Origin of the sequence: Pseudomonas sp. BF-R-24, assembly GCF_019947335.1 — a bacterium.
Taxonomy (GTDB): Bacteria; Pseudomonadota; Gammaproteobacteria; order Pseudomonadales; family Pseudomonadaceae; genus Aquipseudomonas; species Aquipseudomonas jessenii.
Genome location: NZ_JAGYGG010000020.1, coordinates 1 through 57,671, shown reverse-complemented (window position 1 = coordinate 57,671; position 57,671 = coordinate 1). Strand labels below are relative to the sequence as shown.

Below are 57,671 nucleotides of genomic sequence, written 5' to 3'. Positions count from 1 at the left end.
TTGCTGATCGAATCCCGCGCCGCGTCGTCCACCTTGCTGCACGAGCAACTGGCGCAGATCATGGCATCGCTCAAGGCGTTCCCGGTGGAAAAGCAGGTCGATTTCACCGAAGACCCGCAAGAAAACGCCCGGCTCTGGGCCATCCGCAAGGACACCTTCCCCGCCGTCGGCGCCGTGCGCAAGACCGGCACCACGGTGATCATCGAAGACGTCACCTTCCCGGTCGAACAACTGGCCATCGGCGTCAACCGCCTGATCGAACTGTTCGACAAACATCACTACGACGAAGCAATCCTTTTCGGACACGCCCTGGAAGGCAATCTGCACTTCGTCTTCACCCAAGGCTTCAACAGCCCGGAAGAAGTCGCACGCTATCAGGCGTTCATGGACGATGTGGCGCAACTGGTGGCGGTGGAGTTCGGAGGTTCGCTGAAGGCTGAACACGGCACCGGACGCAACATGGCGCCGTTCGTTGAACTGGAATGGGGTAGCGATGCCTACCAGTTGATGTGGCAGCTCAAACGACTGCTCGACCCCAATGGCATTCTCAACCCGGACGTGGTGCTCAGCGAAGATCCACAGATCCACCTCAAGCACCTCAAGCCCTTGCCCGCTGCTGACGAGATTGTGGACAAGTGCATCGAATGCGGCTTCTGCGAACCGGTCTGCCCGTCAAAAGGCCTGACCCTGAGCCCGCGTCAGCGCATCGTGATCTGGCGCGACATTCAGGCAAAGAAACGCGCGGGCATCGATACGTCCGAACTCGAAGCCGCCTTCGACTATCAAGGCATCGATACCTGCGCCGCCACCGGCCTGTGCGCACAACGTTGCCCTGTAGGCATCAATACCGGCGAGCTGGTGAAAAAGCTGCGCAGCCGGAAGGCGACGCATACGAAAACCGCTAACTGGCTTGAAGGACATTTCGCCACGGCACTGCAAGGTGCACGCTTCACCCTGCACGTGGCCAATGGTGCGCGGATGTTGCTGGGGGCACCGAGATTGGCGAAGTTGTCGGCGACGTTGACGCGCCTGTCCAAGGGTCAGGTCCCGCAATGGACCAACGCCATGCCTCAGCCTGAACGGCCGATTCGCTTCAGCCCGACGGTGACGGACGCGCGCCCGCGCGTGGTCTATCTGGCGGCCTGCGTATCCCGCGCCATGGGCCCGGCAGCGGGCGATACGGAGCAAATGTCGCTGCACGACAAGACCCGAGGCCTGCTGGAAAAGGCCGGCTACCAGGTAGTGTTCCCGGACAACCTCGACAACCTGTGCTGCGGCCAGCCATTCGCCTCCAAAGGCTACGCCGAGCAAGCCGAGCACAAACGACAGGAACTGATCGGCGCCCTGCTCCACGCCAGCCGTGGCGGGCTCGACCCGATCTACTGCGACACCAGCCCCTGCACCTTGCGCCTGGTTCAAGACCTCGGGGAAGTCCGTTTGGACCTGTACGACCCGGTGCGCTTCATCCGCACACACCTGATGGATCGCCTGGACTTCACGCCTCAGGAGGCGCCGATCGCCGTGCACGTAACCTGCAGCACCCAACACCTCGGGGAAAGCCAGGCGTTGATCGACCTGGCGCGCAAGTGCAGCAAAAACGTGGTCGTTCCCGAAGGTATTCACTGCTGCGGCTTCGCCGGCGACAAGGGCTTCACCACGCCGGAGCTGAACGCCCATTCGCTGCGCACGCTCAAGGATGCGGTGCAGCAGTGCAGCGAGGGGATTTCCACCAGCCGTACCTGCGAGATCGGTCTGACGCAACATGGCGGCATTGACTACCACGGACTAGTCTATCTGGTGGACCGCGTTACCCAGGCTAGGGTGCCCTGATAGCAGGATCTAAAGGAAGGTGCATAAAGGTGCCCTTCGTTAACGCTTCTTGTCGGAATCGACAGTTCTACAGCAGAAAAAAGAACCCTGATGTGCCGCCGCAGTCCACTGATCAAGTCCCGCCAATGCGGGACCTTCCCAAAACTCGGTAGACCGATTTGATGGCCAGCAATGCTTGGTCCTTCAGTTCAAGGAGAAACACATGAATCGTTCTGTGCTTTTAGGTTTGTTCGTTGCTGCTTCCATGATGGCTTCCACTTCGTTTGCGGCCGAAAAAGACCTATGCGCGGTCAACCTGCAAACCATCGAAAACGGCAAGGCACAGATTCCTCCGGAAATGACTGACCAGGTAAAAGCCTCCGTCGAGCAAGCCAAAGCCGACCAGGCAAAAGGCACCAAGGAAGGCATTGATGATTGCATCGCCGAGACCAACGACATTATCAAGGCCGTCACCGACTCGAAAAAAGGCGCCAAGTAACTCGGCTCAAGGCCAACCTTCGGGTTGGCCTTCCGGGCCGCGTTGGCGTACATCAACAACGGAGTACTGGCAGCCGGGAGCTCAAAGCCCGGCCGTGCCCGATACGAAGCAAACCAAAACCCGCCAATTGCGGGTTTTGTTGCATCTGGGGTCTGGAAATGTGTAACCGCCCCCCCCATCGCTGGAAAAGCTCGACAGGTTTTCTTCAAAAACCGAATTCTTGCGTTGAATCGTAGTCTTTGAGGTAGGCCCCATCAGATCGTGGCGGACTTTTCGGGTTCGGCTTGGCCGTCTACTCATACGACAGCACTGAAACCATCAGCTCAAGGAGATACCCATGAAACGCACCACACTCGCTGGCCTGTTCATTGCTGCTGCCATGCTGGCCTCTCCTGCATTTGCTGCGGACAACAACCTCTGTACGAGCAAGCTGCAAGAGCTCAAAGGCAAAGTGAATGCGCTGCCGGCGAACTCCGCAAACACCACGATGGAGATCAAAAGACTGATGTCCAGCGCCGAAGCCTCACAAGCCTCCGGAGACGACAAAAAATGCGTCACCGAGGCCACCCAGGCATTGGCGCTCGCTGACAGACAGAGCACCCAACCAAACCCATGATCTGTGGTGGCCAACCTTCAGGTTGGCCTTCCGGGGCGTGATGACGTACACTGTATATGCCTGCTGCTCACTTGATTCACAGAGCGTCAGGCTCGGGGCCGTTTAGGATTCGACGCCGGTTGCGAAACTTTAGGTGCATGCCGAGTTGGTAACAGAACTCGTAAATCCACTGTTGCAACTACTTATAGTTGCCAATGACGATAACTACGGCCAGGAATTCGCTCTCGCTGCGTAAGCAGCCTTAGCCCTGAGCTTCTGGTACCTTCGGGTCCAGCAATCACCAGGGGATGTCTGTAAACCCAAAGTGATTGTCATATAGAACAGAATCGCCGTGCAGTACGTTGTGGACGAAGCGGCTAAAACTTACACAACTCGCCCAAAGCACCCTGCCCGTCGGGTCGCTGAGGGTTAACTTAATAGACACGGCTACGCATGTAGTACCGACAGCGGAGTACTGGCGGACGGGGGTTCAAATCCCCCCGGCTCCACCAAATACCAGTTTCCACATGTTCCCACATGATCGGAAACACCCCAAGAAGCCCGCCCCGTGCGGGCTTTCTTGTGTCTGGACATTCCCGAATGAATCCACACAGCATTGCGCCCCGTGTATGCCTGCTTGTATGCTCGCCATAAAATTGAAACTAGGGCATACACGCATGAAGCGTTCGGAGATTAAGCGCCGTCCGATGGCAGACACCACTTTGGCCAGCCTTGAGCCAGAAGCCAGTACCTACCGGGAGCTGGATGGCACCGGGCTCTATTTGCGAGTGAAGCCCACCGGCCAGAAGTCCTGGGAGCTGCGTTACAAAAAAGCAGATGGAAAATGGTCATGGCTGGGGTTGGGAGGCTACGGCAAGGGCAGCCACCAGTTGACCGGCGAACAAGCGCGCCAGAAGGCAGCAGAGCTACGCGACAGCACGATGAAAGATGGCAGCATGCTCGCCACCCAGCGCGCGCAAAAAGCAGCGGAACGCGAAGCCGCCAACAACACTTTCGAGCATCTGGCACGCGAGTGGTACGCCAACAAACGCAAAGGCTGGAGTGCCGGCACTGCAACCCGAACCATTGGCGCCCTGGAGCTGCATGTGTTTCCGGTCTTCGGCAAGCGGCCCTATCAGGGGGTTCTGCCAATGGAGTGGATGGAATTCCTGCGCGGTATGGAGCAAACCGGGATTGTCGAACAGACCAGCCGAGTACGTGGCATGTGCCGGGAAATTTACGACCTCGCCCGCGTCACTGGCCGTGCAACTCACAACCCACTGGAAGGGTTGCACAAGTTCCTGCTGACCAAGCCAGCCGAGAACTATGCCCATGTTTCAATTGACGAACTCCCGCCCCTTTTGCGAGCTATCAGAGCGTACCCGAGCGCGGTAGACGTCCGTATCGGTCTGCACCTGCTGTCTATGCTCGCCTGCCGACCATCTGAGCTGCGAGAGGCACGTTGGTCTGAATTCGATCTAGATGGCAGCCTGTGGACAGTTCCCGCCGAACGAATGAAGCGTCGTCGTGAACATGTGGTTCCCCTGCCACGCCAAGCCGTCGAACTGCTGCGTGATCTGCACAACCTCACCGGCGCTTACCTACTGCTATTTCCTGGTCGTAGCAATACAACCAAGCCGCGCTCCAATACCGTTTTCCTGATGGCCCTGCGTCGCCTTGGCTACGAAGGTCGGCAGACTGGCCACGGGTTTCGCCATATCGCCAGCACGATCCTCAACGAACACGGCTTCGATGAAAACCACATTGAAGCTCAGCTATCACACGTCAAAGACGGGATTGCCGGGGTGTACAACAAAGCTCAATACCTGGCTCAGCGTACGACCATGATGCAGTGGTATGCCGACCACCTGGATACGCTCGCCGCTGGAAACGTCGCGGCCTTCAAGCGAGCTTGATGCCGAGCTTATGGCTCCCACTCCTCCTATAACAAAGCAATAGGGAAACACATGGCAATCAAGCCGCTCAAACTCAAGCGCTACATTTCTGAAGATGAAGCTGCTCAACTTCTTTCGTTACTGATAGGTGAGAAAGTCAGCAGCGAAGATATGGCGGAATACGCCTTGGAAGGGATCATCCCAGCGTACATGCAGTTTTCGCCTGTTGATAAAGAAACATACCCAGGACCAGTCTTCTCCCTTGCTGAGGATGATAGATACCCGGAGTACACAGCACACCTCTCATACATGGAGGAGTGGCTTGCTGTTATCCCGTACCCTCTCCCCCTCGACAGCTGGATAACAGACAGCAATGGCAAAAAATGGAAAGTGCTTGCTGGGAGGGCCGACCTCGGTGTTGACGAGATAACGTCCGAGCACTACGTGAGAGTTTATGCACCTCCAGAAATTTGCCTGGCAGCAGACATCATGAACGATCCCAAAGCCCACCCTAAGTGGCCCGCAATTCTTCATTCCCACGGAGAGACCTGGGGCGATATCGATGGAGAGGATCGCATGGAGCATATGCTGAGCCCATTCAGAGTGGAGGAGATTCAAGATCGTATAGCTGTCGCTGATGGACGCTCGACTTTACCAAGAGGGGGGCCGATTAAAGGTGACCGCCCCATCAACTGGCACCTCGTGGTTGCTGGGCTCGTGGAACTCTTGTTAGACGGAAGGCGAGATACATATAAGACCCAAGGTTTGATCTCAAGTGAGATTAGCTCGCGGCATCCAAATTGGCCCAATGCAAGTAAAACCGCAATCGACCGCGCAATGGCTAAAGCGAATGACGCCGTCGCGCTGGAGGAAAAGCGGCAAGCATTTGATGCCTGATTTTGTCGGGCAAAAAATCCTTTTGTCCGACAATGACTTCAACGGACCGGGTGAATAACGTAGCGAGCTTCAACCATATGGAGCAAGTAAATGCACCCGAATCACCCCACACCAAGTAAAGGCTTGATTCGTCAGCCTGCACTCTGCCAATGGCTAGACGTGACCCGATCAGGTCTCGCCAAGCTAAGAGCGAAAGACTCCTCATTCCCCAAGCCCATCAAAGGTGACTCCCGGCAAGCTGCTGCTTATTACGTTGTGGCGGAGGTGGACGCCTGGCTGTCTGCCAAGATCCAAGCACGGGATGCTATTTAAAATGAATACCAACAACGGAACTGCTCAGTGCGCCCGGCTATTGAAGCGCCTGCAAATGGAGCCCATCGATACGCTCACCGCCATGCGCGAATTGAATATTCTTCGCCCAGGCGCCCGTATTGGCGAGCTGCGGGATCTAGGCCACGAGATTTTTACTCACCGTATTGTGCTCACTGACGATCAAGGCCGCACGCATCGCAGGATCGCTCTGTACTTCCTCAGCACCAACCCGCCAGCTGGAGTTTCCGTATGAACCTCTATCCGTCCAAAATCCGCGCACTTACTCACCGCCGCATTGCCTTAAGCGCCCTCCGCGCCGACTCCAGACTCGTAACTCGCCTCAAGCGCTACAACGACCACATGACCATTGTTCGCGCCCTGGAAGTGCAAGGCGGTGCAGAATGAACGGGGCGCTATTGGTGCCTTTTGTGAGCCTGGCCTATATCGACTCCAGAGGCGTTACGGTGCGCAGTCCTTGCGCCTTGGTTGCCCTGACCCCGGTCGGTTGCAACTTATCCATGAAACACAGTCAGGAGTTGCTGTCATGGGTAGCGTGAGGCCCTTGAATGGCAAGCCATATGTGTGTGCCAGCACTACCACTACGCTAGGTGTTTGTGATGACGACCTCTGCGCACCCACTGCTCCAGCCATCGACGACGATAGCTTGTCCATACTGATTGAGGCCTGCTCTGAGCTTCGCGATTTTTACGAACTAGAGCAGTGCCCTGGACGCGCTGGCTGGCTATCGGAAATCGTTGAGGACTTTAAGGCATTAATCGCTCGTCTCGATCCTTCGCAGCAAGCAAATGAATGATGCCGCAATTCTTTTTCGTGACTCGCTCCTGCCGGCCTACGGGCCGCTTGAGCGAATGGCACTGAAAACCTCGTAACGGATTAATCACCATGACCAAAACAACCTGCAAAAAAGCGGGTACGCCGAAGTCTTGCCCGAAGAAAGCCAAAGAGCTTTTCTACCTCTGCCATCCAAAGGTGGTAAAGGCGCTCCTGGGGCCCTTCCTAACCAAGGCTGACGCAGAAACTGGCCGTGTAATAATGCGCAGCGCCTATGCCGTGGTGACGGCCTGCCTGGTCGATTCAATCGATGACATTACCTACTTGCACGCGCTGAACAATGGGCGCGTCTGTCAGGCCTTTGCTGGCGCTGATCACCATGGAGGCGCTCGTCATGACTGACGTGACGATCCTTTTCCGTGACGCGCTCCAGTCCGTCTATGGACCGCTCGATTGGCTGCCTGTGCCCGATGGGACTATCCACCGTTTCGGCGTCCCGGACGACAAGCCGGGCACGCGCAATGGCTGGTACGTACTGTACCTCGACGGCATCGCCTCCGGCGCGTTCGGTAGTTGGAAGACTGGCGGTGCCAGCACCTGGTGCAGCCGTGAGCCGTTGGACGCCCGGGAAGCCGCGCAGGTGCGCAAACGCATCGACCAGGCCCGGCGCCAGCGTGAAGCTGAGCAACACAAGCGCCAGCTCAGCACGGCCAACCTTGCGCAACGCTGGTGGCGTGACGCTCGCGGCGCCGACCCTGACCACGCCTATTTAATCGCTAAGGGAGTTCAGGCACACAACTTGCGCCAGCGTGGTGACGAACTGTTGGTACCTCTGTACTCCGGTGGAGTGCTGGCCAACCTGCAACGAATAGCACCAGACGGCAGCAAGCGCTTCCTGTTCGGTGGCCAGGTGAAGGGCTGTTATTCACCGATGGGCCTAATTACACCAGGCAAGCCGCTTTGCATCTGCGAAGGCTGGGCCACGGGTGCCACGCTTCACGAAAGGGGCTACACCGTCGCCTGCTCCATGAATGCCGGTAACCTCAAGCCGGTGACGCTGGTGCTTAGGGCTGAATACCCCACCACTGAAATCATCATCACGGGTGACGACGACCGGGGCACCGAAGGCAATCCCGGACGCACAGCGGCCAATGCCGCCGCCATTGCAGTGGGTGGACTTGTGGCGTTTCCCGACTGGCCGAACAGTGCGCCCAACACATTGACGGACTTCAACGATCTGTACCGCTGGGAAGCCGACCATGCCAACGAATAACGTAACCAGCCAGACGGTTGATCTAGGCGGCACGGCAGGGGCGAATGACGGGGCCAACACGGCGAAAATTACCGCAAGCCAAGCGGCAAAGGTCTCGGCAAAGTTTCTGACGATTGAAACCCCGACGATTAAGCCTCCTGAGCGCCCTTGCTGGGGCGTATATGAACACTGGGTAACGAATGAGAAAGGCCGCAAGCTGCGACCCGGTGTGTACTGGCACAGCTTTAAACGCACGACCGCCGATGATGAGACTGACGACGACAAAACAGACCGCCCAATCACTGACGAGTGGATCTCCAGCCCCGTGACCGTAGTGGCCCGGACGACCAATAGCGACGATGGTAGCGAAGGCCGTTTACTCCGTCTGGTAACCGAGAGCGGCATCAAGGAATGGATTATCCCTATGGAGGTGTTCGGCGGTAGCGGTGAGGACGCCAGGCGCCAGTTGTTCGGCATGGGCGTAATCATCGCGCTCAAGAAGCGTGGCGCCTTTATGGAGTACTTACTGGACCAGCGACCCGACCAAGTGTTTGCCACCACCTGCCGCCCCGGCTGGCATGAGTCGGGCGCATTTGTGTTGCCAGGCCGCACCATCGGCAGCGACAAGGTGCGCTATCAGGCCAGCGGCAAAGGACAGAACCTATTCAGCCTGCGCGGCGACCTGGAGGGCTGGAAAACCGAAGTCGCGGCCAAGTGCGAGGGCAATCCGGTACTGACACTGGCGATTGGCTGCGCACTGGCAGGCCCACTTCTGAGCCTAGTAGGCGTATTGGGTGGCGGTGTTCACCTGGTAGGTGACAGTTCTAGCGGTAAGTCGCTGGCGCAACTGATCGGCTCATCGGTATGGGGCGACCCCGGCATATTCGCGGCGAGCTGGGACATGACCAAAGGCGGCTTGGAGATCGAGGCATCGAGCCGCAATGACACCATGCTTCCGCTGGACGAGATCAAGCGCGCCGACCCCAAGCGTGTGCAGGAAATGGCCTACTCACTCGCCAACGGCCAGGGCAAAGGCACCATGACCCGCGACCGGGAAGCCCGCGGCAAACTGAGCTGGCGTCTGCTGGCGCTTTCCAGCGGCGAACGCTCTCTGTCCGAACACGCGGCCATCAGCGGTAATGCCGCCCACGCTGGCGCCGAGTTACGCATGGTGGATGTAAACGCCGGCACTCGCACCCACCGGGCCTTTGATGAATTGCATGGCCTGGAGGGTGCCGACTTTCACCGCCTGCTGACCGTCGCTGTCGGCGCCCATCACGGACACATCGGGCCAGCATTCGTGGAACAGTTGCTCGCCAGCGACGACCGTGCCGGCCTGCTTGAAGACTTTGCCGGTATCCGCGCCCAGTTCATCGAGGACAACGCCCAAGCCGGACGTGTGGCCGATCGCTTCGCCGTCATTGCCTTGGCTGGGGAAATGGCAATCGCCTACGGCCTACTGCCCTGGACGCCAGGCAGCGCGTTGGCCGATTGCCAGTTGCTCTATGGCGAATGGCTGAGTCGGGTAGGCAGTGGCAATGCCGAAGACCGCCAGATCCTCGCTGGCATCCTGGAATTCATCGACAAGCACGGCAGTAGCCGATTCTCCGATGTGGATGCGCCAGAGGTAGACGCCAAGGTGTTCAACCGTGCTGGCTACTGGGAAGTGGTGGCCGGTAAGCGCCTCTACCTGTTCAACAAGTCGGCGCTGACCGAAGCAGCTCACGGTCACGGCCTGACGCGAGTAGTGAAGGCACTAGAAGGCGCTGGCGCTCTTGCCAAGCACGATACCGACCGAGACAGCCGCAAAACCAAGAAATACCGCCTGCCCGCCGGTGGGTCTGCCCGCTTATATGCCATCGACCCAGACGCCATGGATGGCGAAGGGATCAGCCAATGACCACCTCCATCACCAAACGCCGATGCCCGAATTCACAGGAACCTATAAACGTGGGGAACAGGGGGAACGGGGGAACGGCCAGTGAAACCGTGGCCTGTAGCCGTTCCCCCTTATTGAAGTGTTGGGGAACAGGGGGAACACAAACATGTTTTTGAATATAAGACTCCGCGCACTTCCTGACATTTGGTTATCACTGTTCCCCACAATTTTCGGTGGGGTACAAGTTCCCCCTCTGGAAGCCCCTGAAACACCGGGTGTTCCCCCCGTTCCCCCGTTCCCCCGATTTTTTTTCACAGGCACATTTGGGAGTAAGTGGAATCCGGGCGAGGTGGCGCAATGAGCCTCCTTTCCGGCCTGCTCGATCACATGCCGCCGACCATCGCTGGCGCTGACAAACCGACCATGGCGAATCGCACCACGGAACGTCCACATTTGGTGCTGGTCAGCCACGCTTCCCGAGCTCGAGGTGACGCTGCGACTGGAATTGGGTTTACCGATAGACACTGTGCCGACTGGCACAGCAAACGAGGAAGATGACGATGATTGATAAACGCGACGGCGTGACGAAGAAACCCCAACCCAGCCAGGAATACTTCCCGCAGTCTCACCCTGACCGGCTGCCCAAGGGCGAGACCGGAAAGAGCGGGAAGAAAGGCAAATGACCGGTGTGCAGCACACACGACAAGGGCGCCCATGAAGCGCCCTTTATTTTATTTTCGAACGTATGTAGGGGCCTTTGTTATGATTTTCCAACGGCGCGGTTTGCGCTTTTTACTTTCTTAGGCTCGGACAGATGAAAATGGACGTTGAAAAGTGGTTAGGGTACCTGAGTCGCTTCCTGAACATTATCAGACCCAAGGCCTATAACGTCATTGCGCGGATTGTTGTCGGTGCTGGTGCTGCAGTGGTGCTTTCTCAGACCAAAATCGTTGAGGCATTGATCGTTGCTGCGGTTGAGTTCTACTTCGGGCGATCCGATGTTCTAAGAGAATTTCTGAACCAAGAGTCAAGTCTGGGGTGGGGTTTTGGGATTATTGCGCTGGGGCTGGTTTATCACCTGTCGATGACGGTCGGTGTAGATTTGGTGAGCGAAAGGCTGCAGCGCCTCCCAAAGTACCCTGTGCTGGCATTGGGCGTCCGGAATGCCGACAGTGAAGAATATGGTGGCAAGAAAATCCAAATGAGGGGTGCGCTTTGCCAAGTACCTGACGCAGCTGGAATCCCAGATCACGTAAAGGTCATCAGCGTTCCTCGAGAGCGCGGCGGCCTTGACCTGTTTGGCGGGAGCTTTACGACAAACTTTTTGGCGAGCTCCCTGAATTCAGACTTCTACAGGGATAGGTCTGAATATTTTAGGACTTGGGGAGGAGCAGAGCTCCTGCGCTTTACCATCACGAATGACTCACCAATCCTTGCGAAGAATGTGAGCGTATGTTTCGTCGTCTCCAAAGCCGCTGGGGTGGCTATGGACAATACAAACGATGACTTTCCGACCATCCCCTCTGCCAAAAAGGACGGTATGAGGTTTTTACCACCTGTAACGGCAGTAGAAAAGTACGACATAAAGAGGGGGCACACCGGTCAGGAGTATATTTTCTCTTGGGATGTGGGTGATGTGCAGGCAGGCACAGTGCTCGAGTCCAAGACCTTAATTTTTCTCCGGGCCGAAAGGGATATCGAAATACGAACCACTATCTATTGCGACGACTTCCCTGAGCCCGTAAACGACACGTACGAGGTCAAGGCACCTACTAGCGATCGCTCACAGATATCGGTGGCAGACTTGAAAGTGGAAGACACCGAGTTTACCAAGATGCTTGACGATGTAGTTATGGACGGTTATCTGAGGCGGCGCGCAGAGCAAGAATTCAATAAGTACCAGCATGAGGCGCAGGAATACTTGCCGAAGTGAAGTGCTACTGGGGGTATTCCTTGCCCCCCAGCAACCCTAGTGCCGACGCTGACATGGACGTCAACGCGATTCACCAGTGTCGAATGCTTTTCCGGTTTCCCACAGAATGTATTTGTAAGCACAACCTACCAGCAGGAAAATTATTGCCCCAGTGCAGGCGGAAATCGACACGACATCAAGCGCCTTGACTGGACTGTCGTTGGTCGCGTAATTCACCAGCACTAACAAAAAGAGAATCACGAGAAGCACATGTACTCTGACCCACCTGAACAAGAGACGGGCTGTGTACTTCGGTTTCCAGGCACCCTCTGACGTTTGCGCAGTGACTGCCGACGCTTCGGGGCGATGAGCCCTCGCAGGCAAGAACGGGGCCACTACGACCGCGATCGTAACCAACGAGGCCAGAATAGAAAGTAGGTTTGAAGCAGTGTCGAGCGCCATCTATGACTTCCTGCGGATCTTGCTAGTAATGGCTTTTTAGTAGGCATCGGGCGTCTCATAATCGCAAGCATCGTCTGCCACCGCCTGCGCATTGCGGATTTCCTGCCGTGTCGCCCCTCTCTGCGTCTCGAGGACTTCCACGTAGGAAAGCGCCACGTCGCACATGGCCTCCTGCTTCGCACTCTGCTGCTGTGCCCACCCGTAGACCCCGCCGACCACCAGCGCGAGCTGCATCCCACGGCCGAGCCACTCAAGCCAATCGATCTTCATGGTGCTCATCGTGTGCTTGAGCACATGCCAGCGGTTGAACACTTCTGGGTTGCCGAGCATGACCTGGATGCCTACACCCTGGCGCCCGTTAGTTTGACCACGCTTTGACGGATCGCGAGACGACCATGCGCCAGCGCCTGGCTGGACGCCTTGATCTGTAAGGGCTGGAGCAACTTTTCACGTACGGCAGTGGGCGCGGCTCGTCAAAACTCTCGGTGGGCTCGTCAAGGGAGATTTACCAGCGGCGGCAGACGCGAGGCATGGTGAACATGACCATACCCCTGGATTCGAATCAATCTTCGCTAGCGTCGTTCGGTGTCGTGATGAACATAATCTCAGCTCAAATCAAACGGCTGGAGCTCTCCCATGATTATGCCCAACTACCGCGGCTACACCATTCAAACTGACTGCTACAAGAACGAGGCCGGCTGGTTCCCTCGTTACCATTTGACGAATTTGATCACCGGCGAAGAAGGCACAATCGCACCGAGATGCTCATACAGCACCGAGGTGGAAGCTATAAGGGAATCGCTAAAGTTCGCAGCGCAAGCTATTAGGCGCCAAGAGGTCGGCTTTTAAAGCGCTACCGCTTACCTGACAGCAGGATGGAGCAGGTACGCTTTTGTTTTCCCGAATGGAATCGAAGCGATGCCTTCCCCTGAGTACTCTCTCCCTGATGTCCTTGAGCGCATGTATCAAAACCAGCTCGCCCTGGAGGCCGCTTTAATGGAGCTGACCTTGTTAGTCGAAAGCCAGGGACAAGCCGATGCCGGCGACAATATTCGGACTGCCTTGGGCGTGATCGGCGAAAACGCCGGACATATCAATCAGGGGTTGGCCAGACTGAAGGCACAAGGCGCGACGTAAGCCAGCATTAGAATCAAGGATCGCTTATGAACGATGATTGCGAAGTGGTATTTGTTGCCGGTCTGGGCAAGATGCTGGGCCGAACCGAGGCGTCGGTCAGAGAGGGGATTCGCCGAAGCGTGGACTGGCTACCCAAGAGTTTCAAGATGGGAGTCAGGCATTGCTGGCTGAAGGAGGACGTGCGGTAGTTTTTGCGCGAATGCCGCGACGGCGAGAGTAAAGCACCGAAGGTCGGCAGGAAGCGGCAGACGCCGCCAACGCTGAGAGGTATTAGTGATGCAGGGATGGGAGAGCGATGACTCTGATATCGATTACTGAAGCCGCCGTTCTCCTGGGCATCGGTCAGTAGCGCCATGAACAAAGAGATAACTCCATGACAAACAGAGCGGCGACAAACAGCATTGATCGTTTCCTGCGCCTCGACGAGGTGTTTCACACAACCGGTCTTGGCCGGAACACGGTGTATCGCCGAATCAGAGAAGGCACCTTCCCAAAAAAGGTAAGGATAGGCCCCAACTCGGTGGCGTGGCGTCAGTCAGCAATCGTTCAATGGATGTTCGATCCAACCCAAGACGATTAAGAGATTTGAAGTTGGACGTACGCCAAGAGCGAAAAAGCCCGCACGGAACGGGCTTGGTGCCGCTATGAACGCCAGATTGGCTCGAAGAACCTTTTAAGCTCTGCCGGAGTATGGCGAGAGGTAAGAACGCCTTCACAGATTCTTGCGAATACGGAACCGTCCATTGGGTCTTTTGGGACTAATAGCTGGCGCCGAACTCCTTCCTCTAGCGTTTTCACTGACTCAATTCGAGCCTTCGCGTAGAGGACAAAGCTATCGCATCGTATGAAAGGATGATCGCCGGCGCCAAGGAGGCAGCTAGTATCGTGAAATCTACCAGGGCGTATCGTGGAGATGCTGACCATTAAGACCAACTTTTCTTCATGTACGGGATCATTGAGCAAGATGAAAAGGTGCTTGAGGTCAGGTTGCTCCGCCGTGCCTGACGGTACTAATACAGTCGCGCGTCTTGTGACTAGGAACATCTAATCCTCGAAAATAGCTGATCCATGCTGTTGTGACTATCCAGGTTTTGCTGCGCCAGGTGAGCCTCTTCCGGGGCGCGACCGAGCGCAGTGAAAACGTCCTTATAGTCGATTGGCAGAGACGAGCCATCTGGGTCTCGCCATTCGGCGCAATGATCATGGGTGAAATTACGCAATGCCCATGCATCCATAGCACCGAATTCATCTTGAACTGCCGCAAGAACCTCTATGTCAGCTTCGCTGAGGGCCGGCAAATCGAGATCGCTTTGAGAGAGCTCGCTTTGTTTCAAGCTGAGCATGTGCCCAGCCCGGTCGGCGACCCAGCTGTCCCAACCATTTTCGACAGAGAAACCAGAGCCATTCATGAGCTCGTAGGTTTTTGATAATACTGGGCCGTGCGGCATGGAAACCATACGATCCCCGGATATGGGGGTATCGAACATATCCAGCGCTCGACGGTCTGCCAGATAGAGAAGCTTCATCAATTTGAGAATTGACAAGCTTCCGCCATTCCTTTGGAGAAAAAAGGCCGCCATTTGCGCAACCTTGCGTTCATTGAACGCCATGATCCACCTCCTAATGTATTCCCATTCTGTGGAATACCGTGCGACAGCCGCACGTTGTAGCACTTACTTTGGGCACGCGATTATCGCCACCTCGAAAGCCCTGTCAACAAATTCCCGCGCCACGAAACGTGAATTTATGAAACGTGGCGCGCACGATCACTATAGATGAGACGCCCAGAAACTGCGCTGGTTCAGGGATCTTTTTGACTGATATGGGTAACTTGTAAAATCAATTGCGTCGAAATGCTTGCGACGGACGGTACACCACTACAACTCACCGTCGCGGCCAGATCACTCATCCTTCGCCCTAGTGATAGGGGGTGAACAAATTGCTAATGTTAACCACCTACAAACGCGTCAAAAATTCGGTCAAAAGCCCCGGTTTTGTTGGCCGAAAGTGGCCTGAACCTATGCCTACAAGCTGTTAACATTTGCTAACGTGGGATTTCCCATCAGGGAACGAGAGGCCAGGGCGCGGCAATCGTTTCGGTTCAGATGCTCAATGAGGATTCCAACCGCCGTCGGTGCGTTACGGGCCACGTTCCGTTGCAGGAATGTGATTTGAGGTTGTGGCCTTACGAATACTTATGACTGGTCATTTTTCTGTAAGCGTCTAGCAAACACACCTTCCGAACTCCAGCATTAAGGACGATGGTGTCCGCGTATTTTTAAGCGGACGCGATAGCCCTTAATGTCAGGATTTCCATGCGCCAACGAAGCACTTACCCCAAACCGCTCAAAGCCCAAGTTCAGAATGGCTGCAACCCGGTGCGACCATCTCCAGCGTTGCCATCACCCACGGCATCAACGCCAATGTCATTCGCAAGTGATCGGGCATGACCAATATGTCTATCGAAAAGATGTGCTGGTGCGGCTGCCGACGCAGCGTCAGCGAATGGTGAACACGCCTTGCGCAAATCAGGCATGGGCCACGGGATTGGCTCCTGATACTAGATGGTGAGATCAACCGCTTTCATGTGCCCGGCGACAAGCTTGGCTCGCAGAACGGGTGAGACACTGGATGTGCTGTTTACAGCCTCGCCAGCAAAGCAGAGGCGGCGAACGACTATCAGACGATGGCGGCGGTGCTCGGCGCGGCGGTATTGCCATGGAGGGATGCCGCTCGGCACTAGAAGGCCTTGCAACAGTTATTGGACACTCTTAAATTGCGGCACGCGAGATCGTGCCTATCGAACCTTTCAGGGAGAACGTGAAATGCCTACAGTGCAAGTTTTTGATAGCAGTCCTAAAGTTCTGGACGTTGTCCTGGCGCTGCAGAATGACTATTTGGTCGTGATACACGGAGGCATGCGGCCTTATCCCACCGAGATTTATAAGCAAGCGGAGAAAATGCTCAAAAAGGCAAATATCAAAGGAAGTCTGATTCTCCGAGAAGTGCTGCTGCCGGCAGATAACACCCTAAACTGGACGTTCATCATGTTTCTCCACCCCCAATTTGCGCTTGACGATAAGGAAATAGTCGAACTCGGCGGGACAGCGATAGATGCCTGGCTGGCCTCCAAGAAAAAACTGCCGTACATCCATCGTGAATAGCTTGGGTCATCGCCATTCTGAACATGCATTGCGACTTGGTTTTTTACAGACCACATCACGGTCGGATCGAGCTCCCTAGGTGACTTCGCCGGACGGTTACATTTTTCTTGCCTGACACGACGCAGCAACCAGAAGCATGTATGCCCTTGTGTATGCCTTGAGTCTTAGAAGCAAGCCAAGCCCAATGATTACAGGGACATCACAAACCAGTTCAAACGTCCCCGGCCCACCAATTGAGACACCAACGAAGCCCGCCCCGTGCGGGCTTTCTTGTTTCTGGCTGTATCGCTAGCCCTGCAACCGTCTGAAACAGGACCCACGCCAACGATCAGTACTTGATATCCCGGGCTGTGCGACGGGTATCCTGCTTGGTGCTGCGCTTGTCCTGGCGACATTCCACGTTGCTCTTGTCATTGCCCTTTCTGCATTCATCCTTGGTTTGCCGGGCAGTGGATCGCCCTTCCTGCCTGGTATCGCGAGCTTCACGCCGCTGTTCACCCTGCTCGGTCGCGTAGACGGGTAGCGTCACCCACTGCACGCCAGCGGCGATGAGCAGCGTCGCCAGGGCTTTCAAGTAGTGCTTGCGAATCATGACTTTTCTCCAATTCAACATCGTTCGGTCGCTTCGGTCGCTCCCCCAGGCATTCAGCGAAAACGTGAGTTACATCGTACGCCCACAACTCACAAAAGCACTTTGTGGCAGGTGAAATCTGACGATAGGGTCACATGGATAGTCGCGCAATGCCGCTATGTGCATGGTTGCAATATGGGCACCGGCCCGAACCTCCTTGTTTCCAGGTAGTGGCGTCGAGTCGATGCCTGACAGACAAACCGGTCGGAAGCAGACTTTGCCGCGGATCATTTGCCGTAGCTATGCCGCAAGCTCTGGTACAAGGCTTTGATCCAGATGAATTTTTCTTCACCCCACGGTTGCGTTACTGCCTGTACATTGCACTCGCTCATTCAAGAAACTACGGTTTGCCCGCCCTCCCGCGGGCTTTTTTTTGTCTGCGAATTCGCAATTCGAGACTCACTGAAGGTTTCCGCGAGCAACAAAAAACCCGCACCCCTTTCGAGATGCGGGTTTTGCGGTTCAACACCAACTCAATTCGCTGCCTGGATCTGAGTCGCCGCCACCGGTTGTTGCGCTTTGGAGAGCACCGGCTGTTCCAGCCTCGCTCGCCCGTAGAACGCCAGCGCCGTCAGTAAACACGCCAGCCATACGAAGATCCCGGCCCAGAAGGTGTGGGACATGTAGTGCCACCCTTGCAATACCCGTGTGGTGCCATAGATGAAACCGAGGGTCAGCGAGCCGTACATGATCGCTTTCGAATAGCGCCAGCGATAACGGCGAGCCACGAAGTACAACGCCAGCATGGTGAAACCGCCCGATGCATGTCCGCCCGGCCAGCAGCGCCCCTCACCGGCGACTTTCAACAGGTCGAAATTTTCATACCACTCAACGTGCTCCATTTTGCCGCCGTACAGGGTCGTCTCGATCGGGCAATACACGCTGGTGTGGCCCTTGAGGTAGTGAATGACCCCGGTGCTGATGGAGAACGCGAACACCACGTAGAGAAAGTCGCGTCGATGGCGATTGGCAAAGCGCAGCACCGGTGCGACTTTGATTTTTTCCAGGAAGGCGATGATTTTCGAGTGCTTTTCAGCCTTCAGGCGCGGCCAGAGAAACGACAGCAAGGCACCGATAATCGCTATTTCTCCGGTCCAGTTCGGAATGATCCGCGCCCATTTGTGGGTGATTTTTTCGAACAGATGGACCTGGTCCAACGGGTACGTCTGCGTCACCGGATCAAAAAAGTAATTGTTGAAGGCGATGTCGATGCCGGTCATGTCGAACATCAGGAACACCGCGACCGCGCAGGCCAGCGGAATACCAAAATTCACCCGGTAAAAGCGGGAAGCGGTCTGCATGCTCAGTCCTGATTCGAAGGGATGGTGAAATTCAACGGGTCGTCACCGTCGGCCAATCCGATGCTTCGATAAAGCCAAGCATGCGCGGAGTCTGCGGCGTTTCGGCGGAGATAAACAAAGAAGCCCCGTAACCCAGGGTCGACGTCGGCACATGGAGGTCTTTTTCCAGTTGGTCCATGCATTCGCTGTGGGTCACCAGAATCAGGTTACGTCCGGCCACTTTGTGCGCCAATGCGTCGCGCAGCATGGTGCCCCGGCAACCGATCAACCAGTCTTCGCCCGTGCCAACCTTGTTGAACATGAAACCGGCGGTCTGCGCCGTACGCAGGATCGGGCTGTTGTAGATATCGGCCCTGTCCAGGCCCAGGTTCTGGAAATGCGCACCGACACCCATGGCGACACTGCGCGAGCGCTCGGTAATGCCATCGTTGCCAACCAGGCAAGGCGCCGTGGAGTGATCGCAGCGCTCGACGTGGCGCACCAGAACGATCAGGTCGCCCTTGGCCCACCCGGTCATCAACGCCTGTGCACCGGTCACATTGCCGTGAGCCAGGTCCGCAACGGCGGCAGGTCGCAGCAAGAACAGCACCAACGGGATCACCAGCAACGCCGAGACCAACACCACCGCAGCGTTGCGATAACGGGCGAAGCGGTTCAGATCGATCGAGCGTTTTACCCCAAAAAGACTCAGTCTTAATTCCACATCAAGCCGCCTCGCCGGCACGCACTACCTCATCAGATACCGGCAGGTTAAGGAAACGCGCGTCGGTGACGGGTGAAACCCATGTGAAAAAAAGCTTAAAAGCGCTGTAAAAGTCTTGTTACAGAACCGTGCGGAAAAAACCTTTCAGCTCCCGGGATTGCTGCCGATACATCCTGCTTACACCGCTTGGCGGCTTCCAAAAAAAACAATCTTCCAGCCAACCGACGATAAAGAAGTACCAAGTTCCTGGAGGAATGAGATGAATAGCTGGTTCGGCAACATCAGCGTGAACCTGAAACTGGGCCTGGGGTTTGGCCTGGTCCTGGCACTGACCTGCGTCCTGGCCCTGACCGGCTGGACCAGCCTGGGCGGGTTGATCGACCGCAGCAACTGGATGAGCGACATCACCCAGCTCAACGCCGGCCTGACCAAGCTGCGCGTGGTTCGCCTGCAATACATGCTGACCAACGGCGACGAAACCGCCGCGCAGAACGTGCAGACCACCCTCGACGCCTTCTCGGCCCAGCAGCAAGCCCTTCTGGCGAAGTTCAAGAGCCCGGAAAACCTCAAGCTGCTGCGCGAACAAGGCGCCGTCATCGACGCCTACAGAACGTCCCTGGGCAAGATGCGCAGCGCCTATCGCGCCGGCAACAGCGCCCGCGACGCCATGAGTGCCAACGCCGAAACCGCCAACACGCTGATCAATGACATCAATACCCGCGTGCAGCAAATGCCGTTGAGCGACCAGCGATTCGAACAGTTCCAGGCCATCACCGCGGCCAAGGAATCGTTCCTGCTGGCCCGCTACGAAGTGCGCGGCTACACCGCCAGTACCAATGCCGAGACCGAGCAAAAAGCTGTCGGTCAACTGGACGCCGCCATCGCCAGCCTGAAACCGCTGAACGTGCATTTCGCCGATTCCCAACAAGACGCCTTGCGTCAGCTGGAAACCGCGTTGGGCAACTACCGCAGCGCCTTGCAGACCTACAAGACCGCCAGCAATGACGCGGTGCAGGCGCGCAAGGAAATGACCGAACAGGGCGCCGCCATCGTGTCCCAGAGCGATCAGCTGTATCAGATCCAGCTCGACCGCCGTGACGCCGAAAGCGCCCAGGCGCGCACTCTGCAACTGATCAGCACATTGCTGGCTCTGCTGGTGGGCGTCATTGCCGCCGTGATCATCACCCGCCAGATCACTCGCCCATTGCGCGAAACCCTGGCGGTGGTCGATCGCATCGCCAGCGGTGACCTGTCCCACAATGTGCTGGTCACCCGTCGCGACGAACTCGGCGTCTTGCAACAAGGCATCGCTCGTATGGGCGTAACCCTGCGCGACTTGATCAGTGGCATCCGCGACGGCGTGACCCAGATCGCCAGCGCCGCCGAAGAGCTGTCGGCCGTGACCGAGCAGACCAGTGCCGGGGTCAACAGCCAGAAAGTCGAGACCGATCAGGTCGCTACCGCCATGCACGAGATGACCGCCACCGTGCAGGAAGTCGCGCGCAACGCCGAAGAAGCCTCGCAAGCTGCTGCAGCGGCGGACGGCGAAGCCCGTGAAGGTGACAAAGTGGTCAACGAAGCCATCGCCCAGATCGAGCGCCTGGCCAGCGAAGTGGTGCGCTCCACCGAAGCCATGAGCGTGCTGCAACAGGAAAGCGACAAGATCGGCAGCGTCATGGACGTGATCAAGGCCGTCGCCGAACAGACCAACCTGCTGGCACTCAATGCCGCCATCGAAGCGGCCCGTGCCGGTGAAGCCGGTCGTGGTTTTGCGGTGGTGGCCGACGAGGTCCGCGGCCTGGCCCAGCGCACGCAGAAATCCACCGAGGAAATCGAAGGCCTGGTGGCCGGCCTGCAGAACGGCACGCAGCAAGTGTCCGCCGTGATGAACAACAGCCGCGTCCTCACCGACAGCAGCGTGGCCCTCACCCGCAAGGCCGGCGAGTCACTGGAGAACATCACCCGCACGGTGTCCAACATCCAGTCGATGAACCAGCAGATCGCCGCCGCCGCCGAACAGCAAAGTGCCGTGGCCGAAGAGATCAGCCGCAGCATCATCAACGTGCGCGACGTCTCCGAGCAGACTGCTGCGGCGAGCGATGAAACCGCCAAGTCCAGCATTGAACTGGCGCGGTTGGGTGGTCAATTGCAGCAGATGGTGAGCCACTTCCGCGTCTGACGTTCAGCGCTCGCTGAATCGACCATCCAATCGCGAACAGGTTCGTCCTGTAGGAGCGAGCTTGCTCGCGATGGTGGTCAACGATAACGCGTGCATTCTGAATGATCGCGGCGCTGGCAGGTACTTCGCGAGCGAGCTCGCTCCTACAGGACCGGTTTTCTGCGATTGAGGTCTGACTGACTGCAACTTTCCAAGACTTACGCCCTCACCGCGTCCCGCGCTGGCGCAATGCCGACGGCATGAAGTACGCGTCTTCGGGCACCGGTTGGGCAAAGTCCACTGTGCCCGGCTCTTCGTTATCCAGGTTCTGCACGTAGTAACGACGCGCCTGTAAGTCATGGAATACGTCCAGCGCACTCCAGGTGGTGGGCAGGTCGTAGAAGTTTTTCAGGTAGGCCATCGACACCCGCCACAACTCCCCACGCCCGTCATATTGATCCACCAATGCGGCGCCCCAACTGTCCTCGTCCAGAAACAGCACGCGCTTGGAATAGATATGCCGCGCGCCCGGCTTGAGCGTGCCTTCGACCACCCAGACCCGATGCAGCTCATAACGGGTGAATTGCGGGTTGAGGTGGCCCGGTGTGAGCAGCTGCTCGTACTTCACCTCAGGGCTGCCGACTTTGTAATTGTTATAGGGAATGTAGACCTCTTGCTTGCCCTTGAGCTTCCAGTCGTAGCGGTCTGGCGAGCCGTTGAACAGGTCCGTATCGTCCGCCGTGCGCAGGCCGTCGGATGAGGCGATCGGGGTGTCATACGCGAGGTTCGGCGCCCGGCGCACACGGCGCTGGCCCGCGTCGTAGACCCAGGCCTGACGCGGGTCCTTGAGCTGGTCCAGGGTCTCGTGAACCAATGCCGCACCGCCCGCCAGACGGGCCGGGCTCTTCACGAACGCCAGGTAGTAAAACAGCATGTTTTTCAGGTCGGCAAACTGCCCGCCCGAGCGGTAATAGTTGAAGAGCCCCTCCTGCTGCGAGGTCACAAGCGCGAAGCTGCCGTTGCGTTGTACCGGCGCTTCGGAGGCACGACGGACCACATAGATGCCGCGATAACGGGTGATGTGGTTCCACAGCACCTCGATGCCATCCTTGGGCACCGGGAACGGCACACCGCCATAGGCATCGTCAAAACCGGTGCCGCCATCGAGCAGCTTGGCCGAGGTCGCGTTTTTCAAGGTGTTGTCATACAGCCACTGCGGCGCCGCGCCCGAGCGGCGAGAGGGATAGACCGGCATCTGGAAGGTGTCGGGGTAGCTGTTGAACAGTGCGATCTGACCCGGGCTGAGGTGGGCCTTGTACTGTTCAAGGTTGGCCTTGGTGATGGTGAACAGGGGCTTGTCCGCCGCATACGGGTCCAGGTGATGCTGGCCCGGCTTGTAGCCCGCCGGTGCCTGGGTGATGCCGCCGTTCCAGGCCGGAATGGTCCCGGCCGCATTGCCGGCACGCTCGGCCCCCAGCGGCGTCAGCGTGGTCTTCAATTGCTCGGCCTGCTGGGGCGAGATCGCGGCCAGCGCGTTGCCGGCGGCCAGGCTCAGGAGCAGCGCCAGCGTGGTCTTGGTCAGTCGTGAAGTGTGAAACATGATCGTTCTCCGAAGTACAAAAACCTGTGGGAGCGGGCTTGCTCGCGAAGAGGGCGGCACATCCAGCACAGATGTCGCCTGATTCACCGCTTTCGCGAGCAAGCCCGCTCCCACAATGGGTCTGCGTGTAGCAATCAAAGGAAGTACTTGAGGTTGAAGCCGACGTTGTCGCGGTCACGCAGGCCGTTGTCCTGCCCACCGCCGTAGAACTCGGTGTATTGCAGCTCGGCCTCCAGCTTGTTCTGGTAGTTGGCCTTGATCCCCAGGGTGTAGGCCTTGCGGCCCTCGATGATGTTGCCCGCCTGGTAACTGTTGCCCTTGAAGTCATCCTTGTAGACGACATAAGGCGAGACGTTGACCCCGGCATACACGTCGTTCCAGGTGCCGTTGAGCATCGCGGTGTAGCTGTAGGAGTTGCGGTTGACCTGATCGCTGCGTTCGCCGCCGGACACATAGGAAAAGTTACCGGTGCCAGCGTAGTAACGGGTACTGCCGTCATAAGCGGTGTATTGCAGGCTGCTGCCGCGCAGGTGCTCGGACGCCAGCTCGAATACGCCGAACATCGAGTCGAATGACAGGCTCGGGCCAAAGTTGTAAATGGTGCCCATGGACGCGTTGAACGCTTCCACCCGCTCGGCGTTATTGATCTGGCTGTCGAGCGTGACCTGCTGCCCGCCGATGTTGATGGTCTGGCCGCCTGCCGCTGCGGCGGCGCCGTTGGCCAGGTCGCCGATCAGGTCGTTGGTGGCGGCGACCCCGATGGGCAGGTTCGGCCGATAGGCCACTTCGCCGAAAACCGACGCCTGGCCCAGGGTGGTGTTGAAACTGAAGCCGTACATGCGGATGTCTTCGGCGTAGCGCCGATGCGCCTGAATATTGCCCAGCACATCCATGGTCGCCAGGCCGTTGGCCAGTTGCCCCGCCTGGCTGCCGGCAACACCGGCCAACAGGTTGGTCAGGGCGTTCATGTCGATGCCCTTGTACCCACCCAGATCGGCGGAAATGGTCGGTTCCTTGGCGTGGTAGTTGACCATGTACAACCCGAACTCGGTGCTGTTGAGCTCTTCTACGATGTAGCGAAAAGCGAAACCGAACTGGCCGTCGTTGCGCGCGTTGAAATCCTTGCCGACCGTGGCCACTTTGACGGTGTTGCCAAAGGCCGGGGTGACCCCGTTGGCGTACAGGCCGGTGGTGCTCAGGGCCTGGCTGAGCAGCGGGTTGTTGCCCAGCGCGCTGTACAGATCGATCACGTTGCCGAAGCCAGGCACCGGGGTGTCCAGGGCGGTACCGGTAAAGTTGTTGTAGGCGGTGTTGCCGCCGTCGGCGAACAGGTCCGTCTGCGAGTAGAACGTGCCGACCGGGTCGATGCGGGTTTCCTTCCAGTTCGTCTGGTAAAAGCTTTCCATGGTCAGGCTGTCGGTCAGGCCGATGTTGAAGCTCAGCGCTTCCACCGGCACCAGCACTTCCTTGACTTCGGCCCCGGGCAAACGGTATTTGGCCGCGTCCACCGGGTTGGTGGTGTTGACCCCGCCACGGTAGAAAATCCCCTCACCCCAGTTGAACACCTGGCGCCCGACACGGGCCGTGACTGGCATCTGCGCAACGTCCCAGTTGCCATAGAGGTAGGCATCGAGCATCTCCACCCGGCTGCCGGCGATATCGCGGGTCTGGTCAGTAAAGTGGTCGTCCTGCGGGAAACTCTGACTGGGTTGCGACGGGTTGTTGTTACGGTAGTAATCGTTGCGCTTGTCCATCAATTGGGTGTCATAGAACGCGGTGCCGCGCACGAACATCCCGTAGTTCTGATAGTTGGCCTCGAGCTCCGAGGTGATCTTGTACACCTCGGAAACCAGCCCGGTGTCGAAGTTGCGATTGCCGTCGTTGGTGTTGACGTCGTCGTTGTTTTTGTCCCGGCCCTGGACCCGCCACAAGCGGCCATAGGACAAGGTACTGTCGAATGAACCGGTGATCTGGTTGTCCAGCACGCTGAACTCCTTGGCCTGCACGCCGTCGACCGCGCACAGTTGCAGCAGCCCTGCCAGGCCCACGCCGGGAAGCGCCGCGCCAGACAGGCGAAATCGAGTGCTCATGATCCGTTCCTCTTTCCCTGGTTTTATTGTTTTTGTGTTCTGAAAATGTGGCTGCGATGGCTATGGCGCCAATCCCGCACGGGCGTAAATCCGGCTGTGGGCGCCGAAATTTCCCAGCAGTTTGAATAGCTGCCGGTTGAGTGCCGGATGGTCGAAGTCTTCGCGCTGCAGCTGATTAGCGCTGCTGAAATCGCTGGTGATCGGTGCCGTGTCCAACCACTGGCCGATGGCTTCATCAAACGCCGCGGATTCGTCGACGGACTCGGCACTCACCACTTCACGCAGGTAGTCCACCGAGTACGGCGGATAACGGCCGTCCTGTGCAGAGTCGGTATAAGCGTCGAGCATCGGGTGTGCATGGCCGGCGCGCAGCAGGCGACGAAGCCAGGTCGACTGATACTTCTCCACTTCCATGTGTCGGGTGGCGACCCGTTCGATGGCGGCATGTTTGTCCGCATCGAAGCCGGCCAGGGCCTTGCCTTCCAGCACCAGCAGGCTCGCCAGTTCGACACCGGGCAGCGGCTTGGCGTGATAAGGCTGGGTCAGGTCCTGAACGTGGTGCAGGCCCCAACCGAGAAATCGATAGCCCCAATAAGGATGGCCAGTGGCAAACGCCAGTCGCGCCAAGCCCATGTACTGGTAGGCGCGCCAGTCCGGCCAGCTGCGCTGAAGAAACCCGGCAGCGGCGTACACCACCGGGCTTTCATGGAAGAAGCCCATATGGAACGGCGCCTGGGAGCTGTACTGAAACCGGGCGTCGCCGAAAGGCTGCGGGCCGAAGCCGTACAACGCACCGACTTCGCCGGGGTTGTCACTGAACAGGTTGATGTCGTGGCCGTAATCCGGCTCATCGGCAGCGCTGGCCAACACGGCCAGGGGCGCGACTTGTTCGTGGTCAGCGACAACGATGAAGCGCTGGCGATTCCACGGTGAAAGCGTCTGTTGCACCATGACTTGTTCGGCCTTGAGGTGTTCACGCTCGGGCAGATCCTTGCCCGGCATCGGCTGGATGACCATCGCCAGATGAATCCCGGGGTTGATGCGTAGTGCGCTGAGGAAGTCGTGGCGCAGTTTGTCCCCAGGCACGACAGGCAATCGCAGGTTGTCGGGGCGCGGCGGGTATTGGGCGAAGTGCTCGCGGGCGAAGCGCTCCTGCTCATCGAGCAGCGCACTCACGGCCTGGTATTGCTGCGAAAGAAACTGTTCCAGCGGCTCGACTTCGACCTGCGGTGCATCACGCAAGGCCGGCAAATCCTGCAACGCCAGGTAGCTGCCCACCGTATGGTTCGACCAGCCCCAGGCTGTGGGGGCCGTTGCACAAAGCAGCAACAGGAGGAATGTCAGCTTCATTGCTTGGTTCTTATTGGATGTGCTGTGGGGGTTGAGCCTAACAACCGACCCTGCCCCTGACACTGTCCAATCTCACCAGAAAAGGTCTCCGATAGCGCCACATGCAAGGTAGAAGAAACACCACAGTTCATTGTGGGAGCGGGCTTGCTCGCGAAGGCGGAGTGTCAGTCGCCATTGATGTCACAGACACATCGCCTTCGCGAGCAAGCCCGCTCCCACAGGGGGGATCTACGGTGTTCTTTCAGGCCGGGTAACCAGTGATTTTGCGGATGCTCTGGTACAGCGGCTTGAGCTGTCGATACATGCGCAGGTAGACCTCTTTGTACAGTCGCTCATAGATCTGCTGCGCCTCGGGTTGCGGCATGAATACCGCACCGACCCGGGTCATGGCGGCCATCGCCGTGGGGAAATCCGCGTGCAGCCCCAGCCCCACCGCGCAGCAAATGGCCGCGCCCAGGCCGGACGCTTCGTAGACATGCGGACGCTCGGCCGGCAGGCCGAAAATGTTCGCCGTGAGTTGCATCGCGGCATCACTCTGGGAGCCACCACCGGCGACGCGCAAGCGCGTGATGGAGACCCTCGAACGCTTCTCGATTTTCTCCATGCCCTGACGCAAGGCATACGCCAGACCTTCGAGGATCGCCCGGTAAATGTGCGCGCGTGTATGCACGTCGCCGAAGCCGATCATCGCGCCCTTGGCTTCGACACCCGGCTCGCGGATACCGGGCGACCAGTAGGGTTGCAGCATCAACCCCATGGAGCCCGGCGGCACGGCGTCGACCAGCGCATCGAAGAGTTGCTCGGGCTCCACGCCCTGGGCTTTGGCCTGCTGCATTTCCCGCAGGCCGAACTCGTTCTTGAACCAGCTGACCATCCAGTAGCCGCGATAAATCATCACCTCGCAGTTGTATTGATCCGGTACCGCGGACGGGTAAGGCGGAATCAACGGGACGATTTCCAGGTAGCGTGACCGGGTGCTGGTGATCGTCGCCGTGGTGCCGTAGGAAAGGCACACGGTGCCTGAATCGACGACGCCGGAACCCACGACCTCGCAGGCCTTGTCGGCACCCGCGGCAATCAGCGGCAGCCCCTCGGGAATGCCGGTGTGGCGGCTGGCCTCGGCGCTGATGTAGCCGAGGGTTTCACCGGGCTTGTGCAGGCTTGGCAGTTGTTCGGGGCGCACCGCCAGCGCCTGCCACTTCCAGTCGGCGGGGGCGGCCCAGCGCAAGCGCTTGAAGTCGAACGGCAGGTAACCGACGCAACAGCCCACCGAATCGACAAAGCGCCCACACAGGCGATGGGTGAGAAACCCCGAGAGCAGCAAAAACTTGTCGGTCGCCGCCCAGACCTCAGGCTGGTGGCGGGCGATCCAGTTGGCCTCGGCCTGGGTGCGAAAGTAGTCCACTGTGGCTTGCGCGCCGACCAGTTTGAACAGCCAGCCCCACGGTCCCTTGATGCCGCCTTTGACTTCGGCCTGGCGTTGATCGAGCCACAGGATCGCCGGGCGCAGCGCCTTGCCCTGAGCATCGACGTTGATCACTGTGCCGCGCTGGGTGGTCAGGGAAACACCGGCGATCTGTGAACGATCGATGCCGGTTTGCTGCCACAACTGCTGGCAGGCCTCACCCAGTTTTGCCCAGTAATACTCCGGGTCCTGTTCGGCCCAGCCGGGTTGAGTCGAATAATAGGCCTGCAACTCGACCTTGCCTTTGCCCAGCAGATTGCCCTGCAGGTCGAAGAGCAGCGCGCGCACGCTCTGGGTGCCATTGTCGATGGCCAACAGGTAACGCTTGTTCGGGTGGTTATCCATGGAGCTCTCTTCAATGGGCATCAATGCGCGGCATCCGGCAAACCATGATGGCGTTGCCACAACGCCCGATAACGCTGTAATTCCTGCTGCCAATGCTCATCGTCCCAACCCAGTCGCGGTTGGCAGAGTTGGCGAATGGCAGCGAAGTAATCCTCGCCACCGCGCGGCAGCAACAGGCCCAGGCGGGTTCGGCGCAGCAACAGGTCATCCAGGTGCAGGACCATTTCCCCATCGCAGGCAACGGCCAGCTCCGCCCACAAGGTGTCAGTGCCGCCGACGGTGTCATGGCCGAGTTCCGCGATCAGTTGCGCCAGCCTCGGCAGGTCACGGCCATGCCGCCCGGCCAGGCGCCGCCACCGGTTGGCGCTGAGCCCCGGTATCGCCAGCGGCGGTACGGCGGCGAACACCGGCGCGGCGTCATCATTGAAGGGGCGCTCGAGCATGGTTGCGCAGGCCTTGAGCACTTCAATCGCCTGCGGGCGAAAGGTGGTCAGCTTGCCGCCGGCCAGGGTCACGCAACCAGGCTCCTGCCACAGCACATGCTCACGGGTTTCATTCGACGGCTTGTCTTGATGCTCACCCGCCGCACTGCCCACCACCGGGCGCACGCCCGACCAGGTCGACAGCACATCGGCGGCGACCACCTCGGCCTGGGGGAACTGTTGGCTGCAGGCCGCCAGCAGATAGTCGAGTTCATCAAAGCTGATGCTCGCGCTCTGGTCCAGATCGCCGTGATGATCGAGGTCCGTGGTGCCGACCACCGTGGCACCCTCCCACGGGAAAACGAACACCGGTCGACGGTCGCGCTCGTGCAGGAAGGTGAAGGCTTGCGCCACTGGAAGGCGCCAGCCCGGCAACAGCAAATGACTGCCACGCAACGGCCGCAACTGGCGAGGGGCATCGGGCAGGCGCAAGCGCTCGGCCCACGCGCCGGTGGCCACGGCCAGCGCACCACAACGCAATGTCAGTAACCCGCCCCCTTCGCAGTCTTCGACCTGAACCCCGCAAACGCGCCCCTCTTCACGCAGCAATTGCTGTACGCGCACGCCGTTGAGCACCACGGCGCCATCGGCCCGGGCCTCGCCCAATACACGCATCACCAGACGGGCATCATCGGTCAGCGCATCGACAAAACAGGTGCCGCCCAGCAGATCATCTTCCTTCACCCCGGGCGCCAGATAACGCAGTTGTTGCGCGTCATGGAAGTGATGGCTGCGCCGCCCGGCCAATGCGTCATAGATGGACAGCAAACCACCCAGCACCCGCGGTCCGGGAAAACCGCCACGGTAATGCGGCATCATGAAACTCATCGGCTCCACCAGCCCCGGCGCTTCGTCGAGCAGACGCTGGCGTTCGCGGACTGAGTCGCGGGTCAGGCGCCACTGGCCCTTGGCGATGTAGCGCAAGCCGCCATGGACCATTTTCGAGGAGCGGCTGGAGGTGCCCCAGGCGAAATCGCGCTGCTCCAACAGCAGGCAACGCCACCCGCGGCGCGCGGCTTCGCGCAGGATACCGGCGCCACTGATGCCGCCACCGATGACGATCAGGTCCCAGGTTTCATCCGCCAGCGTCGGCAGCACCCGTTGTCGCCACGCCGCGTTCCAGTCCAGGCTCATGGCCGTCACTCCTGCAACAGCGTGCCAGGGTTCAGTCGCCCGGCCGGATCAAAGTGCCGACTCAGTGCCTGCAGGGTGTCCATCGCCAGCGCGCCCTTCTCCCGCAGCAGATACGGCGCGTGGTCCTTGCCCACGCCATGCTGGTGACTGATGGTGCCGTGGTTGTCGACGATGGTCTGGCTGGCCGCCTGCTTGAGCGCCTGCCAGCGCGCCAGGGTGGCGGGGTAGTCGGCCGCCGGGCGAAACACATAGGTGGTGTAGATGCTCGATCCTTCGCCATAGACATGGGAAAGGTGGGTGAAGACATGCACCCGCTCGCCTTCGGCAGCCAAGGCGTCGCGCAGGCTGTTTTCGATCAGCGTGAGCAGGTTATCGACGTTGCTCCAGTCAGTGGCCGTCTCCAGGGTGTCCACCACGTAACCGGCGTTCCACAGGTTTTCCCGCAGGTAGGGAAAACGAAAACGGTTCTGCGCCCACTTCTTGCCGAGCAAGGTGCCGGTAAACACCCCGCCGAACGCCTTGAGGTGCTGCCGGGCCTGGCGCAGGGACAGCGCATTTTGTCGTCGATTGCCGGTCACGCCGAACGTCAGCAGGCATTTGCCCTCACCGGCGCCGCGCAGGGCCAGGTACTTTTCCAGCCAGGCGATCTGCTGCGGGTGACCGGCCAGCGCCAACTGGGTTTCGGTTTCCACCGCGTTGGACAGGCGCAGCATCGACAGCGGCACCCGCGCCTGGGCCAACTGCCGGATGGCTTGCAGCGCCTTGGGCCAATCGGGCAGAAACACACCATAGAAACGCTCATCGGCGGGCAGAGCACTGACCCGTACCTTCACCTCGGAAATGATCCCGAAGCGGCCCTCACAGCCCAACACCACCTCGCGCAGATCGGGCCCGGCCGCCGAGGCCGGAAAGGAGGGAATGTCCAAAGGTCCGGCAAAGGTTTCCAGGGTCCCGCCGGCGAACAGTTGCTCGATCCGCCCATAGCGCAGCGACTGCTGGCCACTGGAGCGGCTGGCGACCCAACCACCCAGGGTCGACAGCTCCCACGACTGCGGGAAATGCCCCAGGGTGTAACCATGGGCGCGCAACTGACTTTCCACCTGCGGTCCGCTGGTGCCAGGGCCGAAGGTGGCCATCAGGCTCTGTTCGTCGAGGTCCAGCAGGCGATTCATGCGGGCCAGGGAAACCGTCACCACCGGCCGCGCGGAACTCGGCGGGTTGATGTGACCGGCCACCGAGGTGCCACCGCCATAAGGAATCAGGCACAGGTCCTGTTCATGGGCGAGCAACAGTAACCGGCGAATCTGTTCAGCGCTCACGGGATAGGCCACGGCGTCGGGACAATTCCCCAACGCGCCTTCACGCAACGCCAGCCAGTCCGGCAGGCTCTGCCCTCGCGCATGCAGCAAACGATCATGGGCATCCACGCTGTACAGGAAGTGTTGCTGCAACCGCGACGGGGGCACGCGGGCCAATGCTGTCTCAAGCGTCGCATCGGGCAGCGCTCGACCGTCACCCACCCGCCGGGCGAGAAAACTCGCGCCTTGGGCCGGCAGTTCGACCACCGTGGTTGCATCTCCCCAGCCGTTCCAGCGTCGCATGCGTGTGTCCTTTTGCGGTTCTGATCAGTGATATTTCAGGCCCCCATACTAGTCAGCCGCCGAAAAGTGTCACGGTCGCATCCGGCCAGTTCGAGTAGCCAATTGAGTCAAACGTCGCGCAGGCGTCAGCCATTTACTTTAGCCGTGGTTTCAAATTACCTTTCAGGGCATTCATCCGCGCACGCGGGCCTTGATCAAAGGAATACGATCATGCAATCCCTGGGCTTCACTTCAGTTCCGCCGCTGCTCAAATACCTGCGCCATGCCGAACAACTGGGCATGGCCATCGAGCCTGCGTTGGCGGCTGCCGGGTTGCAGGCACAGCAGTTGAGTGACAACAGCCTGCGGTTGCCGGGTGAAGCCCATGAACGGCTACTCGATTATTTCTGCGAACACTCGGGCGATGCGTTGTTCGGTCTCAACGCCGCGCGTTTTGTGTTGCCCAACTCCTGGAGCGTGCTGGGCTACATCACCATGAACTGCGCGACACTGGGCGACGCCATGAGCCGCATCATGCCGTTCGAGAAGCTGGTGGGAGACATGGGCGTCAGCCGCGCCGAGGTGCAGGGCAGCGACGTGCACCTGATCTGGACATGCCGCCATCAACGCCCGCGAATTCGCCGACACCTGGTGGAAAACGTGCTCGGTTCCTGGCTGCAATACGCGCGCTGGATCGCCGACACGCAAATGTCACCGGCTGCCGTCTGGCTGGAACATGCCTGTCCGGCCGACACGACGCTGGCACAGTACGAGCAGTTCTTCGACTGTCCGGTACTGTTCGACCAGCCTTATTCGGCGCTGATTGTCCCTTTGCCGTATTTGCAGTTGCCATTGCGCCAGGCCGATGCGCAATTGCTGCGCACCCTGGAAGAACATGCCCAGGGGTTGATGGCCACACTGGAGGACGCTTCGCTGGAACAGCGGGTCAAAAGCATCCTGCGAAAATTGCTCAAGGAAGGTCTGCCGCGCAAGGAGCAGGTGGCCGAGCATCTCGCGGTGTCAGTGCGCACGCTGCAACGCCAGCTGCATCAGGCCGGTACGTCGTACCAGCAGATCCTCGATGACCTGCGCCAGGAGCTGGCCGAGCATTACCTGCTCAACAGCACCCTGCCGATCCAGGACATCGCCCAGTACCTGGGTTTCACCGAACCCCGCTCGTTTCACCGCACGTTCAAAAGCCGGCGCGGGATGCCGCCCGGCGAGTTTCGCCAAACCCACCGGGTGCCGAACGAAGGCTGAAGGCTTAAACCTGAGGGGCTGAAGGCTCAGAGGCTGATCGCGTTGGTGAACACCAACCGATTGCCGAACGGGTCGGCGATGGTCATGTCCTGGCTGCCCCAGGGCATGGCCTGAATCTGCGGATGGGAAAACCTGTATTGCTTGGCCAACAGTTGCTGCTGAAACTTCTCCAGCTCATCCGTCTCGATCCGCAGCGCAGCCCCCGGTGTGCTGTCGCCATGGTGTTCGGACAAGTGCAGCACACATTCGCCACGGGAGATTTGCAGGTACAGCGGGTAATTCGCTTCGAATCGATGTTGCCAGTCGATCTTGAACCCCAGGAAATCGACGTAGAACTCCACTGCCTTGGCTTCGTCGAAAATACGCAGGATCGGAGTTGTTTTGCCGAAGCTCATCGGGTTGCTCCCAGACAATGAAAGACCTGTAGGAGCGAGCTTGCTCGCGATGGTCGTTAACGATGACGCGTGTCTACTGGGTAAACGTTGCACCCTATCGTCCATCGCGAGCAAGCTCGCTCCTACAAAATACGTAACCGAACCGCAATGATAGCCGGGCCTGATGTCAGCAATTCGGCGCGGAAATGCCATTCTTTAGCTTCAAAGTGCCATCACTGTGACGCAATCCTCGAAACTCGCTGAAAACCCGTGCGCAAATCCCCTTCCCGGGCCAGAAACCGTCCTTCCCTGCGCCCGTTGGCCTGGCCATCACGGTAACTCAACACACCGTTGATCCATACCCCTTCAATGCCCTCCGCCGCCCGCTGTGGGTCGTTGAAGTCGGCGACATCACGAATGGTCGCCGGGTCGAACAACACCATGTCCGCCCAATGGCCTTCGCGTATTTCACCGCGCGCCTTCAAGCCGAAGCGCGCCGCCGACAGCCCGGTCATTTTGTGCACGGCGGTGTGCAGCGGGAACAGTCCCACGTCGCGGCTGAAATGTCCGAGCACCCGAGGGAATGCGCCCCACAAGCGTGGGTGCGGAAACGGATCTTCCGGCAAGCCGTCGGAGCCGACCATCGACAGCGGATGCGCGAGGATCCGACGGACATCCGCCTCATCCATTCCGTAGTACACCGCACCGGCCGGTTGCAGTTGGCGAGCGGCCTCCAGCAACGGCAGATTCCATTCGGCGGCGATGTCCATCAGGTCGCGACCGCCCATCTGCGGATGCGGGGTCGACCAGGTGATGGTGATGCGGTGGGCATCGGTCACCTGCTTGAGGTCCAGGGTCGAAGAGCTCGCGGCGTAGGGATAACAGTCGCAACCCACCGGGTGGGTCTTCGCTGCCTCTTCGAGGGATGCCAGCAACTGCGGACTACGCCCCCAGTTACCGGCACCGGCGCATTTGAGGTGAGAGATGATCACCGGGCTTTGCGCATGGCGACCGATCCGGTACGCCTCGTCCATGGCCTCCAGCACCGGTTCGAATTCGCTGCGCAAATGGGTGGTATAGACCGCCCCGAACGCGGTCAATTCTTCGGTCAGTTGCATCACCTCATCGGTCGATGCCGAGAAGGCGCTGGCATAGGCAAGGCCGGTGGACAGGCCCAGGGCGCCGGCCTCGAGGCTTTCGCGCAGTTGCTCGCGCATGGCGCTGATTTCATCGGCCGTGGCGGTGCGAAACAGGTCGTCCAGATGATTGCTGCGCAACGCCGTATGACCGACCAGCGCGGCAACGTTCAGCGTGGTGTTCGCCGCTTCGACGGCCACGCGGTAGTCGCGGAAGGTCGGATAAACGAACGCAGCGGCCGTGCCCAGCAGGTTCATCGGGTCCGGCGGATCGCCGCGCAAGCTCACTGGTGAGGCACTGATCCCGCAGTTGCCGACGATGACCGTGGTCACGCCCTGGCTGAGCTTGGGCAGCATCTGCGGCTGACGAATCACCACGGTGTCGTCATGGGTGTGCACGTCGATGAAACCCGGCGCCAGCACATGGCCCTGCGCGTCGATTTCCTCGCTGGCACGGGCATCGCGCAAGTCGCCGATACGCTCGATGCGCCCGTTGAGAATGGCCACGTCGGCGGGGTATCCAGGGCTGTTGCTGCCGTCGATGATCAGGGCGTTGCGAATCAGCGTGTCGTACTGCATGTCAGTCTCCCAGCGGCAAGTGATCGTCGCCGCCGCGGTATTCGTCCAGGGCGAGCTTGATCCGCCGCAGACGTTCTTGATTGTCTTCAGGATTGGCCAGGGCCAGCTCGGTGGCGAGCACATCGATGGCCAGCAGCATGCCGTAGCGCGCTGCCGTAGGTTTGTAGATGAACGAGGTTTCGGCGCTTTGCAGGGGCAGGACGATATCGGCCAGTTGCGCCAGGGGCGAATCTGCCCGGGTGATGGCCAGAATGCCTGCGCCATAGTTGCGCGCCAGCTCCACCGTTTCAATCAGCTCCGGGGTGATCCCGGTCAGCGAGCAGACAATCACCACGTGTTCAGCGCTGAGGCTGGCGGCGGTGACGCGCATCATCACCGCATCGTGGCACACCGCAATCGGATAACCGAGGCGCACCAGGCGCACTTGCAGTTCATCGCTGCAAAGGGTCGAACAGCCGCCCATGCCGAAGGCGTGAATCATCCGCGCCTTGCCCAGCAGTTTCACCGCATCGGCGAAACGCGACTCATCGAACGCGGCCAGGTGCTGGCGCAAGGTCGACTCGATGTCGCCCACGATCTGCCCGTAGAACGCCGACTGCTCGGGCGTGCCCGCCGGGTCGAGAAACCGGCTGCCGACGCCGCTGGCCTGGGCCAGTTGCAAGCGCAAGTCACGCAGGTCCTTGCAGCCGACCGTACGGGCGAACCGCGACAGCGTGGCGCTGCTGACCTCCGCCCGCAGCGCCAGCTCATCAAGACTGGCGGAGGCGGCAAATCCTACGTCGTCGAGCATCAGGCGGGCGATACGCCCCTCACCGGCGCTGAAGGAGTCCTGACGGGCGCGGATCTGGTAGAGGATATCCATGCAAGTGGCTCCGGCTAAATCAGGTAAGAAAGGCCAACGGTCAGGCCGAAGGCGACGACCGAGATCAATGTCTCGAGCACGGTCCAGGTCTTGAAGGTCTGGGTAACGGTCATGTTGAAGTATTCCTTGATCAACCAGAAACCACCGTCGTTGACGTGGGAAAAGATAACCGACCCGGCGCCAGTCGCCAGCACCAGCAACTCCGGATGGGGATAACCCAGACCAATGGCCACTGGTGCGACCACGCCTGAAGCGGTGGTCATGGCCACAGTGGCAGAACCGGTGGCGATACGCATCAACGCGGCAAACAGCCAGCCCATCAACAGCGGCGACAAATGAAATTCGTGGGCCAGGCCGACGATCTGGTCGGTGACGCCGGCGTCCACCAGAATCCGGTTCAAACCACCGCCGGCGCCTACCAGCAAGGTGATGCTCGCAGTCGGCGCCAGGCATTCGTTGGTGAACTTGAGGATCGATTCACGGTTGAAGCCCTGGGCCAGGCCGAGGGTCCAGAAACTCAACAAGGTGGCCAGCAACAGCGCGATCACCGAGTTGCCGATGAACAGCAGGAACTGATTGAAACCACTGCCCGGCGTAGAAATCAGATTGGCCCAGCCACCGATCAGCATCAGCACCACCGGCAACAGGATGGTCGCCATGGTGATGCCGAAACCCGGCAGGCTGTCGCGCGGTTCACGCTCCAGGAACTGGCGTTCCAGCGGGTTTTCCGCCGGCAACTGAATGCGCGGCACGATGAATTTGGCGTACAGGGGACCTGCGATGATCGCCGTCGGAATGCCGATCAGGATCGCGTACATCAAGGTCTGCCCCACCGACGCCTGATACACCTGCACCGCCAGCATCGCCGCCGGGTGCGGCGGTACCAGCGCATGCACCACCGAAAGCCCGGCGACCATCGGCAAGCCGACCATCAGGATCGAGACGCCCACGCGCCGCGCCACGGTAAAGGCAATCGGCACCAGCAAGACGAAACCGACTTCGAAGAACAGCGGCAACCCCACCAGAAACGCGATGGTCACCATCGCCCAATGCGCGTTCTTCTCGCCGAAGCGGTCGATCAAGGTCCGCGCCACCTGCTCGGCGCCACCGGACTCGGCCATCATCTTGCCGAGCATGGTGCCCAGCGCCACCACCAGCGCAATGTGCCCCAGGGTCTTGCCGACCCCGGCCTCGTACGCCCCCACCACACCGGACGGCGGCATGCCCGCCACGAGCGCCAGGCCAATGGAAATCAGGGTGATGACAATGAACGGGTTGAGCCGGTAACGGGCGATCAGAACGATCAGTGCAATGATGGCGATGGCGGCATACACCAGCAGCCAATAGCCGAAGGACAGGGTCATGCGGTACTCCTCGAGAGGGTCACGTCGAAATATTTGTGAAACTCTTAAAACATTTCGGAAGGTGATTTTCAAACGAGGTGAAAGTAATTTTCGTGCAGAGGTAAGGCGTGTCGCGCAGAGGTATGAGTTGTCGCAAATAATGAAAATCAGGCAGGCGGATTTTCATCGCGCCTGCCTGTTTGATTTCAGTCGTGCTGCATCCGGGCACGCTTGAGCAATTTCTTGCAACGCTCGGACAAATGCAGCACCCGCAGGTGCTTGCCGGCCTTGGTGTAGCGCTCGCGCAAGGTGCCCAGTGCAGCGATGGCCGAGTAGTCGACAAAGCTCAGGTGCTGGCAATCAAGTGTCACTTGCGCCGGGTCATTGGCCGGATCGAACTGATTGAGGAAGGGTGTGGTCGAGGCGAAGAACAGCGTGCCATGCACCCGGTACAGCTTGCTGCCGTCGGTTTCCAGATGACTGTCGGCGTACAGCTGCCGGGCCTGCTGCCAGGCGAAATTGAGCGCCGCGATGATGATCCCGCACAGCACCGCCATTGCCAGATCGGTGAAAACGGTAATCACCGTCACCGCGATGATCACCAGCACGTCGTTCAACGGCACCTTGTTCAGCACCCGCAACGAAGCCCAGGCGAAGGTCTGTTGCGACACCACGAACATCACCCCCACCAGTGCGGCCAGCGGAATGCGCTCGATCAGCGGCGACAGAAACAGGATGAACAACAGGATCGACACCCCCGCCACCACCCCGGACAAACGCCCGCGACCGCCGGAACTGAGGTTGATCACGGTCTGGCCGATCATGGCGCACCCGCCCATGCCGCCGAACGCACCGGACACCAGATTCGCCGCCCCCAGCGCCACGCACTCGCGATCCGGGTAACCACGGCTCTCGGTGAATTCGTCGGTGAGGTTCAGGGTCAACAGGGTTTCCAGCAACCCGACCAGCGCCATCACGATCGCGTAGGGCGCGATGATGCGCAGGGTGTCCAGGTTCCACGCAATGTCCGGCAGCGCCAGCGTCGGCAAGCCACCGGCAATGTGCGCCATGTCGCCCAGGGTGCGGGTCGGCAGGCCAAGCAGATACACCGCCAGGCCCACACCGAGAATCGCCACCAGCGCCGGTGGCACCGTACGGGTCAGGCGCGGCATCACATAGACAACGGCCATGGTCACCGCGACCAGCCCGAGCATCATGTACAGCGGCGTACCGCTCAACCAGGCCTCACCGTTCTTGAAGTGCTCCAGTTGCGCCAGGGCAATGACAATCGCTAGTCCGTTGACGAAACCGAGCATCACCGGGTACGGCACCATACGCACCAGCTTGCCGAGCTTGAGCAGCCCGAACGCGATCATGATCAACCCGCCCAGCAACACCGTGGCCAGCAGATACTGCACACCGTGTTGCACCACCAGCGCGACGATCACCACGGCCATCGAGCCTGCCGCGCCGGACACCATGCCCGGTCGCCCACCGAACAGCGCGGTCAGGGTGCAGATGATGAACGCGCCATAGAGCCCCATCAACGGATTGAGATGGGCCACCAGCGCGAAAGCGATGCACTCGGGCAACAGGGCGAAGGAAGTGGTAAGTCCGGCCAGGACATCGGCACGTAGACGTTTTGCTTTCATTGGGAACCGCACACAGGGAGAGACGAAAAAGAGTGTGCGGATGTTACGGAAATGCAGTCAGACCGACCAGTTGTTGTGCCTGCGCAAACGCCATCGCGAGCAAGCTCGCTCCCACAAGTTTTGTGTCATTCACGAAATGGGCGAACAACACAGTACCTGTGGGAGCGTGGCTTGCCCACGAAGAACGATGACGCGGTCTAAAGCGAGCTCAGCCCCTCTCGTCATTGCGCAGCAATCACGAATCAACCCTTGAAGTCTGCGCTCGCATAATCCGCCAACTTGCCCTGGATAAAGTCCAGGAAGCACTGAATGCGCAGGGCCAGTTGCGAGTTGCGGTAGTACACCGCGTTGATCGGCTGGCGATAACCGCTGTTGAACTCGGCCAGCAACACCTTCAAGCGTCCGGCACGAATGTCTTCGATGGTCATGAAATGCGACAGGCTGGCGATGCCTTGCCCGTCCAGTGCGAGATGGCGGATGGTTTCGCCGCTGGAAGCACTGATCGACGCCTGGATCGGCCAGCGATCGCCATGCACATAACGCAGCGGCCATTGGTTGAGGCCTTCGTTCTGGGTGAACCCCAGCAGCGTATGGTGGGCCAGGTCAGCCACGGCTTGCGGTGTGCCGTATTTTTCCAGGTACGCCGGGCTGGCGACGATGTGCAGCGGGCTGCAACCCAGGGAGCGGGCATGCAGCGTCGAGTCGGTCAGGGTGCCAATGCGAATGGCGATGTCGGTACTCTGCTCCAGCAGATCGATGATCAAATCGTTGCTGTTGAGTTCGAGCTGGATGTCGGGGTAAAGCCTGCGGAATTCATCGATGTAGGGCACGATGGCGTGCAGCATGAACGGTGATGCCGCGTTGATCCGCAGCCGCCCGGACGGTGTTTGCTGGCGTGAGGACAGGCGCTCTTCGAGCTCATCCATCTGATCGAGAATCCGCTTGGCGTGTTCGAAGAAGTACTTGCCCTCTTCGGTCAGGTCCATGCGCCGCGTGGTGCGGTTGATCAACGTGGTGTCGAGCTTGGCCTCCAGCCGCGACAGCGTACGACTGACCGCCGAAGGCGTTTGCCCGACCTGCTCGGCCGCCGCAGAAATCGACCCGCATTCAATCACGCAGACGAAAATCTGCAACTCATCGGATCTGGCTTTCACGTGTATCCCTTATCGATAGTCCTGCGCCGCCCTATTGTGCAGAGAAAATCCATTGTGGCGAGGGGGCTTGCCCCCGTTGGTGCGCGAAGCGGCCCCAAAACCGGTGCGCACGCAGGTTCAGATAAACTGCGTATATCGATTTTGCGACGGCTTCGCCGCCGAACGGGGCGGTGCGGCGTTCCGACAAGCCCCCTCGCCACAAAAGCCCGCACACAAACTCAAGCTTTCGATACTAGCTGACAGTTACGCCTTCAGGCCAAACACCTCTGCCAAATGCTGCTCATAGCGCGTCACGTCGCCTTCGATGTTTGGGCGCTTCATCACGTCCACACACAGGAAAGTCGGCAAACCGGTCATGCCCAGGAACTCGTTGGCCTTGTGGAACGGGAAGTACACCGCGTCCACGCCTTTGGCCTCGAAGAAATCGGTCGGGTCGTCGAAGGCCTGCTGCGGGGCGTTCCAGGTCAGCGACAACATGTATTGCTTGCCGTGAATCAGGCCGCCGCTGCCGTACTTCTGCGACGCGTCCGAACGGGTGCGACCGTCGCTGGCATAGAGGCTGCCATGGCCTTCGGTGAAGACTTCATCAATGTACTTTTTCACAGTCCACGGCGCGCCCATCCACCAGCCGGGCATCTGGTAAATGATCACGTCGGCCCAGAGGAACTTGGCCACTTCTTCGGCGACGTCGTAGCCCTCGTCGATGAAAGTGGTTTTGACATCCATACCGCCGCGATCCAGCACGCTCAACGCGGCTTCATGCAGGGTGGCGTTGTAGCGGCCGTCGGAGTGTGCAAATTTTTTGCCGCCATTGAGCAACAGGACTTTTTTCATGGGAGGTCTCGGGAAGGTCGGGAATCGGATGGCGGCAGAGTACCGATCGACCTCACGCGGAGTAAGCGTCGATTTGGCAAAATTCATTTGACCTACAAGCACGAATCAACAGGCGATTGCTGCCTTAGACTGGCGCCAGTTCTGACTTGAGGAGAGATGTAGATGAGTGAAATCCAGGGATTCATCCTGCACGCCAAGACCCGTCCGGAAAAATCCGGCGCCTTTGAAGCGTTTTTCAGCGGCTACGTGCAAGCGAGCCGAGCCGAACCCGGTTGCATCGAATACCACATGCTGCGCGACAAACAGGACCCGACCCTGTTCATCTTCTACGAGATCTGGCAATCCCAGGCCCACCTCGATGTGCACTCGAACCTGCCGCACATGAAGCAGTTCCTCGAGCAGCGTGATGAATATCTGGAGCGGGATTTCGAGATCCGCGCCATCGACATGATCAGCCCATCGTCCGCTAGCCGCTGATCAGCAAATGGCCGCCGAGCACCCCCAGGCCAACGAAGAACACGCGCTTGAACCACAGGGCGCTGATCCGCTGGCGCAGCGATTGTCCCAGCCACATGCCGAGCATGGCCGGGATCAGCGCCAACAGCGACGCGCTCAACTCGCCCCCGCCGAGCGCGCCGCGCCATAGCAAACCACCGGCCAGGGCCAGGGTCGAGACGGTGAACGACAGGCCCAGCGCTTGCACCAGCTGATCCTTGCTCAAGCCCAGCGCTTGCAGATAGGGCACCGCCGGAATCACGAACACGCCGGTGGCCGACGTGATGACGCCGGTCAGCACGCCGCACAGAGGACCGAGCCAGCGTTCACTGCGCCGCCCCACGCGCACAGTCGGCAGGAACAAACCGCTGAGCGCATACAGCAACAATGCCGCGCCCAACCCCCGCACCACCCAATGGCCACCGCTCATGCCGACCCACAGCGTGCCTGCCCCGGTGCCGATGAAAATCGCCAGCAACATCGGCCACAACCGCTTGGCCAGCTCCGACAGATGCCCGCCGAATGCCAGTTGCCAAATGTTGGTCAGGGTCGCCGGAATGATCAGCAGCGCCGCAGCCTGCGTCGGCGCCATAGCCAGACCGAGCAGGCCCATGGCAACGGTCGGCAGGCCGAGGCCGATCACCCCCTTGATCATGCCGGCCAGCACAAAGGTGCCGATAACCAGCAGCGAAAGGGCCAAGCCGAGATGCTGATAAAACGCCGAGAGTGTATTCATGGGGCCATGGTGAGCCCGCGGGGGTTGATTGAAAATCTGCCATATACTGAGGCTGCCTCTCTTCAGACAAGAGGCTGAATAATCGGGTGCGGTATCTGACGCCATCGCGAGCAAGCTCGCTCCCACAGTAGTTATCTGTTGTTCACAAATCTCCTGTGGGAGCGAGCTTGCTCGCAATGGCGGCCTCCCTGACAACACACATCCAGAGGTTGCTGCAATGCACTTCGACCTGACCGACCTGCGCCTGTACCTGAACATCCTCGACACCGGCAACATCACCGCCGGTGCCGCGCGCAGTCATTTGTCCCTGGCAGCGGCCAGCGCGCGAATTCGCGCCATGGAGGCGTCGCTGGGCGTCGAATTTCTTCAGCGCAATCGTCGTGGGGTCAGCCCGACGCCGGCCGGCAATGCCCTGGCCCGACACGCCCGGGTTCTGCTGCAACAGGCCGAACGCCTGCAACAGGAACTGGCCGAATACGCCCAGGGCGTCAAAGGCCAGGTGCGGCTGCTGTGCAACACCACGGCGATCACCGAATACCTGCCAGAGCTGCTCGCGGATTTCCTGCATAGCCATCCCAACCTCGACATCGACTTGCAGGAACTGCCCAGCACCCGCATCACCCACGCCTTGCGCCAGGGTGCGGCGGACCTGGGCATCGTTTCCGACGCGGTGGACACCGATGACCTGCAGACCCGAGCGTTTCGCGAAGATCCGCTGGTGCTGATCATGCCCCGGGAACATCCCTTGTCTCATGCGACCTCAGTGAGCTTCACCGACACGTTGCATCACGACTACGTTGGCCTGAATGCCAACAGCGCGCTGGCGGTGTACCTGGAAGAGCAGGCACTGCACGCTGGTCTGCGCATGCAGATTCGCATCCGCGCCGACGGTTTCGATGGCGTGATGCGCATGGTCACCCGAGGGGCGGGACTGGCAATCGTACCGCTGGCCGCGGTCGAACGCGGGTCCGCCGGACTACCCTTCAAAAGCCTCGCCCTGCAAGAACCCTGGGGCCAACGCAAACTGCTGCTCTGTGCCCGGGACTTCGCCGCATTACCCGGCTATGCCAAGGCCCTGCTGCACGCCTTGACTCTCCCCTGAGGGGCAGACTTTATCCTTGAGGTTTGATCTTCAAGGACAGCGATGATGGGTAAACGAATACTGGTGATACTCGGGCATCCGTCCGGCAACAGCTTCTGCGCCGCCCTTGCGGAGCGCTACACACTGTCGGCAGTGCGCGCCGGGCATGAAGTGCGTCAATTGTTTCTGGGCAGCATGGATTTTGACCCGGTGTTGCGCGAAGGCTATCAGCAGGTCCAGCCGCTGGAAGCCGACTTGCGTAACGCCCAGGCCGATATCCTGTGGGCCGAACAGCTGACGCTGGTTTATCCGATCTGGTGGGGTGGCGTACCGGCCTTGCTCAAGGGCTTTTTCGACCGGGTGTTCTTGCCGGGTTTTGCCTTCAAGTATCGCCAGGGCAAAGCCTTCCCCGACAAACTCCTGCGCGGCCGAACCGCCCACCTGCTGGTGACCATGGACACACCGCCCTGGTACTACCGATGGATCTACCGCATGCCCGGTTTGCATCAGGTCCGCAAAACCACGCTGGAGTTCTGTGGCATCAAGCCAACCCGAACCCTCACCTTCGGGCCAATTCTCGGCGCCAGCGCAGACCGGCATGCAGCCTGGTTGCGCCAAGCCGAAGCTATCGCCAGCGCTTGAGTCGGTCGATAATGCGCCGAGCTTTATCCTCGGAGAAAAGGACCTTCCCATGTACATCGGCCAAGCCGCGCAACGTTCCGGAACCACGGTCAAAAGCATCCGTCATTACGAGTCGATTGGCCTGCTGCCTGCCGCTAGCCGCCAGGGCAAGTACCGCATCTATGACCAGCACAGCGTCGACCTGCTGATGTTCATCAAATGTGCCCAGCAGTTGGGTTTCAGGCTCAAGGAACTGCAGTCGGTCTTCGCCGGACATCAGGGTCCGCAGTTACCATGGGAACGGGCACACCAGATCATCGCCAGCAAAAAACAGGAAATCGCCGAGCGGATAGCGGCGCTGTCGCAACAGCACTCACAATTGGTCGAGTTCGAGAACAGCCTCGAACAATCCAGGCTCGACTGCCCGCTGACCCGTCCTTGAGGGTTGTGCGTTTCTGGACAGCTCAGTGTCGAGCACAGACAACTGAACGATGGGCAGGCGCTATAGGGTGCGACTTCAGTTCTTGAGCCCACTGCCCGGAGTCATCATGACCGCACCGATTACCGTACTTCGCGATACCCACCCGCTGCCCGTGCTCGACGCCTGCAAATGGGAAAAACTCGAAGGCGACCCGCACACTGTCAACCTCAACGCCTACACGAGTGAAGACGGCAGCAAAATCATGGGCACCTGGATCTGCACGCCGGGCAAGTGGTACGTGGAATATGTGAAGTGGGAGTACTGCCATTTCCAGGAAGGCTACTGCGTCATCACCCCGGAAGGCATGGCACCGATCCACCTGCGCGCCGGCGACATTTTCGTCATCGAACCGGGAATGAAAGGCACCTGGGAAGTGGTGGAAACCGTGCGCAAATATTTCGTGTTTGCCTGATACAAAAAAACCGGGGGATCACCCGACGTGATCTCCCGGTAAATATCTTTGGGTACATGCAGTCCCTGTGGGAGCGAGCTTGCTCGCGAAAAACCCGAGAACAACGCGGGGTGTCAGCCCCCCCGCATTATCGTTAACGACCATCGCGAGCAAGCTCGCTCCTACAAGGGTTTGCGATAACCATTGATGATCGCCGAGAAGTCCTGACCACCCTCCCCACGCAAACTCATCGCCTGATACAACTGCTGGGCCACCGCGCCGAGTACCACCGGCTGGTGCGCCTGACGCGCCGCTTCAGTGGCCAGCCCCAGATCCTTGAGCATCAGTTCGGCACCGAAACCACCGGTGTAACCGCGCGACGCCGGTGCTGTTTCAACGATGCCCGGCCACGGGTTGTACATCTCCGAACTCCAGCAACGCCCGGTGGAACTGTTGATGATGCCCGCCAGCACCTTGGTGTCGATGCCCAGGGCATCGCCCAGCGCCATGGCTTCGCTGACGCCGACCATGGAAATCCCCAGCAGCAGGTTGTTGCAGATTTTAGCGATTTGCCCGGTACCGACCTCACCACAATGGACGATGTTGCGGCCCATTTGCGCCAGTACCGGTTGCAGGGTGGCGAACAGTTCGGGGGTGGCGCCGACCATAAAGGTCAGTGTCCCGGCGGCTGCGCCACCGGTGCCGCCAGAGACCGGTGCATCGGCCATGGCCACGCCCTGTTTGGCAGCGGCGGTGGCCACGTCCCGCGCGGTCTGCGGATCGATGGTGCTGCAATCCACGGCCGGCACACCTTTGCCGATACCGGCGAGCACGCCGTCTTCACCCAGCCACACACTGCGCACATGCACGGCGGCAGGCAGCATGGTGATGACCAGTTCGGCGCCCTCTGCCGCTTCACGGGCCGATGCACTGATACTGCCGCCCAGTTGTTCCAGTTCCGCCAGCACGGCCTTGTTCAGGTCCACCAGGCGCAGTGCATGGCCGGCCTTGATCAGGTTGCGCGCCATCGGCGCGCCCATGTTGCCCAGACCGATAAAAGCGATTTTCATGTCCGGCTCCTTAACGCAGGTTGATCGTGGTGTTCACACCGTCGTTGACGCTGTCGTCATCGAACCAGCGACTGGTGACGGTCTTGGTCTGAGTGTAGAACTGCACCACTTGCTTGCCGTACGGGCCGAGGTCGCCGAGCTTGGAACCGCGCGAACCGGTGAAGCTGAAGAACGGGACCGGCACCGGAATCGGGATGTTGATACCGACCTGGCCGACGTCGATTTCGTTCTGGAATTTACGCGCCGCCGCACCGCTCTGGGTGAACAGGCCCGTGCCGTTACCGAACGGGTTGGCGTTGACCAGGGCGATGGCCTCGTCGAGCGTATTAACCTCCAGCACCACCAGCACCGGGCCGAAGATTTCCTGGGTGTAGATCTGCATGTCGGTGGTCACGCCGGAGAACAGGGTCGGGCCGACAAAGTTGCCTTTCTCGTAACCTGGAACCGAGATCTCGCGACCGTCCAGCTCCAGTTTCGCGCCTTCCTTGATGCCGCTCTCGATCAGGTCGAGAATCCGCGCCTTGGCCTTTTTCGAAATGACAGGGCCAACATCAGTGCCTGGCTCGCTGCCGGCATTGACCTTGAGCTTCTGCGCCAGCGCCTTGAGATCCGGCAGCCATTGCTTGGCCGCGCCCACCAGCACCACCACCGAAGTGGCCATGCAGCGTTGACCGGCGGCACCGAAACCGGCCCCCACCAGCGCATTCAGCGCTTGTTCGCGATTGGCATCCGGCAGCACCACGGCGTGGTTCTTCGCGCCCATCATCGATTGCACACGCTTGCCGTGTTTACCGGCCAGGTCGTAGACATGCGTACCGACGGCGGTTGAACCGACGAAGGAAACCGCCTTGATATCTTTATGGGTGCAGAGCCCGTCGACCACATCCTTGCCGCCATGCACGACGTTGAGCACACCGGCCGGAATACCCGCCTCGATGGCCAGCTCCACCAGGAGCATGGTCGACATCGGGTCCTGTTCGGACGGCTTGAGCACGAAGGTATTGCCGCAGGCGATGGCCATCGGGAACATCCACAGCGGAATCATCGCCGGGAAGTTGAACGGGGTAATGCCGGCGCACACGCCGATCGGCTGGCGCAGGGTGTAGGTGTCGACGCCACCGGCGACGTTTTCAGCGAACTCGCCCATTTGCAGGCTGCCGATGGAACAGGCGTGCTCGACCACTTCCAGGCCACGGAATATATCGCCTTCGGCGTCGGCAATGGTCTTGCCCTGCTCCGCGCTGAGGACCGCGGCGATGCGCTTGGAGTGTTCGCGAATCAGCGCCTGGAGCTTGAGCATGATGCGCATGCGCGCGCCGATGGGTGTCAGTTTCCAGGTCTGGAATGCACGATGAGCGGCGCTGATGGCAGCATCGACTTCTTCAGCTGTGGCAAACGGCACCTTGGCCAGCACTTGCTGGGTCGCCGGGTTGATGATGTCGTGCCATTCGGTGGTCTTGGATTCGACCCACTGGCCGTCGATCAACAGTTTGACCTTCTGCACGGTGGTGTCATGGGGCGTGAGCGATACGTTCATGTGGGTCTCCAGATCTTTGTTGTTATCTTGGGAGCCAAGGCGAAATAGTCGCCTTGAGAAGAGGCATGCGCCGCGAATTGGTTAACGGGCTGTTTTTGGAGTATAGATGTGCAAACTTCTGATAAGAACGCACATAAAAACCGGTCCAACATGCAAAAAAACATCACCTCCCTCGGTTCGCTGAACTGGGATGACCTCAAGTTTTTCCTTGAAGTCGCCCGCACCCGCAAGGCCAGCACCGCAGCCAAGCGCCTGGCGGTGGACTACACCACGGTGTCGCGGCGCATCAGCTCCCTGGAAACCGCACTGGGCACTTTGCTGTTCGAAAAATCCCGGACCAACGGCTTTGTCCTGACCGCCGAAGGCCAGCGGTTGATGGGATATGCCGAGTCGATAGAAAGTACCTTGCACATGGCGTGCGAGCAGGTTTCCGGGTCCGGCGTGGCGCTGTCCGGTCATGTGCGCATGGGCTGCACCGAAGGCTTCGGCAGCTTTTTCATCACACCGCAGTTGAGCCACTTCGTCGACACCTACCCGGCCATCTCGGTGGATATCCTGCCGCTGCCGCATTTCATCAGCCTGTCCAAGCGCGAGGCCGACATCGTCATCGCCCTGGAGCGCCCGGAGCATGGACCGTACGTCTGCTGCAAGCTGTGCGACTACCGATTGCAGCTGTACGCGACCCAAGACTATCTGGACAACCACCCACCGATCCGCCGACCGGCAGACTTGGCCAAACATTCGTTTATCAGTTACGTCGACGACCTGGCGTTCAGCTCGGAGCTGCTGTACCTGGCCAACGTATTGCCCGGCGCCAGCGCCAACCTGCGCAGCACCAGCGTGATCGCGCAATTTGTGGCCGCGCAGCAAGGACGCTCACTGGCGATCCTGCCATGCTTCCTCGCCACTCAGGACCCTCGCCTGCTGCCGGTGTTGCCGCAGGAAATCAATATCACCCGACAGTTCTGGATGTACTGCCGGGAGGATTTGAGGAAGCTCAAGCGGATCACCCTGTTGTGGGATTACATCCGCGCGGTCACAGAACAGAATCATGGACTGTTGATGGGTGACAGCCGGGAGATGCTGTTTGCCGACTAGTCGGCGCCGAGCCCCAGCATCAACCCGCTCAAGCGCTTGACCTTGCGCCTCACCGCCTCTTCGAACACCCCTGTGCGGGGCTCGATCAAGGTGAACCAGTTCTTGGCCCGGGTGATCCCGGTGTAGATCAGTTCCTTGGTCAGCACGGGGTTCAAGGCGTCGGGGAGGATCAACGCGGTGTGGGCAAATTCCGAGCCCTGGGATTTATGCACGGTCATGGCGTACACGGTTTCGACATCATTGAGCCGGCTCGGCAGGACAAAGCGCACGCCACCCTGGCCGTCATTGCGCGGAAAGGCGACACGCAGAACCTGCTTGCCGGCCTCGGGGCCCTCACGCTCCGGAAGCTTGAGGGCGATGCCGATATCGCCGTTCATCAAACCCAGGCCGTAGTCATTGCGGGTCATCAGAACCGGACGGCCTTCGTACCACTGCTGGTCACTGTCGATCAGGCGTGCCCTTAGCAAGGCGTCCGTCACTCGCTGGTTCAAGCCCTCCACACCCCACGGCCCCTTGCGCACGGCACATAACAACTGGAACGCGTCGAAGGCTTGCAACACCTCCCGGGCCCAGTCGGTCCAGCGTGAATCTTCCAACGGACAATCGAGCGCCGGGCGCTGATTGCGCAGCAGGCTCAGGTAGTGCCGATAACCCTGCGGCCCTTCACCGTGGCCTTCGAGCAGCAAGCGCTCCAGGGCCCGGTCCTGCTCCCCCTTGAGGGACAAGGCATACACATCGTCATGGCTTCGCGCAGACAACAACTTGCGTGCTTCTTCGGGTTGCTGCTGGTTGACCCAACGAGCCAGTTGGCCAATACCGCTACCTTCACCGAATCGCCGGGAATGGCGCAACATCACGACCTGTTGGGCCAGTGGATGAGCGCCCTGCGTGTCCTCCTGCAATCCACTGGCCTGCAAACTCTCGCCGCTGACGGCTTCCAGCCACTGGCGCGTCTGCGGGCTGTACCAGCCAGCCTCGGCGTCGCGACACAGATCCCCCAGTACCGCACCGGCTTCTACCGAAGCCAGTTGATCCTTGTCCCCCAACAGCACCAGGCGCGCATGGGCGGGCAAGGCGTCGAGCAGGTTGGCCATCATTTCCAGGTCGATCATCGAGGCCTCGTCCACCACCAACACATCCAGCGGCAGGCGATTGCCCGCGTGGTGCCGGAAATGACGAGTCCCGGGCCGGCTGCCGAGCAGGCGGTGAACGGTGGTGACGTCGGACGGAATCTTTTCCCGAACGTCCTCCGTAACCTTCAAGGTCCGGACTTGCTGGCTGATGGATTCTGTCAGACGCGCCGCGGCCTTGCCGGTCGGTGCGGCGAGACGAATGCGCAGGGGCATGCCGGCCTCGACCGCCGGCGCCTGGAGCAACGCCAGCAAGCGCACGACGGTGGTGGTCTTGCCGGTTCCCGGCCCCCCAGTGACGATGCTGAAGGCGCTGCGTGTCGCCAGGGCGCAGGCCAGCTTCTGCCAGTCGATCACGTCACCAGGCCGGGCAGGACCAAACAACCCGGTGAGACGCTGGAGCAAGTCGATCGGCGTGGATTCGTGTTCCGTCAAACGCTCGCGCAACGAAAGGTCGATCCGCCGCTCGTAGGCCCAATAGCGGCGCAGGTACAAGCGTTTGCCCGATAACACCAAAGGCCGGTCACGCACGTTGTCACGACTGTCAGCAGCCAGTGCGACCAGGTTGCTGGCGGCCAGCACCTTGCACCAATGAGCACCGTCCAGCGATCCCAGCAATTGCGAGGGCAACAACATCGCGCCGCCTTGCACGTCACCTTCGGGTGGCAGCGACAGGGCGAAGTCCGGTTCTTTCAGCGTCTCGAACAGGTCGAGGCAGACATGCCCGTGACCCAATTGGTGGCTGGTCAGCGCGGCTGCCAGCAACACCAACGGATCATCCTCCGGTGCCAGTTCATGTAGAAACGCCACAAAGGCTTTGTCCAGCGCGCGCAACCAGCCACGCTCGACCCAACGCGTGAGCAACAACAGCAAGTCGTCGGCACGACTCAGCGGCACCAGATCGACCAGGCTTTCGGCTGCCAGCGATGTGGGCAACAAATCGGCGAATGTGCGACTCATAACAGTACTCCCTGTTCCCAAGCGGGTTCGGCCTTGGGCTCTGGCTTGCCCTGGAACAACCTGTCCAGACGCTCGATCAGCTCTCTTGGCGGGCGGGCGAAAAACACACCCTGGCTGGCCGCACGCGTACCGCGCAAAAACAGGTACAACGCACCGCCGACATGCCGGTCGTAGTCGTAATCGGCGAGCCGCGCCTTGAGCTGGCGGTGCAGGGCCAACAGGTACAACACGTATTGCAGGTCATAACGGTTGTCGAGAATCGATTGTTCCATGGCCTGCGCGGTATAGGCCGCATCATCGACGCCGAGCCAGTTGGATTTGTAGTCGGCAACGTAATAACGGCCGTCATGTTCGAACGTCAGGTCGATGAAGCCCTTGAACATACCGTTGAGCAACACCGGTTCCGCGGCCACCCGGGCCACGCCGTTATGGGTGTATTGGCACACCAGCGCATCGAGCTTGAGCACATCGACCTTATGGCTGGCGAACCAGAACTCCATCTCGACCTGATACTGCGTCAACTGGCCGAATACCACCGGTGCCTGACCAGCGCCCAGTTGCAACGGCGACTTGAGCAGATGCTGCAGCCAGTCACTCAAGGTACTGATCCAGCCCTCCCAGCCTCGACGGTTGCAGCGACGGGCAATGGCGTCGATCACCTCGTGTGGTGCCGCATCAAAACCCTCGCCCCCCGCCCATTCGAGCAAGCCATGGAGGAAGGTGCCGGGATTCGGGCCGCGCGGGAAGCGATGGATATCACCACCACCGGCAACCACCTCCCTGGGGGCCTGCGGATCGAGGCGTTCGTCATCGAACAGTTTTTGCGCCTGCGGGCTCTCCGGCGCCTCGTCCGTGCCGACACTCAGGGTGTCGCCAATGCGTAACGCGCTGTAGGAAGCGATCCACCAGTTTTCACTGGCCTTGCGTTTCGGAACCCGCGGAACCAGCAGCGCCGCATCGTTTTGCGGTGGCTGATAATGCTCTGCTGTTGCTTCAGGCATCTCGGCATACGCCAGCGCCGGGCAGTCCTGTTGCAGATCCTGCAGCCAACGCTGCAACGCCGGGGACTCGGCCAATGGCGCACCGCCGCCCAACAGATAACCCAATGCCGACAGATGCAGCACCGAGCCATTGTTGTTGCCGCGCTTGAGGTCGGCCACCCCCAGCCAGCAGGCGTGTTGCGCCCGGGTCAGGGCGACATAGAGCAAGCGCAGATCCTCGGCCAGACGCTCATCGTCAGCCAGGGCAATCAATTCTGCCGTCGGCTTCAAGGTGACTTGGGCGTTGCCGGATTCATCGTGGTAGTGCAGCGGCAGGCGACTGCCATCCACTGGTTTCGCCGAGCAAATGAACGGCAGGAACACCAAGGGGTATTCAAGGCCTTTGGACTTGTGGATGGTCACGACCTTGACCAATTGCTCATCACTTTCCAGACGCAGGATCTGCTCTTCTCCAGCCTGCCCGGACAACGCCAGATGCTCGGACAAATGCCGGATCAAGGCTTGCTCGCCATCGAGCTCAGCGGCGGCTTGTTGCAGCAGTTCGAAAAGGTGCAAAAGGTTGGTCAAAACGCGTTCGCCGTCACTGCGGGCGATCAAAGCCTGGGGCAAACGGAAGTCGTGCAGCAAGCGTCGCAGCATCGGCAGTACGCCCTGCTTGCGCCAGACTTCGCGATAGCCACGGAACTGCATGACCCGGGACTCCCAGGCCAACTCGTCCTGATTCAGACGCTCCAGTTCCGTCAACGACAGGTTCAACGTGATGCTGGCCAACGCAGCCCGCAGCGGTCGCTCGACATCCGGCTCGGCGCAGGCCTTGAGCCAGGTCAGCACGTCATGCGCCTCCTGGGCGGCGAACACCGAGTCCTTGTCCGACAGATAAACACTGCGCACACCACGGGCGGCCAATTGCGCACGAACCGCCTGCGCCTCCTTGCCATCGCGCACCAGGATGGCGATGTCCGCCGGTAGCAGGCCCCTGAAGGCTTTGCCGTCCTGGGTGAATCCCGCTTGCCCCTGCTGCCCGCCATTGAGCAATGCCGTGATTTCACTGGCGCAGGCAGCCGCCAGATGTTGCCGGTACACCGCACCGGACAACGGTTGTTCGGCCGACAAGTGCCAGATGTTCAAGGCAGGGATTGCCTGGTCATTGATGCGCAAGACTTCTTTGCGGCCCTGGGAGGCAACCGGCGTGAACGGAACCGGGTTGTCGCCATTCTTCTCCCGAAAGAGGAACGCGCCGCGTCCTGACTCACGGGCTTCGGCGCGCGCGAACACATGGTTCACCGCGTTGACCATGCCATGGCTTGAGCGGAAGTTGGTGCCCAGGGTGTGCAGGCGGCCAGTAGTGGCCTGGCGGGCGCGCAAGTAGGTATGGATGTCGGCGCCGCGAAAAGCGTAGATCGCCTGTTTCGGGTCGCCGATCAGGAACAGGCCGCACTCGGGGCTGTTCTCTTCAATGCGGTAGATGCTCTCGAAGATCCGGTATTGCACCGGGTCGGTGTCCTGGAACTCATCGATCAGTGCCACCGGAAACTGCTCGCGAATCAGGGTTGCCAGTCGCTCGCCGCCATCGGACTGCAAGGCCGCATCAAGGCGCAGCAACATGTCGTCGAAACCCATTTCCGCGCGGCGGCGCTTCTCCTCCTCGAATCGCGCCCCGACCCAGCGAGCCGCATGTTGCAGTACGGCGGCATCAGGTGTCGGCAGCCCATCGAGACAGGCCTTGAGCCCGGCCATCCCATCGAGCCCCGGATGTCGAGGCGCTTCGCCCTTCCAGGCTTCGGCCATGCCATCCGGGGTCAACCGAGTGAAACCAGTGCCGATATCCAGTTGCTCGAGGGATTCGTCCTCGGCCCAGGCTTTGATCTTTTCAAACCAGGGCTCGAAATAGCGAGCCTGCATCTTGCGACCGTCGACAGCCTTGCCGGCAACGCCCTGGTGACAGATCGCAAGCAACTCGTCCGCCCACTGCAGCCAGGGCTTCTTGAGTTCGATCAGGGCCGCCCTTCGCTCTTGCAAGCATTGCGAAATCACTTCGGCGGGTTCTTTCCCTTCAAGGGTATCCCGCTCGCTGGCGAACAGTGCACGAATCCGCGGCAGCAGCGCCGCCGGTCCGCCCCAATTGCTGCGCACCCAATTCAAGGCGTCACCTTGCATCGGGTAGCAGAACAGCCGCCAGTAATCGCGCAGGACTTCCCCCAGCAAGTCGCTGTGGTCGGTTTCCAGGGTCTGGGTAAACAGGCTGCCGCTGTCGAATGCGTGCTCGCGCAACATGCGCTGGCACCAACTGTGGATGGTCGACACCGCAGCCTCGTCCATCCACTGGGCAGCGATATCCAGGCGGTTTGCGCATCCGGGCCATTGCTCGGGCAAGTACTGATCACGCAACTCGGCAATCAGGCTGTCGGGGGCTGGTGTTTCATCGCGAAAAAAACGTGCAGCCTCGGCGAGCCGCGTGCGAATGCGTTCGCGCAGCTCTTTGGTAGCGGCGTCGGTGAACGTCACGACGAGGATCTGCGGCGGCAACAGCTCACGCCCGAAACCACTGTCCTCCCCGCCGTTGCCAAGCACCAGACGCAGGTACAACGCGGAAATGGTGAACGTCTTGCCGGTCCCGGCACTGGCTTCGATCAACTGGCTGCCACGGAGCGGGAATGCCAGGGCCAAAGGTGTCTTCGTGCTCATCAACGCGACTCCTCGCTGGACAGGGAACACCAGGGCGCTTCAAGAAGCGGGCGATAGAGCGCGTCACACCATTGGGGGAACGTCTCGTCGGCGACCAAGGCATCGTAATCAGCGAACTGGCGAGCGAGCGCCGGGCTTTCGCGACGCTCTCCGTCCGTCGTCTGCCCATCACCTTCATAGGCCTTGCGCGCATCGGCTTCGGCTTTGACCGGGTCGGTTTGCCCCAGCCACGCGAAGGCTGTCTTGACCGCGATCGGCAGAGGCTGGCGCATCCCCGACTGCCAGGCCATCAACAGATCACCGAGAATTTTCCGCGCCGTGGACTGGTCCAGCGGACCGAGCAACAGGCTGTCGTCGCTGGCCACCAATGCGGTGGTCAACGCCATGCCACTGGCACAAGCCATCAGATGATTGACCCAAGGGCGTGTCAGTCGATGCCATTTGCGCGACTTGATCGAGCCGATGCTGTTGGGGATCGTTGTGATAGACAACAAACCACCATCAGCACGCTGATGCAGGCCACCGAGCCAGCCCTCGATGTGCAGGCCTTGCAGCTCAAGACTGACGGGCAACGCGCTGCTCAGCGGTGTTGGCCACAACGCCAGGAGCTGTTGGTGGCGTTGCAGCAAGTCAGGCAATGGCTCGATCAACTCACGTTGCAGGCACTCACCGAATCCGGCCATCGGCAGCAGCCCGCTGTTCTGCAAACGCTTCGCCTGATCCTCCAGTGCCTGCCCGGTATTTCCAGGATCTGCCAGCGCCGCTTCGAGCAAACGGTCGCTGAGGCTGTAACGCTGCAACGCATCCAGGACAAAGGGTTCTTCATCGGCCAACGGCACTTCTGCCGCCTCGAAGAAGACCTTCAGTCGCTGGCTGAAAAAGTGCCGTACCGGATTGCGCAGGAAATCCTGCAGTTGACCGAGACTCAGTGGTTCGTCCTGAATGTGGGGCCCGAGCACTTCGGCGCTTGGATGCTGCTCTGCCGCTTGATGCAGGACCTGCCATTCGGTGGCGTAGCTGAACGACTCATCCCCGTCGTGAAAGTAGCGAGCACTGAAGGGTTGCAACGGGTGTTCCCGGGTCATGGCTTCCAGCAGATCCTCGTCGCTTTGCAGCATTCGCCAACCGCTGGCCAAGTGGTCACGCAACTGGCCGATCAGCACCGAGGCAGGCCGCTCGCTGTTGTCGCGAATGCTTCGGCCCACCCAACTGATGTAGAGCTGGTCCCGTGCCGACAACAAGGCTTCCAGTAACAGGTAACGGTCATCTTCGCGCCGGGAGCGGTCACCCGGACGGTAATCACTGCCCATCAGATCGAAATCCAGCGGCGGTTGCGCGCGCGGATAATCGCCGTCATTCATGCCCAGCAGGCACACCAGTTTGAACGGGATAGCGCGCATGGGCATCAAGGTGCAGAAGTTGACCGCACCGGCCAGAAAACGTTGGGACAAACGCCCCTGATCCAGACCTGCAAGCCAGGCTTCACGGACGACGGTCAGCGGCAACTCATCCTGCAATCCGACGGATTCGCAGGTCTCGAGCCAGGTCTCACGCAGCTCTTCGAGCTGGGCCAGCAAGTAGTCATCGTGTTCGTTACCAGCAAGGAAGAACAACTGCACCAACGCCTGCAAGCGCAAGCCCCATTGCCCTGGCGATGCCGGCTGAGAGAGCTCGTGGTGAGCCACTTCCAGCGCGTCCAGCAACGCAACCAGCGGACCGATGAGCGCAGCGTCCAGACCACCGATCTCGTCGTAGGGCTCGATACCCTCATAAGCATCGGCGCTGCCAACGGCATAACCGAGCAACATCCGTCGCAAGCCGAAGCGCCAGCTGTTTTGCTCCAGTTCGTTGGGCAGCCCGAGCCCGGCACGTTGCTCGGCATTCATGCCCCAGCGAATACCGGCACCTTCGATCCAACGGTGCAGCGTCGGCAGGTCACGCTCCTCGACACCAAAGCGAGCACGCAGTGCCGGGACGTCCAGCAGATCGAGAATCTCACTGACGGGGAATCGGCTGTCAGGCAGCTTGAGCAGGTGCTCGACAGCAATCAGCAATGGATCGCGACCACGCTGGCCCTGGTCAGCCAGGGTAAACGGAATGAAGCGAGGATCCTGGCGGTCAAGCTGACCAAACACGGCACGAATATGCGGTGCGTAGCTGTCGATGTCCGGGACCATCACGATGATGTCTCGGGGTCGCAATGTCGGGTCGGCGCTGAAGCGCGCGAGCAGTTGATCGTGGAGGATCTCGACTTCTCGCTGGGCGCTATGGGCGATGTGAAAACGGATCGATTCGTCCTGCTGCAGATCGATAGCCGGCCAACGCTCCCGAGTCTCGTTGAGGGGGCGCAACTCGAGGATGTCATCCTGCAACTGGTTGAGCACATTCAGCGGCTGACCGTCACTGAACAGGTCGATGCGCCCGTCGCGGAATGCCGAACGATAGCTGTTGGGATCGTCATAACTGTCGAGCAGGTTGATATAGTCCCGCCCCTGCTTGCCCCATGCGGCCAGCAACGGGTGCGCATGCTGATGCAGGGTTTGCGGATCGATCACTACCGGCATGCCGCTTTTGCGGGCCTGACGCTTGTATTGATGCCGCAACAGGTCTTTATCGGCGACGATGTCCGCCCAATGGTGACGACACGGGTTATGTACGCACAGCAAAACCTGACTGAACCGTGCCAGTCCCGCCAGTGCTTCCAGGGCTTGTGCAGGCAGCGAAGAAATCCCGAAAACGATCACTCGCGAGGGTAAACCCTTGGGGGCTGCTTCGAGATGGTTGATACGCTCGACAAATCGCTGATGGACACCGGCACGGCTTTGCGCCATGCCTTCTTCTCCCACATCCAGCAAGAGTGCGCGCCATAGCTCTGCCTGCCAGCAATTGGCCGGGGTCAGGGGTTTGGCTTCACCCCTGGCGTTTCTTGTTTGATGGCGACCTTCCGCCCAGTCTTCGAGCCAGTCGGCCCGGTACACCTGGTATTGGTCGAACAGATCCGCCAGACGCTCAGCCAATTGATAGCGCTTGCGCAGATCGGTGTCATGGGTCAGGAAACGCTGCAGCGGTTCGAAGTGCGGCTGATTGATCAACTGCGGCAGCAGGCGCATCAGACGCCAGGTCAGTGGGGCTTTATCGAGCAGGGACTTGACCGGAATTTCGTCGCGGCCGAGGACCATGCGATAGAGCTGCCACATGAAGCTGCCGGGCAACTGCACGTCAATGGCGGCAGCGATGCCGCAGCCTCCCATGTCGTCTTCTTCAGAATCTTCCGCCAGTGCCAGCTTCAGCCATTGGGCAATGCCATTGCTTTGCACCAACGCGATTTCGTTCTCCAGGGGAGCCAGCGGGTAGCGTCGCATCCAGCTGACCACCAGACTGCGCAACTCGTCCAGGCGGTTGCCGTGAACCACCATAAAACCAGCACTGAGGGACGTCGCGTCCGGCATAAAGGCTTCCTTGGATAATACAAATTCGAGGGACGACTTTAGCATTGAAGGCGATTGGCTTCATTGTAGGAGCGAGCCTGCTCGCGATGGACGTTAACGATGACGCGGGAAACCTGACGCCCCGCAGCGCTCGCAGGTTTTTCGCGAGCGAGCTCGCTCCTACAGGGGGGCCAAAAACAAAACCCCTACCTGCATACGCAGATAGGGGTTTCGGAATTTAATCTTGACGATGACCTACTCTCACATGGGGAAACCCCACACTACCATCGGCGATGCATCGTTTCACTGCTGAGTTCGG

The 57,671-nt window shown here is 59.9% G+C and carries 48 protein-coding genes, 1 other RNA gene and 1 pseudogene (1 of these 50 running past the window's edge); 24 read left to right on the top strand and 26 right to left on the bottom strand.

Translation table 11 applies throughout. The features are described from left to right. The 13 genes from KGA98_RS17060 to KGA98_RS17000 form a co-directional block, all read left to right on the top strand. Window positions 1-1,830, top strand: the 3' portion of a protein-coding gene (locus tag KGA98_RS17060; protein WP_223502888.1) for an FAD-binding and (Fe-S)-binding domain-containing protein. It extends 981 nt beyond the left edge of the window; 1,830 of the gene's 2,811 nt are visible here — the last part of the coding sequence; its start codon lies off the left edge, out of view; the stop codon is at window positions 1,828-1,830. A gap of 202 nt (window positions 1,831-2,032) precedes the next feature. Further along, window positions 2,033-2,308, top strand: a complete 276-nt coding sequence (locus KGA98_RS17055; protein WP_057716495.1) for a hypothetical protein — start codon at window positions 2,033-2,035, stop codon at window positions 2,306-2,308. A 337-nt stretch (window positions 2,309-2,645) separates the two neighbouring features. Beyond that, window positions 2,646-2,924, top strand: a complete 279-nt coding sequence (locus KGA98_RS17050) for a hypothetical protein (RefSeq protein WP_223502887.1) — start codon at window positions 2,646-2,648, stop codon at window positions 2,922-2,924. Between the two features lie 94 nt (window positions 2,925-3,018). After that, window positions 3,019-3,415, top strand: a transfer-messenger RNA (tmRNA) gene (gene ssrA, locus KGA98_RS17045). A gap of 165 nt (window positions 3,416-3,580) precedes the next feature. Next, window positions 3,581-4,819, top strand: coding sequence for a tyrosine-type recombinase/integrase (locus KGA98_RS17040; RefSeq protein ID WP_223502886.1), 1,239 nt, complete (start codon window positions 3,581-3,583; stop codon window positions 4,817-4,819). A 51-nt stretch (window positions 4,820-4,870) separates the two neighbouring features. After that, window positions 4,871-5,695 carry a hypothetical protein gene (locus KGA98_RS17035; protein WP_223502885.1) on the top strand — a complete coding sequence of 275 codons (825 nt, stop codon included), beginning with the start codon at window positions 4,871-4,873 and terminating at the stop codon, window positions 5,693-5,695. 313 nt (window positions 5,696-6,008) lie between these two features. Continuing rightward, window positions 6,009-6,260, top strand: coding sequence for a helix-turn-helix domain-containing protein (locus tag KGA98_RS17025; RefSeq protein WP_223502883.1), 252 nt, complete (start codon window positions 6,009-6,011; stop codon window positions 6,258-6,260). Further along, a complete protein-coding gene (locus tag KGA98_RS17020; RefSeq protein WP_223502882.1) occupies window positions 6,257-6,412 on the top strand; it encodes a hypothetical protein in 156 nt (51 codons plus the stop codon). Before KGA98_RS17025 ends, KGA98_RS17020 begins: the two co-directional genes overlap by 4 nt. 498 nt (window positions 6,413-6,910) lie before the next feature. Further along, window positions 6,911-7,201, top strand: coding sequence for a hypothetical protein (locus KGA98_RS17015; protein ID WP_223502881.1), 291 nt, complete (start codon window positions 6,911-6,913; stop codon window positions 7,199-7,201). After that, window positions 7,194-8,072: a toprim domain-containing protein gene (locus KGA98_RS17010; RefSeq protein ID WP_223502880.1), complete on the top strand. Its 879-nt coding sequence runs from the start codon at window positions 7,194-7,196 to the stop codon at window positions 8,070-8,072. The genes KGA98_RS17015 and KGA98_RS17010 overlap by 8 nt, the downstream gene beginning before the upstream one ends. 106 nt (window positions 8,073-8,178) lie before the next feature. Then, entirely contained in the window at window positions 8,179-9,951 is a 1,773-nt protein-coding gene (locus KGA98_RS17005) for a DUF927 domain-containing protein (RefSeq protein WP_223502904.1), read from the top strand. Window positions 9,952-10,490: 539 nt separating this feature from the next. Continuing rightward, on the top strand, window positions 10,491-10,613 hold the full coding sequence (locus KGA98_RS28445) for a hypothetical protein (protein ID WP_263287877.1): 123 nt from the start codon (window positions 10,491-10,493) through the stop codon (window positions 10,611-10,613). Window positions 10,614-10,744: 131 nt separating this feature from the next. After that, complete coding sequence (locus tag KGA98_RS17000; RefSeq protein ID WP_223502879.1) at window positions 10,745-11,863, top strand: hypothetical protein; 1,119 nt, start codon at window positions 10,745-10,747, stop codon at window positions 11,861-11,863. 60 nt (window positions 11,864-11,923) lie between these two features. Here KGA98_RS17000 and KGA98_RS16995 read toward each other — a convergent pair whose 3' ends face one another. Then, window positions 11,924-12,304 (bottom strand): hypothetical protein, encoded by a 381-nt coding sequence (locus KGA98_RS16995; protein WP_223502878.1) that lies wholly within the window; start codon window positions 12,302-12,304, stop codon window positions 11,924-11,926. Between the two features lie 36 nt (window positions 12,305-12,340). Beyond that, window positions 12,341-12,634 (bottom strand): hypothetical protein, encoded by a 294-nt coding sequence (locus tag KGA98_RS16990; RefSeq protein ID WP_223502877.1) that lies wholly within the window; start codon window positions 12,632-12,634, stop codon window positions 12,341-12,343. A 588-nt stretch (window positions 12,635-13,222) separates the two neighbouring features. On the opposite strand from KGA98_RS16990, the gene KGA98_RS16985 reads away from it, so the two are divergent. Then, the gene (locus KGA98_RS16985; protein ID WP_223502876.1) at window positions 13,223-13,441 is read left to right on the top strand and encodes a hypothetical protein; all 219 of its coding nucleotides are present in this window, start codon (window positions 13,223-13,225) and stop codon (window positions 13,439-13,441) included. A gap of 373 nt (window positions 13,442-13,814) precedes the next feature. Beyond that, complete coding sequence (locus tag KGA98_RS16975; RefSeq protein ID WP_223502875.1) at window positions 13,815-14,021, top strand: helix-turn-helix transcriptional regulator; 207 nt, start codon at window positions 13,815-13,817, stop codon at window positions 14,019-14,021. Between the two features lie 454 nt (window positions 14,022-14,475). On the opposite strand, the gene KGA98_RS16970 is transcribed toward KGA98_RS16975, so the two are convergent. From KGA98_RS16970 to KGA98_RS16950, 5 genes are all read right to left on the bottom strand, one after another. Then, entirely contained in the window at window positions 14,476-15,051 is a 576-nt protein-coding gene (locus KGA98_RS16970) for a Panacea domain-containing protein (protein ID WP_223502874.1), read from the bottom strand. 1,331 nt (window positions 15,052-16,382) lie between these two features. After that, the gene (locus tag KGA98_RS28710) at window positions 16,383-16,661 is read right to left on the bottom strand and encodes a hypothetical protein (RefSeq protein WP_411736669.1); all 279 of its coding nucleotides are present in this window, start codon (window positions 16,659-16,661) and stop codon (window positions 16,383-16,385) included. A 272-nt stretch (window positions 16,662-16,933) separates the two neighbouring features. Further along, window positions 16,934-17,197, bottom strand: a complete 264-nt coding sequence (locus KGA98_RS16960) for a hypothetical protein (RefSeq protein ID WP_008047515.1) — start codon at window positions 17,195-17,197, stop codon at window positions 16,934-16,936. 512 nt (window positions 17,198-17,709) lie between these two features. Then, entirely contained in the window at window positions 17,710-18,537 is an 828-nt protein-coding gene (locus KGA98_RS16955) for a phosphatase PAP2 family protein (RefSeq protein WP_223502872.1), read from the bottom strand. Between the two features lie 31 nt (window positions 18,538-18,568). After that, window positions 18,569-19,240, bottom strand: a complete 672-nt coding sequence (locus KGA98_RS16950; RefSeq protein WP_223502871.1) for a histidine phosphatase family protein — start codon at window positions 19,238-19,240, stop codon at window positions 18,569-18,571. Window positions 19,241-19,499: 259 nt separating this feature from the next. Between KGA98_RS16950 and KGA98_RS28705 the strand changes: the two are divergent. Continuing rightward, window positions 19,500-20,561 (top strand): annotated as a pseudogene (locus KGA98_RS28705) (methyl-accepting chemotaxis protein); the annotation flags it as partial. After that, a complete protein-coding gene (locus KGA98_RS28700; RefSeq protein ID WP_408003798.1) occupies window positions 20,556-21,419 on the top strand; it encodes a methyl-accepting chemotaxis protein in 864 nt (287 codons plus the stop codon). The pseudogene KGA98_RS28705 and the gene KGA98_RS28700, both read left to right, overlap by 6 nt. A gap of 205 nt (window positions 21,420-21,624) precedes the next feature. On the opposite strand, the gene KGA98_RS16940 is transcribed toward KGA98_RS28700, so the two are convergent. From KGA98_RS16940 to KGA98_RS16915, 6 genes are all read right to left on the bottom strand, one after another. Then, entirely contained in the window at window positions 21,625-22,998 is a 1,374-nt protein-coding gene (locus tag KGA98_RS16940) for a DUF1329 domain-containing protein (protein WP_223502869.1), read from the bottom strand. A 134-nt stretch (window positions 22,999-23,132) separates the two neighbouring features. Continuing rightward, window positions 23,133-25,088, bottom strand: coding sequence for a DUF1302 domain-containing protein (locus tag KGA98_RS16935; protein WP_223502868.1), 1,956 nt, complete (start codon window positions 25,086-25,088; stop codon window positions 23,133-23,135). Between the two features lie 60 nt (window positions 25,089-25,148). Then, window positions 25,149-26,438, bottom strand: a complete 1,290-nt coding sequence (locus tag KGA98_RS16930) for a phospholipase (protein WP_223502867.1) — start codon at window positions 26,436-26,438, stop codon at window positions 25,149-25,151. 241 nt (window positions 26,439-26,679) lie between these two features. Further along, window positions 26,680-28,248 (bottom strand): FGGY-family carbohydrate kinase, encoded by a 1,569-nt coding sequence (locus KGA98_RS16925; RefSeq protein WP_223502866.1) that lies wholly within the window; start codon window positions 28,246-28,248, stop codon window positions 26,680-26,682. Between the two features lie 20 nt (window positions 28,249-28,268). Continuing rightward, on the bottom strand, window positions 28,269-29,864 hold the full coding sequence (locus tag KGA98_RS16920) for a glycerol-3-phosphate dehydrogenase/oxidase (protein ID WP_223502865.1): 1,596 nt from the start codon (window positions 29,862-29,864) through the stop codon (window positions 28,269-28,271). A gap of 5 nt (window positions 29,865-29,869) precedes the next feature. Beyond that, window positions 29,870-31,465: an FAD-binding oxidoreductase gene (locus KGA98_RS16915; RefSeq protein ID WP_223502864.1), complete on the bottom strand. Its 1,596-nt coding sequence runs from the start codon at window positions 31,463-31,465 to the stop codon at window positions 29,870-29,872. Between the two features lie 210 nt (window positions 31,466-31,675). Between KGA98_RS16915 and KGA98_RS16910 the strand changes: the two genes are divergently transcribed. Beyond that, entirely contained in the window at window positions 31,676-32,704 is a 1,029-nt protein-coding gene (locus tag KGA98_RS16910; RefSeq protein WP_057716506.1) for an AraC family transcriptional regulator, read from the top strand. A gap of 26 nt (window positions 32,705-32,730) precedes the next feature. Here KGA98_RS16910 and KGA98_RS16905 read toward each other — a convergent pair whose 3' ends face one another. The 7 genes from KGA98_RS16905 to KGA98_RS16875 form a co-directional block, all read right to left on the bottom strand. Continuing rightward, window positions 32,731-33,099 carry a glyoxalase superfamily protein gene (locus tag KGA98_RS16905; RefSeq protein ID WP_223502863.1) on the bottom strand — a complete coding sequence of 123 codons (369 nt, stop codon included), beginning with the start codon at window positions 33,097-33,099 and terminating at the stop codon, window positions 32,731-32,733. Between the two features lie 212 nt (window positions 33,100-33,311). Beyond that, complete coding sequence (locus tag KGA98_RS16900; protein WP_223502862.1) at window positions 33,312-34,793, bottom strand: D-aminoacylase; 1,482 nt, start codon at window positions 34,791-34,793, stop codon at window positions 33,312-33,314. 1 nt (window position 34,794) lies between these two features. Further along, complete coding sequence (locus tag KGA98_RS16895; protein ID WP_218494849.1) at window positions 34,795-35,655, bottom strand: MurR/RpiR family transcriptional regulator; 861 nt, start codon at window positions 35,653-35,655, stop codon at window positions 34,795-34,797. A gap of 14 nt (window positions 35,656-35,669) precedes the next feature. Continuing rightward, window positions 35,670-37,019, bottom strand: a complete 1,350-nt coding sequence (locus KGA98_RS16890) for a gluconate:H+ symporter (protein ID WP_008047545.1) — start codon at window positions 37,017-37,019, stop codon at window positions 35,670-35,672. A 185-nt stretch (window positions 37,020-37,204) separates the two neighbouring features. Then, on the bottom strand, window positions 37,205-38,650 hold the full coding sequence (locus KGA98_RS16885) for a SulP family inorganic anion transporter (RefSeq protein ID WP_057716510.1): 1,446 nt from the start codon (window positions 38,648-38,650) through the stop codon (window positions 37,205-37,207). 242 nt (window positions 38,651-38,892) lie between these two features. Then, window positions 38,893-39,804, bottom strand: coding sequence for a LysR family transcriptional regulator (locus tag KGA98_RS16880; RefSeq protein ID WP_223502861.1), 912 nt, complete (start codon window positions 39,802-39,804; stop codon window positions 38,893-38,895). Between the two features lie 243 nt (window positions 39,805-40,047). Next, window positions 40,048-40,638 carry an NAD(P)H-dependent oxidoreductase gene (locus KGA98_RS16875; RefSeq protein ID WP_057716512.1) on the bottom strand — a complete coding sequence of 197 codons (591 nt, stop codon included), beginning with the start codon at window positions 40,636-40,638 and terminating at the stop codon, window positions 40,048-40,050. A gap of 162 nt (window positions 40,639-40,800) precedes the next feature. On the opposite strand from KGA98_RS16875, the gene KGA98_RS16870 reads away from it, so the two are divergent. Continuing rightward, window positions 40,801-41,115, top strand: coding sequence for a putative quinol monooxygenase (locus tag KGA98_RS16870; protein WP_223502860.1), 315 nt, complete (start codon window positions 40,801-40,803; stop codon window positions 41,113-41,115). Here the strand turns inward: KGA98_RS16870 and KGA98_RS16865 are convergent. Further along, window positions 41,105-41,869, bottom strand: a complete 765-nt coding sequence (locus tag KGA98_RS16865) for a sulfite exporter TauE/SafE family protein (RefSeq protein ID WP_223502859.1) — start codon at window positions 41,867-41,869, stop codon at window positions 41,105-41,107. The two genes, KGA98_RS16870 and KGA98_RS16865, sit on opposite strands and share 11 nt — an antisense overlap. A gap of 217 nt (window positions 41,870-42,086) precedes the next feature. Here KGA98_RS16865 and KGA98_RS16860 point away from each other — a divergent pair, with 217 nt between their 5' ends. The 4 genes from KGA98_RS16860 to KGA98_RS16845 all read left to right on the top strand — a co-directional run bounded on the left by KGA98_RS16860 (window position 42,087) and on the right by KGA98_RS16845 (window position 44,464). Then, on the top strand, window positions 42,087-42,971 hold the full coding sequence (locus KGA98_RS16860; protein ID WP_223502858.1) for a LysR family transcriptional regulator: 885 nt from the start codon (window positions 42,087-42,089) through the stop codon (window positions 42,969-42,971). Window positions 42,972-43,013: 42 nt separating this feature from the next. Further along, window positions 43,014-43,592, top strand: coding sequence for an NAD(P)H-dependent oxidoreductase (locus KGA98_RS16855; RefSeq protein WP_102672788.1), 579 nt, complete (start codon window positions 43,014-43,016; stop codon window positions 43,590-43,592). Window positions 43,593-43,641: 49 nt separating this feature from the next. Further along, window positions 43,642-44,013, top strand: a complete 372-nt coding sequence (locus KGA98_RS16850) for a MerR family transcriptional regulator (protein WP_218494840.1) — start codon at window positions 43,642-43,644, stop codon at window positions 44,011-44,013. 106 nt (window positions 44,014-44,119) lie between these two features. Continuing rightward, entirely contained in the window at window positions 44,120-44,464 is a 345-nt protein-coding gene (locus KGA98_RS16845) for a cupin domain-containing protein (RefSeq protein ID WP_007988984.1), read from the top strand. A gap of 161 nt (window positions 44,465-44,625) precedes the next feature. Here KGA98_RS16845 and mmsB read toward each other — a convergent pair whose 3' ends face one another. Together mmsB and KGA98_RS16835 are read right to left on the bottom strand one after the other, a co-directional pair. After that, window positions 44,626-45,513, bottom strand: a complete 888-nt coding sequence (gene mmsB, locus KGA98_RS16840; RefSeq protein WP_223448199.1) for a 3-hydroxyisobutyrate dehydrogenase — start codon at window positions 45,511-45,513, stop codon at window positions 44,626-44,628. 10 nt (window positions 45,514-45,523) lie between these two features. Beyond that, a complete protein-coding gene (locus KGA98_RS16835) occupies window positions 45,524-47,050 on the bottom strand; it encodes a CoA-acylating methylmalonate-semialdehyde dehydrogenase (RefSeq protein ID WP_223502857.1) in 1,527 nt (508 codons plus the stop codon). A 150-nt stretch (window positions 47,051-47,200) separates the two neighbouring features. Here KGA98_RS16835 and KGA98_RS16830 point away from each other — a divergent pair, with 150 nt between their 5' ends. Further along, window positions 47,201-48,148, top strand: coding sequence for a LysR family transcriptional regulator (locus KGA98_RS16830; protein WP_223502856.1), 948 nt, complete (start codon window positions 47,201-47,203; stop codon window positions 48,146-48,148). Here the strand turns inward: KGA98_RS16830 and recD are convergent. The 3 genes from recD to recC are packed head-to-tail and all read right to left on the bottom strand — an operon-like array spanning window position 48,145 to window position 57,373. After that, window positions 48,145-50,238: an exodeoxyribonuclease V subunit alpha gene (recD, locus tag KGA98_RS16825; protein ID WP_223502855.1), complete on the bottom strand. Its 2,094-nt coding sequence runs from the start codon at window positions 50,236-50,238 to the stop codon at window positions 48,145-48,147. The genes KGA98_RS16830 and recD overlap by 4 nt on opposite strands. After that, window positions 50,235-53,924 carry an exodeoxyribonuclease V subunit beta gene (gene recB, locus KGA98_RS16820; protein WP_223502854.1) on the bottom strand — a complete coding sequence of 1,230 codons (3,690 nt, stop codon included), beginning with the start codon at window positions 53,922-53,924 and terminating at the stop codon, window positions 50,235-50,237. The genes recD and recB overlap by 4 nt, the downstream gene beginning before the upstream one ends. Next, window positions 53,924-57,373: an exodeoxyribonuclease V subunit gamma gene (recC, locus tag KGA98_RS16815; RefSeq protein WP_223502853.1), complete on the bottom strand. Its 3,450-nt coding sequence runs from the start codon at window positions 57,371-57,373 to the stop codon at window positions 53,924-53,926. The genes recB and recC overlap by 1 nt, the downstream gene beginning before the upstream one ends. Between the last annotated feature and the right edge of the window lie 298 nt (window positions 57,374-57,671).

What these genes read in the sequence shown, in the direction of transcription:
- KGA98_RS17055 (WP_057716495.1), top strand. Translation starts at nt 2,033, where the DNA reads ATGAATCGTTCTGTGCTTTTAGGTTTGTTCGTTGCTGCTTCCATGATG.
- KGA98_RS17050 (WP_223502887.1), top strand. Translation starts at nt 2,646, where the DNA reads ATGAAACGCACCACACTCGCTGGCCTGTTCATTGCTGCTGCCATGCTG.
- KGA98_RS17040 (WP_223502886.1), top strand. Translation starts at nt 3,581, where the DNA reads ATGAAGCGTTCGGAGATTAAGCGCCGTCCGATGGCAGACACCACTTTG.
- KGA98_RS17035 (WP_223502885.1), top strand. Translation starts at nt 4,871, where the DNA reads ATGGCAATCAAGCCGCTCAAACTCAAGCGCTACATTTCTGAAGATGAA.
- KGA98_RS17025 (WP_223502883.1), top strand. Translation starts at nt 6,009, where the DNA reads ATGAATACCAACAACGGAACTGCTCAGTGCGCCCGGCTATTGAAGCGC.
- KGA98_RS17020 (WP_223502882.1), top strand. Translation starts at nt 6,257, where the DNA reads ATGAACCTCTATCCGTCCAAAATCCGCGCACTTACTCACCGCCGCATT.
- KGA98_RS17015 (WP_223502881.1), top strand. Translation starts at nt 6,911, where the DNA reads ATGACCAAAACAACCTGCAAAAAAGCGGGTACGCCGAAGTCTTGCCCG.
- KGA98_RS17010 (WP_223502880.1), top strand. Translation starts at nt 7,194, where the DNA reads ATGACTGACGTGACGATCCTTTTCCGTGACGCGCTCCAGTCCGTCTAT.
- KGA98_RS28445 (WP_263287877.1), top strand. Translation starts at nt 10,491, where the DNA reads ATGATTGATAAACGCGACGGCGTGACGAAGAAACCCCAACCCAGCCAG.
- KGA98_RS17000 (WP_223502879.1), top strand. Translation starts at nt 10,745, where the DNA reads ATGAAAATGGACGTTGAAAAGTGGTTAGGGTACCTGAGTCGCTTCCTG.
- KGA98_RS16995 (WP_223502878.1), bottom strand. Translation starts at nt 12,304, where the DNA reads ATGGCGCTCGACACTGCTTCAAACCTACTTTCTATTCTGGCCTCGTTG.
- KGA98_RS16990 (WP_223502877.1), bottom strand. Translation starts at nt 12,634, where the DNA reads ATGCTCGGCAACCCAGAAGTGTTCAACCGCTGGCATGTGCTCAAGCAC.
- KGA98_RS16985 (WP_223502876.1), top strand. Translation starts at nt 13,223, where the DNA reads ATGCCTTCCCCTGAGTACTCTCTCCCTGATGTCCTTGAGCGCATGTAT.
- KGA98_RS16975 (WP_223502875.1), top strand. Translation starts at nt 13,815, where the DNA reads ATGACAAACAGAGCGGCGACAAACAGCATTGATCGTTTCCTGCGCCTC.
- KGA98_RS16970 (WP_223502874.1), bottom strand. Translation starts at nt 15,051, where the DNA reads ATGGCGTTCAATGAACGCAAGGTTGCGCAAATGGCGGCCTTTTTTCTC.
- KGA98_RS28710 (WP_411736669.1), bottom strand. Translation starts at nt 16,661, where the DNA reads ATGTGGTCTGTAAAAAACCAAGTCGCAATGCATGTTCAGAATGGCGAT.
- KGA98_RS16960 (WP_008047515.1), bottom strand. Translation starts at nt 17,197, where the DNA reads ATGATTCGCAAGCACTACTTGAAAGCCCTGGCGACGCTGCTCATCGCC.
- KGA98_RS16955 (WP_223502872.1), bottom strand. Translation starts at nt 18,537, where the DNA reads ATGCAGACCGCTTCCCGCTTTTACCGGGTGAATTTTGGTATTCCGCTG.
- KGA98_RS28700 (WP_408003798.1), top strand. Translation starts at nt 20,556, where the DNA reads ATGGGCGTAACCCTGCGCGACTTGATCAGTGGCATCCGCGACGGCGTG.
- KGA98_RS16940 (WP_223502869.1), bottom strand. Translation starts at nt 22,998, where the DNA reads ATGTTTCACACTTCACGACTGACCAAGACCACGCTGGCGCTGCTCCTG.
- KGA98_RS16935 (WP_223502868.1), bottom strand. Translation starts at nt 25,088, where the DNA reads ATGAGCACTCGATTTCGCCTGTCTGGCGCGGCGCTTCCCGGCGTGGGC.
- KGA98_RS16930 (WP_223502867.1), bottom strand. Translation starts at nt 26,438, where the DNA reads ATGAAGCTGACATTCCTCCTGTTGCTGCTTTGTGCAACGGCCCCCACA.
- KGA98_RS16925 (WP_223502866.1), bottom strand. Translation starts at nt 28,248, where the DNA reads ATGGATAACCACCCGAACAAGCGTTACCTGTTGGCCATCGACAATGGC.
- KGA98_RS16920 (WP_223502865.1), bottom strand. Translation starts at nt 29,864, where the DNA reads ATGAGCCTGGACTGGAACGCGGCGTGGCGACAACGGGTGCTGCCGACG.
- KGA98_RS16915 (WP_223502864.1), bottom strand. Translation starts at nt 31,465, where the DNA reads ATGCGACGCTGGAACGGCTGGGGAGATGCAACCACGGTGGTCGAACTG.
- KGA98_RS16910 (WP_057716506.1), top strand. Translation starts at nt 31,676, where the DNA reads ATGCAATCCCTGGGCTTCACTTCAGTTCCGCCGCTGCTCAAATACCTG.
- KGA98_RS16905 (WP_223502863.1), bottom strand. Translation starts at nt 33,099, where the DNA reads ATGAGCTTCGGCAAAACAACTCCGATCCTGCGTATTTTCGACGAAGCC.
- KGA98_RS16900 (WP_223502862.1), bottom strand. Translation starts at nt 34,793, where the DNA reads ATGCAGTACGACACGCTGATTCGCAACGCCCTGATCATCGACGGCAGC.
- KGA98_RS16895 (WP_218494849.1), bottom strand. Translation starts at nt 35,655, where the DNA reads ATGGATATCCTCTACCAGATCCGCGCCCGTCAGGACTCCTTCAGCGCC.
- KGA98_RS16890 (WP_008047545.1), bottom strand. Translation starts at nt 37,019, where the DNA reads ATGACCCTGTCCTTCGGCTATTGGCTGCTGGTGTATGCCGCCATCGCC.
- KGA98_RS16885 (WP_057716510.1), bottom strand. Translation starts at nt 38,650, where the DNA reads ATGAAAGCAAAACGTCTACGTGCCGATGTCCTGGCCGGACTTACCACT.
- KGA98_RS16875 (WP_057716512.1), bottom strand. Translation starts at nt 40,638, where the DNA reads ATGAAAAAAGTCCTGTTGCTCAATGGCGGCAAAAAATTTGCACACTCC.
- KGA98_RS16870 (WP_223502860.1), top strand. Translation starts at nt 40,801, where the DNA reads ATGAGTGAAATCCAGGGATTCATCCTGCACGCCAAGACCCGTCCGGAA.
- KGA98_RS16865 (WP_223502859.1), bottom strand. Translation starts at nt 41,869, where the DNA reads ATGAATACACTCTCGGCGTTTTATCAGCATCTCGGCTTGGCCCTTTCG.
- KGA98_RS16860 (WP_223502858.1), top strand. Translation starts at nt 42,087, where the DNA reads ATGCACTTCGACCTGACCGACCTGCGCCTGTACCTGAACATCCTCGAC.
- KGA98_RS16855 (WP_102672788.1), top strand. Translation starts at nt 43,014, where the DNA reads ATGATGGGTAAACGAATACTGGTGATACTCGGGCATCCGTCCGGCAAC.
- KGA98_RS16850 (WP_218494840.1), top strand. Translation starts at nt 43,642, where the DNA reads ATGTACATCGGCCAAGCCGCGCAACGTTCCGGAACCACGGTCAAAAGC.
- KGA98_RS16845 (WP_007988984.1), top strand. Translation starts at nt 44,120, where the DNA reads ATGACCGCACCGATTACCGTACTTCGCGATACCCACCCGCTGCCCGTG.
- mmsB (WP_223448199.1), bottom strand. Translation starts at nt 45,513, where the DNA reads ATGAAAATCGCTTTTATCGGTCTGGGCAACATGGGCGCGCCGATGGCG.
- KGA98_RS16835 (WP_223502857.1), bottom strand. Translation starts at nt 47,050, where the DNA reads ATGAACGTATCGCTCACGCCCCATGACACCACCGTGCAGAAGGTCAAA.
- KGA98_RS16830 (WP_223502856.1), top strand. Translation starts at nt 47,201, where the DNA reads ATGCAAAAAAACATCACCTCCCTCGGTTCGCTGAACTGGGATGACCTC.
- recD (WP_223502855.1), bottom strand. Translation starts at nt 50,238, where the DNA reads ATGAGTCGCACATTCGCCGATTTGTTGCCCACATCGCTGGCAGCCGAA.
- recB (WP_223502854.1), bottom strand. Translation starts at nt 53,924, where the DNA reads ATGAGCACGAAGACACCTTTGGCCCTGGCATTCCCGCTCCGTGGCAGC.
- recC (WP_223502853.1), bottom strand. Translation starts at nt 57,373, where the DNA reads ATGCCGGACGCGACGTCCCTCAGTGCTGGTTTTATGGTGGTTCACGGC.